This is a genomic window from Streptomyces liliiviolaceus (assembly GCF_018070025.1).
GTDB lineage: Bacteria > Actinomycetota > Actinomycetes > Streptomycetales > Streptomycetaceae > Streptomyces > Streptomyces liliiviolaceus.
Map to the genome: position 1 here is coordinate 1,828,003 of NZ_JAGPYQ010000001.1, position 57,671 is coordinate 1,885,673.

Here is a 57,671-nt window from a genome sequence, read left to right on the forward strand (position 1 = left end):
ATGTCGAGCGCGAGGTTCGCGGGGTCGTAGCCGCGCGGGGTGCGGTCGCTGCCGCCGACGCCCCGCAGGTCCATGGCGACCGCGCGGAAGCCCGCGTCGGCGAGCGCCACCAGCTGATGCCGCCAGGCCCACCAGAACTGCGGGAAGCCGTGCAGCAGCAGGACCAGCGGCCCGTCACCCATCTCGGCGATGTGGAAGCGCGCCCCGTTCGCGGCGACATCCCGGTGGATCACCTCTTTGGCGCCGGGCACGTCGAGCCGTACGACCGAGGTGGGTTGCGCCGGGGATGGTTGCCCCGCAGGGAGGGAGGAGCCCGTCATGAGGACGAGCGTGTCACAGCCTCGACCCCGTCACCCACCCGGTACACCGTGGTCATCTCACGGGGGTGCGGCTTCACGTTCTGCAGTACGGCCGCCGATTCCTTGACCGAGGCCGCCGTCTTCTGCGGGCCCTTGCCCTTCTTGGCCTTCTTCGCGAAGACCACACCGATCAGCGCGAGGACCGCGGCCACCAGCACGTTCGCGGCGAACGACAGCAGGAAGCAGACGGCCATGTTCCAGCCGCTCCAGGTGCGGATGCCGTACGCCAGGGCGAAGCTCAGCATCGGCAGGGAGAAGATCAGAACCGCGCCGGCCGCGCTGAACGCGCCACCGCCGACCGCCCCGCGCTTGACGTCCCGCTTGAGCTGCGCCTTCGCCAGTGCGATCTCGTCGTGCACCAGCGCGGACATCTCGGTCGTCGCCGAGGCGAACAGCTGGCCGATGCTGCGTTCGGCGCCGACCGGGCTGCCGTCGGGTGCGCTCATCGCGTTCTCCCTGTTGTCTTGGTTGTCGTGTCGCCGCTGTCTTGACTGTCCGGATGTTCCGGCCGGCGGTTTCGGACCGTCAGGTCCGGGCCGTACGTTTCGGACCGTGTGTGTCAGATCATGCCGGACCGTCGTGCTCCACGCCTGCCCCGCCCGTCACTTCGGCAAGCCTTCGGTGTTCGGCGGCCTTGCGCTCGTAGATCTCGGCCATGCGCAGGTGGTAGGCCGGATCGTCCTGCTCGTACACATCGGGTACGCCCGAGAGGTCCTCGTCGCGCTCCTCGTGCTCCCACAGCGCGCGGTACCTGGCGTTGCGCATCTTCAGCAGCACGCCCGACAGGACGGTCGCGATCAGAGAGCCCGTCAGGACGGCGGCCTTGACGCCGTCGCCGAGCGCCGGGTCGTCCGCGAAGGCGAGTTCGCCGATCAGCAGCGACACGGTGAAGCCGATGCCCGCGAGAGTGGCCACCGCGAAGACGTCCGGCCAGGCGAGGTCGTCGGAGAGGGACGCACTGGTGAAGCGGGCCGCCAGCCACGTACCGCCGAAGATCCCGACCGCCTTGCCGACGACGAGACCGAGCACGACCCCGAGGGTCTCCGGCCGGGTGAACACCTCGCCGAGTGCGCCGCCCGACACCGCGACCCCGGCGCTGAACAGCGCGAACAGCGGTACGGCGAGGCCCGCCGACAGGGGACGTACGAGATGTTCGACCCGTTCGCCCGGTGAGTGCTCCTCGCCCTCGTCCGTGCGGGTGGTGCAGCGCAGCATCAGGCCCATCGCGACGCCGGCGACGGTGGCGTGGATGCCGCTGTTGTACATCAGGCCCCAGACGACCAGCGCGAGCGGCACGTACACGTACCAGCCGCGTACGCCCTTCCTGAGCAGCAGCCAGAAGACGGCGAGGCCGACGACGGCGCCGCCGAGCGCGGCGAAGTCCAGGTCGTCGGTGAAGAAGACCGCGATGATCAGGATCGCGAAGAGGTCGTCGACGACGGCGAGGGTCAGCAGGAAGGCGCGCAGGGCGCTCGGCAGCGACGTCCCGAGGACGGCGAGGACGGCGAGCGCGAAGGCGATGTCCGTCGCGGTGGGTACGGCCCAGCCGGCGAGCGAGCCGCCGCCGGTGACATTGACCAGGGTGTAGACCAGCGCGGGCATCGCCATGCCGCAGAGCGCGGCGACGACGGGGAGCGCGGCGGCCCGTGGGTCCCTGAGTTCGCCGGCGACCAGTTCGCGCTTGAGCTCGATGCCGGCGACGAAGAAGAAGACCGCGAGGAGTCCGTCGGCGGCCCAGTGCTCGACGGAGAGGTTCAGACCGAGCGCGGCGGGCCCGACGTGGAAGTCGCGGACGGACTCGTAACTCTCCCGCAGGGGGGTGTTCGCCCAGATCAGCGCGGCGACGGCGGCCATGAGCAGGAGGACGCCGCCGACCGTCTCGGTGCGCAGCGCGTCCGCGACGAAGGTCCGCTCGGGCAGCGAGAGCCGTGCGAGGACCTTGCGGTTCTTGGCGACCTGACGGTCAGGGCCAGGCGTGGGGGTGGGCGCGGACACGGGGTGGACCTCCGTCGGTGGGCAGGGCAGAGCACATGCCGACCAGACTTCCCGGCGCACCTATGGAAACTCCGGGCTCGTTCGGAGCTCGGACGTCGTGTTGTCGCGTGTTGACGTGTCTCGCAGCCTACCCGCGATGACGCAGGGGCACCCGGCGGGTCCGCCGCCGGGTGCCCCTGAGAGGTCCACGCTCCCGTACGGGACCTGCGTCCTCGTCCGTACGGAGCCTGCCTCAGTCCTCGCTGGACGCCGCGGGGAGCTTCGTCTGGATGAGGTCCATGACGGTGGAGTCGGTCAGCGTGGTGACGTCACCCAGCTGGCGGTTCTCCGCGACGTCGCGCAGCAGCCGGCGCATGATCTTGCCGGAGCGGGTCTTGGGCAGCTCGGCCACCGGCAGGATCCGCTTCGGTTTGGCGATCGGGCCGAGGGTCTTGCCGACGTGGTTGCGCAGCTCGCCCACGAGGGTCTCGGTCTCCGACGCGGAACCGCGCAGGATCACGAACGCCACGATCGCCTGGCCGGTCGTCTCGTCGGCCGCGCCCACGACGGCCGCCTCGGCGACCGACGGGTGCGACACGAGCGCCGACTCGACCTCGGTGGTCGAGATGTTGTGCCCGGACACGAGCATCACGTCGTCCACCCGGCCGAGCAGCCAGATGTCTCCGTCGTCGTCCTTCTTGGCGCCGTCGCCCGCGAAGTACTTGCCCTCGAAGCGCGACCAGTAGGTGTCGATGTAGCGCTGGTCGTCGCCCCAGATGGTGCGCAGCATCGACGGCCACGGCTCGGTCAGGACGAGATAACCGCCACCGCCGTCGGGGACCTCGTGCGCCTCGTCGTCGACGACCGTCGCCGAGATGCCCGGCAGCGCCCGCTGCGCGGAGCCCGGCTTGGTCTCGGTGACGCCCGGCAGCGGCGAGATCATCATCGCGCCGGTCTCGGTCTGCCACCAGGTGTCCACGATGGGGGTGCGGTCGCCGCCGATGTGCTTGCGGTACCAGACCCATGCCTCGGGGTTGATCGGCTCGCCGACCGAGCCGAGGACGCGCAGGCTCGACAGGTCGAACTTCGCGGGGATGTCGTCGCCCCACTTCATGAACGTCCGGATGGCCGTCGGGGCCGTGTAGAGGATCGTCACGCCGTACTTCTGGACGATCTCCCAGAAGCGCCCCTGGTGGGGGGTGTCGGGCGTGCCCTCGTACATCACCTGGGTCGCGCCGTTCGCCAGCGGCCCGTACGTGATGTACGAGTGCCCGGTGACCCAGCCGATGTCGGCGGTGCACCAGTAGACGTCGGTCTCCGGCTTGAGGTCGAAGACGGAGTGGTGCGTGTACGCGGCCTGGGTGAGGTAGCCGCCGGAGGTGTGCAGGATGCCCTTGGGCTTACCCGTCGTCCCCGAGGTGTAGAGGATGAACAGCGGGTGCTCGGCGTCGAACGCCTCGGGCGTGTGCTCGGCGGACTGCTTCTGTGTGATCTCGTGCCACCACACGTCGCGGCCCTCGGTCCACGCGACGTCCTGGCCCGTACGCCGTACGACGAGGACCTTGGCGACGCCCTCGACCCGGGAGACCGCCTCGTCCACGGCGGGCTTGAGCGCGGCGGGCTTGCCGCGGCGGTAGCCGCCGTCCGAGGTGATGACCAGCTTGGCGTCCGCGTCCTGGATGCGGGTGGCGATGGCGTCGGCGGAGAAGCCGCCGAAGACGACCGAGTGCGCGGCGCCGATGCGGGCGCAGGCCAGCATCGAGATGACGGCCTCGGGGATCATCGGCAGATAGACGGCGACCCGGTCGCCCTTCTCCACGCCCAGCTCGGTGAGGGCGTTGGCCGCCCTGGAGACCTCGTCCTTCAGCTCGGCGTAGGTGATGGCGCGGCTGTCGCCGGGCTCGCCCTCGAAGTGGATGGCGACCCGGTCGCCGTGTCCGGCCTCGACATGCCGGTCCACGCAGTTGTACGCGACGTTGAGCCTGCCGTCCTGGAACCACTTCGCGAACGGGGGGTTCGACCAGTCCAGGGTCTCGGTCGGCTCGGTGGCCCAGGTCAGCCGGCGGGCCTGCTCGGCCCAGAAGCCGAGCCTGTCAGCCTTGGCCTGCTCGTACGCCTCCGCGGTGACGTTGGCATTCGCGGCCAGGTCGGCGGGCGGCGCGAACCTGCGTTCTTCCTTGAGCAGGTTGGAGAGGGAGGACGGCTCGCTCATGCTTCCCCCTCCTCGCTCAGCAGGTTGGCCAGGCTTTCGTTGCTCACGACATCTCCCTTTCCCAGGGTGTCCGTTGTGTCCCAGGCCACAGCTCATCAGACGCGGCCCCTGGTGACAAGGGCCGTCCGGGAATTGGTTTAGACCTGTGTGCCGGATCGGGCGCGGGATCCTGTGTGCGTGTGGCCTGCCCGCGGACACGGGCGGCCACACGTTCTCACGGACGGGACGAGGGAGCGGTTCAGGCGCCGGGTGTCGCGCGCGGGGCCGGTGCCTCAGTCCTGGGTGTCGTGCAGGGCCGTCGCCGCGACCCGGTCGAAGAGCTCACCCTCCTCCTCGTCGCTGGGGGTGGTCTCCGTGAGGAGGTAGGCCTGGGCCTCGCCCACGTGGAAGTACATCCCGTGCAGTTCGAGCACACCCTCCTCCAGCGCCCGGGCCACCGACTCGTGTGCCCGCAGATGCTCCAGCTGCTGCACGACGTTGGTGAGACAGAGCTGCTCGGTGGCGTCGGCGGGCGCGCGTCCGGCGATCCGGGTCCAGGGCCGGTCCTCGGCGGTCATGCGCTCCACGCTCGGCAGTCCGTGCCGCAGCCACCGCTTCAACGGCGTCCGGGCACCTCCCGGTTCGGTGTTCATCAGCGCCTGCATCGCCCCGCACCCGGAGTGTCCGCACACGGTGATGGACCGCACCCGCAGCACCTCCACCGCGTACTCGATCGCGGCGGCCACCGAGTCGTCGCCGCTCTCCTCGCCGGGCGGCGGTACGAGATTGCCGACATTGCGGACTACGAAGAGGTCACCTGGGCCGCTGGAGGTGATCATCGACGTGACCAGCCGGGAGTCGGCACAGGTCAGGAAGAGCTGTGAGGGCTGCTGCCCCTCCCGTGCGAGCCGGGCCAGCTCGCCGCGCACCAGGGGCGCGGTGTTGCGCTGGAACGAGCTGATGCCGCTGGCCAGCTGATGCCCGCTGGCGTGTCCGCCGGGCGCCGGTGTCTCGGTGCTCTCGCAGTGGTGGTTGCGCCAGGGCGTCCAGGGACGGCAGTGGCAGTGCGCCGTCTGCCCGTCGTCGTCCTTGACGTGCCGTTCCGCGAGGCGTGCTCCGGTGCGCCCGGTCAGCTCGACGGAGCCGCCCCGGCTGGTGTGCGCGCTCTGCCAGTCGTGCAGCGACTCGTATGCCGCGTGGTCCATGAAGGAGCCGTCCAGTTCGATCACGGCCTCGGCCCCCGGCGGTACCAGATGCAGGGCACGGGTGAGGCGGGGTACGGCCAGGAAGGTCAACTGCCCCCGCACGCGCACGTGGTGGACGCCGTCGGGGCCCACCGAGCGGGTGATCCGCGTCCGGGTGAGGCGGTGCAGGGCGACGCCGACGGCCACGGCGATCCCGAGCGTGACGCCCTCAAGGACTCCGAGGACGACGACACCGAGGGTGGTGACGGCGTACACCAGCACCTCTCGGTGGCGGGTGACCGTACGGATGTGGTGCAGGGACACCATCTGGATGCCGACGGCCATCACCAGGGAGGCCAGGGCCGCGAGGGGGATCAGCTCCAGGAGCGGCACCATCAGCAGTGCGGCCACCGTGATCCAGACGCCGTGCAGCATCGTCGAGTTCCGGCTGACGGCGCCGGCCTGGACGTTCGCCGAGCTCCGTACGGCCACGCCCGCGACGGGGAGCCCGCCGAGCGTGCCGGAGACGATGTTGGCGGCGCCCTGTCCGAGCAGCTCGCGGTCGAGGTCGGAGCGCCCCTGCTGGGCCGGCCGTCTGGCCGTGAGCTTGTCGACGGCGACGGCGCCCAGGAGCGACTGGACACTGCACACCAGCGTGGTGGTGAGCACGGCGGCGGCGATCCCGAGCACCGGACCCTCGGGCAGCCCGGCCAGCGCGTGACTCCGCCAGGACGGCAGATCGACCTTGGGGAGGGTGAGCGCGGCGAGCGCGGCCGTCGTGGTGGCCGCGGCGACGGCGACGAGCGCGGCCGGAACGGTACGCAGGATCTGTCCCACCCGCCCGGGGACCCGGGGCCAGGCCAGCAGGACGGACAGCGTCAGGGCGCTCATCGCCAGCGCTGCCAGGTGGGGGTGCGCCAACTGGGCGGGCAGTGCGCGGATGTTGTCGACGACCGAGCTGCTCGGGGATCCGCCGAGCACGATGTGCAGCTGGGCGACGGCGATGGTGATGCCGATGCCGGCCAGCATGCCGTGCACGATCGCGGGGCTGACGGCCAGCGCGGATCGGGCCACCCGCAGGAAGCCCAGGCCGACCTGGGCCAGTCCGGCGATGACGGTGATGGCGCAGGTCGTACGCCATCCGTACTGGTGGATGAGATCGGCGGTGACCACGGTGAGCCCCGCGGCGGGTCCGCTGACCTGGAGCGGTGAGCCGCCGAGCCGGCCGGCCACGAGTCCGCCGACGGCGGCGGCCACGAGCCCCGCCTGCAGCGGCGCTCCGGTGGCGAGGGCGATGCCCAGGGACAGGGGCAGGGCGATCAGGAAGACGGCGATCGAGGCCGACAGGTCGGTGGCCGTGATCCGGGGAAGCCGAGGGGGCCTCGGGAATCGGGGGATCCGTGGGATCCGGGAAGTGTGGCGGCCGGGCGGCGAGGGGCTGTGCGGCCGCCCCTCGTCCGGGGTGTGCGAAGAGTCGTCGGTGCGAGTGGGGACGAAGGCAGTCATGGTTCCCGTCTTTCCGGGGCTACGCGGTCGCTTGGGGGCGCGGCCGTGGGTCACGGCGTACAGCGGCGGGATTTATCAACGCTCGGTAAATGAATCGTAATGGAGAGTAAAGGACGTGTCAGGAAAAATCGCGCAAATAGTCCAACTGTTCACTCCGGAGAGTGATTAGTCATTTTGATCGGCTTGTCGTACCGCCTCCTTCCGGGACCCCTGCGATCTTGACTTCGCCGTCTGTTTTGTCCCGATTGAAGGAAGAAGGTGGGCGGAGCATGGCCGCCATTCAGAGGTTCACCACGGGCGTCGCCGTCATCGCGGTCTGCGCCGCGGCGCTCGCCGGCTGCGGGATCGGCGACACCGGCGCCGAGAAGGGCGCGCAGGGCGAGGGGGCCCGCGGCGAGGGGGCGCACGGTGCCAAGAAGGGCGTCGGTGCTCCGGCGCCGAAGAACCCGGTCCGGCTGATCGGTGACGGCTCCACCGCGTTCACCGGCGCGCAGCCGCGGCTGCCCCGGCCCGCGAAGCTGAAGCCGGGGCAGCGCCCGCCGCAGTTCGTGGTCTTCTCCTGGGACGGGGCGGGCGAGGACAGCCAGAAGCTGTTCTCGCACTTCCGCAAGGTGGCCAAGGACAACAGGGCGACCATGACGTACTTCCTCAGCGGCGTGTACATGCTTCCGGAGGGCAAGCGCGACCTGTACCGGCCGCCGCAGCACTCACCCGGGCGCTCCGACATCGGTTTCAACGACGAGCAGGGCATCCGGGACACCGTGAAGCAACTGCGCGGCGCCTGGCTCGAAGGCAGTGAGATCGGCACGCACTTCAACGGCCACTTCTGCGGCAGCGGCGGCGGAGTGGGCGAGTGGTCGGTCGGGGAGTGGAAGGACGAGATCGCCCAGGCCAAGTCCTTCGTCAAGTCCTGGAAGACCAACACCGGTACGGCGAAGGGCTCACCGCTGCCCTTCGACTACGACAAGGAGCTCATCGGCGCCCGCACACCCTGTCTGGAGGGGCAGAAGAACTTCATGCGGGCCGCCCGCGAACTCGGCTTCCGCTACGACACCAGCGGCGTCAACGACCAGGTCTGGCCCAAGAAGAAGGCGGGCCTGTGGGATCTGTCGATGCAGCTCGTCCCGGTCCCGGGCCGCGGGTTCGAGACGCTGACCATGGACTACAACTTCATGGTCAACCAGTCGGGCACCACGTCCCAGGGCGACCCCGGCAAGCACGAGTACTGGGGCGACCAGATGCGTGACGGCCTCCTCAAGGGCTTCTCCCGCGCCTACGAGGGCAACCGGGCGCCCCTGATCATCGGCAACCACTTCGAGTCCTGGAACGGCGGCACGTACATGCGGGCCATCGAGGAGACCATCGAGCGCGTCTGCACCAAGCGCGAGGTGCGGTGCGTGTCCTTCCGGCAGCTCGCCGACTGGCTCGACGCCCAGGATCCCAGGACCCTCGACAAGCTCCGCACGCTCAAGGTGGGTCAGTCCCCGAAGCAGGACTGGGCGTCGTTCCTGTCCGACCGGCCGGCCCCGGCCCCGAAGGGAGTGCCGGGCGCCCCGGCGGTCAAGCCGTAGCGCCCGGGCGGCGTGCGGCTCACGCCGTCGCGGTCTCGGCCTCCCGCAGGACGAAGGAGGGGTCGACCTGGGCGGCCAGGTCGGCCCCCGTGCGCTCGTTGCCCCACGACTGCGCGTTCTTCAGATGGAAGTGGACCATCTGCCGGGTGTAGCGCTCCCAGTCGCGCTGTCCGTAGGTCGCGTCGGCAGCCGCCTGCAGAGCGCTCAGCGCACGGCGGTTGCCGTCCTCCAACTGCTCGAACCGGGGCGGGCGGCCCTTCTCCATGGCGCGTACCCAGTCCGAGTGGCCGACCGTCAGCAGCAGGTCGTCGCCGACCTCGTCCTTGAGGAAGTCGATGTCGTCCTGGCCCTGCACCTTGTTGCCCACGACCTTCAGGGTGATGCCGAAGTCGTGCGCGTACTCCTTGTACTGCCGGTAGACCGAGATGCCCTTACGGGTGGGCTCCGCGACGAGGAACGTGATGTCGAAGCGGGTGAACATGCCGGACGCGAAGGAGTCCGAGCCCGCCGTCATGTCCACGACCACGTACTCGCCGGGGCCGTCGACGAGGTGGTTCAGACAGAGCTCCACCGCGCCGGTCTTGGAGTGGTAGCAGGCCACTCCGAGGTCGGCCTCGGTGAACGGGCCGGTGACCATCAGACGAACGGCGCCGCCGTCGAGTTCCACGGGCCGCGCGCAGGCCTCGTACACCGGGTTGTCCTCGCGCACCCGCAGGAGCCGGGAGCCCTCGCCGGGCGGGGTGGTCTTGATCATCGTCTCGGCGGAGGCGATGCGCGGGTTGGAGCCGCGCAGGTGGTCCTTGATGAGGCCCAGGCGGTCGCCCATGGCGGGCAGGTTTCGCGCCTCGCCGTCGGTGAGGCCGAGTGCCGGGCCGAGGTGCTGGTTGATGTCGGCGTCCACCGCGACGACCGGCGATCCGGTGGTCGCGAGGTGCCGGACGAAGAGCGAGGACAGGGTGGTCTTGCCACTGCCGCCCTTCCCAACGAAAGCAATTTTCATGTTCATGTAGCGTAGTGGTGCCGCTGGGGCGGTGGGCCGCCGGACGTGAAGAAGACCACTCGTTCGTGGGGCTCGGGCCCAGGGTGCGTAGGGTCGTACTCATGAGTACGACAGAAGCGGGTGCGACAGGTGCGAACGCCGACCCCCTCGCGGCGCTCGGCTCGCTGCCCGGTGTGGCGGAATCCGTGGAGTCCGTGCGCAAGGCCGTGGACCGGGTCTACGGGCACCGCATCATGCGGCGCCGCAGCAACGAGATCACCGGAGAGGCCGCACTGCGGGGCTCCCGTGGGTCGGCGGCGCTGTCCGGCGCGGACTGGGCTCTCGAAGAGGTGCGCCGAAGGGCCGACTTCAGTGGCGACGACCAGGCCAGAGTGGTGGGCGCGGCCCTCAGGCTGACCGCCGAGTCGGGCGAACTCCTGTCCATCTGGCGGCAGTCGCCCCTGCGGGTGCTGGCGAGGCTGCATCTGGTGGCCGCCGCCGACAACGGGGACGCGGTCGGACGTCCGCGACGCGACGGGGAGCCCGCCACGGAGACCCCGGCGGCGGGCGCCGCGGGGCCCCCGCTGATCGGACTTCCGCTGCCGGGCGCCGACGAGGTCGAGGGCCGGCTCGACGGCCTTGCGCGGCTGGTCATCGCGGGGAGTTCCGCGCCCGCCCTGGTGACCGCCGCCGTGGTGCACGGCGAACTGCTCGCGCTGCGCCCCTTCGGTTCCCACAACGGCCTGGTCGCGCGCGCGGCCGAACGGATCGTCCTCATCGGCAGCGGACTCGACCCCAAGTCGGTCTGCCCGCCGGAGGTCGGCCACGCGGAACTGGGACGCGCGGCCTACGCCGCCGCTCTCGACGGCTACGCCTCCGGCACTCCGGACGGGATGGCGGCCTGGATCGCCCACTGCGGCAGGGCGATCGAGCTCGGCGCCAGGGAGTCGACGGCCGTGTGCGAGGCGCTGCAGCGAGGCGCGGCATAGGTGTATCCGGCGTCGCCGGGGCGCTCGGGTGCGGTTCGGGTCCCTGAACAGGGTTGCGGCGGTACGGATTTCCGTACCGCCGCCGGCATGTCGACCGGGTTACCAAGCGTCCTCGGAGTGTTGCCCATCAGGTCGGGAACTGTTGCCCGTCGCCTGGTGCGGCTGGCCCGTAATCGACGGGTCGACGTCGCGTGGGTGCCCGGTGTTCATGCGCGGTCCGTGGGGCCTCGGTTGCGTTTGAAGGTGATCCTTTCGGATGTCCTTGGTCTCGCGGGCCGTTAATCCCTTTGTACTCCTGGTCCAGGGCAAGCGGAACCCCTCGCTGTACTTCTTTACTTTTGCGGACAGAGCGGAGTGAATCGGGCGCCCGGCTCGAAAAGACGGACAAGGAGAGGCCCATGAAGGGCGAGGAGGCGGAAGTGGTGCCTCCCGGGTGGGGTCAGCTCACCGCCGCGCGGCGCCTGCTGGCGTACCAGACGAGCCCCGCGGTGGCCGCCGCCGCCCCTATGGCCGCCGCCGCGACGATGGCCGGGCGGGGCGTCACGGACAGCCGCTGCTTGAGGCGTACAGGATGGTTGAAGTCGAGGATGGGCCACCCGCGCGCGAGGGCCTCGCGGCGCAGCGCCCGGTCCGGATTCACCGCGTGGGGATGGCCGACCGCCGAGAGCATCGGGATGTCGGTCGCCGAATCGCTGTACGCGTAGCAGCGCTCCAGGTCGTACCCCTCGGACTCGGCCAGCTCCTTGACGGCCTCGGCCTTCGTGGGGCCGTACGCGTAGTACTCCACCTCGCCCGTGAAGCAGCCGTCGTCGCCCACGACCATGCGGGTGGCCACCACCCGGTCGGCGCCCAGGAGTTCACCGATCGGTTCGACGACCTCCGCGCCGGAGGTGGACACGATCACGACGTCGCGGCCGGCGGTGTGGTGCTCCTCGATGAGGGAGGCGGCCTCGTCGTAGATGATCGGGTCGATCAGGTCGTGCAGGGTCTCGGCGACGATCTCCTTCACCTGCTGGACGTTCCAGCCGCGGCACAGCGCGGACAGGTACTCGCGCATCCGCTCCATCTGGTCGTGGTCGGCGCCGCCGGCGAGGAACACGAACTGGGCATATGCGGTGCGCAACACCGCCCGGCGGTTGATCAGACCGCCTTGGTAGAACGACTTGCTGAAGGTGAGCGTGCTCGACTTCGCAATGACCGTCTTGTCCAGGTCAAAGAAGGCCGCTGTACGGGGCAAGGAGTGGTTTTCCACGGGTTGAGCATATGCGCCCGCCATTCGGGCTACTGTGGGACGTGTGGGTTTGCCTGAGAGAGCTCTCGGGTACACCATGGAAGTCACGGATCGTTCGCGACCGTGCTAACCCGGTTTGGCTCCTCCCCCCCCGAGTCAAACCGTGGGGACGACCCCCGCTCTCCCCCCCGGCGGGGGTCGTCGCATGTCCGGATGGGTTTTCCCGTCCGTTGTTGAGAACGCCGGGCCCCGCACTGCGGGGCCCGGCGTTTCTCTGTCTCCGCACAGGATTCGTCACTGTGTGTAGCTGTGGGGTAGCGCCTAGGAAGTCGTACAACGGTCACCGGTTTGGGTGAAGGCGATATTCACAGGCGCCGAGTTGTCCACAGTTATCGACCAAGATCCACACGATTTCCGGCTTCGCTGCACCGTGATTCCAGCGCGTACCGCTTGCGGAAGTTCATGGCCGGTTCCGTTTGTTCGGCGGCTATGGCCGGTTCGTATCGGCGGTTCATATGGAGGGCCGGTTGGCGGCTCTTGCGCTGGGCGGGAATCGCGGGACCGCAGGGGTTCCGCGACGAAGCAGCGAAGGGGGCTGGAGAGCGTGGCGGGAGCCATCACACACGACCGGCCGTCGGCCGCCGAGGGGCGGCAGGGCGGACCGTTGATCGTCACCGAGGACGCGGATCTGCTGGACGACCTGCTGCGGCTGTGCGCCGCGGCCGGCGCCCGGCCCGAAGTCCACCACGGGGTGCCGGAGCGCGGCGGCGGTTGGGACACGGCACCGCTGGTGCTCGTCGGCGACGACGCCTCACGCCGGGTGCGCGGCGCCACGCGCAGACGCGGGGTCGTGCTGGTGGGTCGGGATCAGGACGATCCCGGGGTCTGGAGAAGGGCTGTGGAGATCGGCGCCGACCACGTGCTGATGCTGCCGGATGGCGAACAATGGTTGGTCGACCGCATCGCCGACGTGGCCGAGGGCGTCGGACCGCCCGCTCTCACCGTCGGCGTGATCGGCGGCCGCGGAGGCGCCGGATCGTCCACGCTCGCCTGCGCGCTCGCGGTCACCTCGGCGCGCCAGGGTGTCCGCACCCTCCTTGTCGACGCGGACCCGCTGGGCGGCGGACTCGACGTACTCCTCGGCGGGGAATCCGTCGAGGGACTCCGCTGGCCCGCCTTCGCCGCCTCGCACGGACGGGTCGGCGGCGAAGCCCTGGAGGAGTCGCTGCCCGCACTGCACGCCCTGCGGGTCCTCAGCTGGGACCGGGGCGACTGCGTCACCGTGGCGCCCGAGGCCGTCCGCGCGGTCCTGGCCGCCGCCAGGCGGCGCGGCGGGGTGGTGGTCGTCGATCTGCCGCGCCGGATCGACGAAGGGGTCGCGGAGGCCCTCGCCCAGATCGACCTCGGGGTGCTCGTCGTCCCGGCCGAACTGCGCGCCGTCGCGGCGGCCGGACGGGTGGCCTCCGCGGTCGGCATGGTCCTGAGGGACCTGCGCGTCGCGGTCCGCGGGCCGTACGCACCAGGTCTGGACGACCGGGAGGTCGCCCGGCTCCTCGGACTGCCCCTGATGGGTGAGGTGCCCACGGAGACGGGGCTGCCGGCCACCCAGGAGCGGGGCGCTCCGCCCGGCGGAGACGGACGCGGGCCGCTCGCCCGCTTCTGCTCGGCGTTCTGGGAGCGGGCCGCGGTCGCCGGAGGGGGCGTATGAGCGGGGGGACGGGCCTGCGTGGCGGGTCTCCTGCGCACGCGGGGCCGGCGGGGGGCGGCTCGCCTGGAGGCCGCACCGGCACGGGCACGTTCGGTCGCCCGGGCGCGGGGCCGCTCGTGGGCGGGCGGCCGCGTGGTGGCTCCGCCTCCGACACGGGACTGCTGGACGGGGTCCGGCAGTGGCTGGCCGAGAGCGGGGGCGAACCGACTCCCGCGCGCGTGGCACAGGCCCTGCGGGAACAGGGACGGGTGCTCGGGGACGCAGAAGTCCTCGGTGCGGCCGAGCGGTTGCGGTCCGAACTGGTCGGGAGCGGCCCGCTGGAACCACTGCTCGACGACCCCTCGGTGACCGATGTGCTGGTCTCGGCGCCCGACCGGGTGTGGGTGGACCGCGGCGGCGGCCTGGAACCGACCGCCGTGTCCTTCCCGGACGCGGCGGCCGTACGACGTCTCGCGCAGCGACTCGCGGCCGTGGCCGGGCGGCGGCTGGACGACGCCCATCCCTGGGTGGACGCCAGACTTCCCGACGGCACCCGGCTGCACGCGGTGCTGCCACCGGTCGCCGTCGGTTCGACCTGCCTGTCCCTGCGGGTCGTACGGCCGAGGGCGTTCACCCTCGCCGAACTGGTGGCCGCGGGGACGGTACCGCCCGGCGGGGACCGGCTGCTGCGCGCGCTGCTCGACGCGCGGCTCTCGTTCCTGATCAGCGGCGGCACGGGGAGCGGCAAGACGACGCTGCTCAGCGCGCTGCTCGGCCTCGTCGGGCCGGATGAGCGGATCGTGCTCGCCGAGGACTCGGCGGAGCTGCGCCCCGACCATCCCCATGTCGTACGGCTGGAGTCCAGACCGCCCAACCAGGAGGGCGCCGGCCTCGTCACGCTCCAGGACCTGGTGCGCCAGGCGCTGCGCATGCGGCCGGACCGTCTGGTGGTCGGTGAGGTCCGGGGGCCCGAAGTGGTGGCGCTGCTGGCCGCGTTGAACACGGGGCACGAAGGCGGCTGCGGGACCGTGCACGCCAATGCCGCCTCGGGGGTGCCGGCCCGCCTGGAGGCACTGGGCACGGCCGCCGGACTCGACCGGGCCGCACTGCACAGCCAGGTGGCGGCGGCGCTGTCGGTGGTCCTCCATCTCGTACGCGACCGGGCCGGACGGCGGCGGATCGCCGAGGTGCATGTGCTGGAGCGGGATCCGGCGGGGCTGGTCGTGACGGTGCCCGCACTGCGCTGGGGCGCGGAGGCCTTCACGTACGGGCGCGGGTGGGAGCGGCTGCGCGAGCTGCTCGGCGGCATGGGTGACGTGCGGGGCGTGGGTGGCGTGAGCGAGTGGAGGGGTGGGGTGTGACGGGGGTCGCCGGGATGTCGGTGGTGGTGGCGGTGGTCTGTGCGGCGATGGCGGTCTGGGTGATGGGCGGGCCGGGGCACGGGGCGCGGCGGGCGCGGTTGATGTGTGTGGGTGGCGGGGCGGTCGGCACCGGGCCGCCGTCGTGGAATCGGGTGCTGCGGACCGGGGCGCGGCTTCGGCGGCTGCACCGGACGCGGGGCGAGTGGTGGGCCCTGATCGCGGGGTCGGCGGTCGGACTCCTGGGGGCGTCCGTGGTGCCGGTCGTCCTAGGGGCGCTCGGGGTTCCCCTGGTACGGAGTGTTCGGCGGGCCGGAGCGGCACGGCGGGAGCGGGAGCGGCGGGCCGCCGCGGTGATCGCGCTGTGCGGGGCGCTCGCGGGTGAGGTCCGGGCCGGACGGCAGCCGGGCGAGGCGCTGCTGGGCGCCGCCCGGGACTCGGGAGGGCTCGGGGGCGTGCAGGCGTCGGTCCTGGCGGCCGCGCGGTTCGGCGGGGATGTGCCGGGCGCGCTCACCGACGCGGCCCGGCGGCCCGGGGCCGAAGGGCTGCTGGGGCTCGCCGCGTGCTGGCGGGTCGCCGTGGACCGGGGCGCGGGCCTCGCGGCCGGGCTCGACCGGCTGGAGGGGGCGCTGCGCGCGGAGCGGGACCAACGCGCGGACCTGCGGGCCCAGTTGGCGGGCGCCCGTTCGACGGCCGTGCTGCTCGCGGGGCTGCCGGTGCTCGGGCTGCTCCTGGGCACCGCGCTCGGCGCCGACCCGCTGCACGTCGTGCTGCACACGGGGGCGGGCCTCGGCTGCCTGCTGGTCGGCGGGGTTCTGGAGGGCGTCGGCCTGTGGTGGGCGCTGCGGATCGTACAGGGAGCGGAGGACGGATGAGTGCGGACGTTGTCCACAGGCTGGGGGTGGCGCTGTGCGTGGTGACAGGACTGTGGGCGCTCGCCCGGTCCTTGGGAGCGGCACGGCGGAAGCGGAGGGTGCGCAGGCGGTTCGAGGCGCTGCTGACGATCCTGGCCGACGAGCGCGAACCGGCCGCGGAGCCGGTCTCCTTCGGGCGGCGCCCGCGACTGCCTGACGTGGCGCGGCGATGGCTGCCGGTGGTCGGCGCCCTGAGCGCCTGCTGGGTGTTCGTCGGTGGCACGGCCGGGGTTGTGGTCGGACTTGTGGCCGCGTTCGGGATGTGGCGGTGGCAGGGCGGATCGGCGTCGGCATCGGCGTCGGTGGAGAAGTTCGATGTGGTGCGGGCCGCGCGGCAACTGCCCCTTGCCGCCGATCTGCTGGCCGCCTGCATCGCGGCGGGCGCGAGCCCCGTCATGGCCGCGCGGGCGGTGGGGGAGGCGCTGGAGGGGCCCGTGGGGGCGCGGCTGGCGAGGGGTGCGGCCGAGATACGGCTCGGCGGTGAACCGGCGGAGGCCTGGCATGCGCTGGCCGCGTTGCCCGGGGCCCGGGGACTGGCCCGGCTGCTGGAGCGGGCCGGCGAGTCGGGAGTACCGGCGGCGGTACCGGTCGCTCGCGTCGCCTCCGAGGCCCGCGCGGAACGGGGGCGCGCCGCAACGGCCCGGGCACGACGGGCGGGTGTCCTGATCACCGCTCCGGTCGGGCTGTGCTTCCTGCCCGCGTTCATCGCGATCGGCGTACTGCCGGTGGTGCTCGGGCTGGCGAGCGGGGTGCTGGGTGGGGGTGGTGGCTGACGGGCGGAACCACGGGTGAGCGAGGTCAGCGTTCAGAGGCCGAACGGCATGGGCCGAACGGCAAGGTCAGACGTCAACGGGACAGAGCTGTACGGGGGTTCGGATGGGTAAGGCAATGCGGGTTCGGGTTCGGGTGCGGGCGTGGGCCAGGGTTCTGGAGGGCTGGGCCCGGGTGGGCCGGGCAGGTTCGGGGCGCAGGGACGCCGGGATGGTCACCTCCGAGTACGCGATGGGGCTGATCGCGGCCGTGGGGTTCGCCGCGCTGCTCTACGAGGTGCTGACCAGCGGGCAGGTGCGCGGGTTTCTGCAGGACATCGTGGGGCGGGCGCTCAGTGGGAGCTTCTGAGACGGGTGCGCGTGAGGGTTCGGCGGCCCGGGACCGGGGTTTCGTGACGGCGGAGGCGGCCGTGGTGCTGCCGGTGCTGGTCGCGTTCACGATGGCGCTGGTCTGGGCGTTGCTGGCCGCGGTCGCGCTGATCCAGTGCGTGGACGCGGCCCGGGCCGGCGCTCGCGCGGCGGCCCGGCAGGAACCGCCCGCCACGGTACTGGCGACCGCCCGCCAGGCCGCGCCGGGCGGCGCCAGGATCTCCGTCCGGCGAGAGGGCGACCTGGTACGCGTCCGGGTCGAGGCCGAGACCCCCGGCCCCGGCGCGCTGACCCTCGACCTCGCCCAGGAGGCGGTCGCCCTGGCGGAGGAGACGGTGGGGGCGGCCCGGTGAGAAGGACGGAGGAGGTCATAAGAACGGGCGAGGTCAGGAGGACGGGGGAAGCGGGGCGGGGCGGCTTCGGGAGGTGGCGTACGAGGTCGTGGGGGCCGGGGCTCGCGTCGGACCGGGGGTCGGCGACCGTCTGGGCCGTGGGTGCGATCGCGGTGCTGTGCGTGGTCTTCGGCGCCGTGCTCGCGATGGGACAGGCGGTGGTGGTCCGTCATCGTGCGGGCGGCGCGGCCGACTTGGCGGCGCTCGCGGCGGCCGACCACTGGACGCACGGAGGGACGGAGGCCTGCGCCCGGGCGGACCGCGTGGCACGGGCACAGGGCACCCGGGTCGTGCGGTGCGCCGTCCGGGGCGAGATCGCGGACGTCACGGTCGAGGCGGGACGGGGGCCTCTGACGGCCGAGGTGAGGTCACGGGCGGGTCCGCCCGGACCCATGGCTCCGGGACCTAGGCCTCCGCGGGCTCGGCCTCCACAGGCTCGGTCGCGGTGACGACGTCCGGCTGCCGGACGCCCTGCCTCGGCGCCTCTTCTCCCCGAGCCTCCTCGGGGGTGCCGTCCCCGGATTGTTCCTCCGGCGCTGTCGGTGCTCCCTGCAGGAGAACTGTCAGCAGCCGCACCGCTCCCCGCTTGTGCAGCGGCTCGTTGCCGTTGCCGCACTTGGGGGACTGGATGCAGGACGGACAGCCGGCGTCGCACTCGCAGGAGGCGATGGCCTGGCGGGTGGCGGCGAGCCATGCGCGGGCGGTGTGGAAGGCGCGCTCCGCGAAGCCCGCGCCGCCGGGATGGCCGTCGTACACGAAGACGGTGGGCAGGAGGGTGTCCGGGTGCAGCGGGACGGAGACGCCGCCGATGTCCCAGCGGTCGCAGGTGGCGAAGAGCGGCAGCATGCCGATCGAGGCGTGCTCGGCGGCGTGCAGGGCGCCGCCGAGGATCTCAGGGTTCACCCGGGCGGCGTCGAGCTGGTCCTCGGTGACCGTCCACCACACGGCGCGGGTGCGCAGCGTGCGGGGAGGCAGGTCGAGTTTCGTCTCGCCGAGCACCTCTCCGGTCATGAGACGACGACGCAGGAAGGAGACGACCTGATTGGTGACCTCGACGGAGCCGTAGCACAACCGGCCGTCGCCCCAGGGGATTTCGACGTCCGTCTCCAGGACGGAGATGGCGGTGGTGTCACGGGCGACCGTCGAATACGGCGGGTTGGCCTCCGTGACCAGCGCGACCGAGTCGTCCAGGTGCAGCTCGTCGACCAGGTACGTACGGCCCTGGTGGAGGTGGACCGCGCCTTCGTGGACGCTGGTGTGCGCGGCCCCGGCGTCGACCGTGCCCAGCAGCCGTCCGGAGCCGGACTCCACGATCTGCACCGGGTTGCCGCCTCCGCCGCGGATGTCGGTCAGGTCGGCGGCCCGTTCCCGGCGGGTCCAGTGCCACGCCTTCGTGCGGCGGCGGAGCAGTTTCGCGGCCTCCAGCTGCGGCATCAGTTCGGCGGTGGCCGGGCCGAAGAGATCGAAGTCCTCCTCCGTGAGGGGGAGTTCGGATGCCGCGGCGCACAGATGGGGGGCGAGGACGTACGGGTTGTCCGGGTCGAGGACGGTGGACTCCACCGGCTGGTCGAACAGGGCCTCCGGGTGATGGACGAGGAAGGTGTCCAGCGGGTCGTCACGGGCGACCAGCACCGCGAGCGCGCCCTGCCCGGAGCGGCCCGCGCGGCCGGCCTGCTGCCACAGGGACGCACGGGTGCCCGGGTAGCCGGCGATGACGACGGCGTCCAGGCCGGAGACGTCGATGCCCAGTTCGAGAGCGGTGGTGGCGGAGAGGCCGAGGAGTTCGCCGGAGTGGAGGGCGTGTTCGAGGGCGCGGCGTTCCTCGGGGAGGTATCCGCCGCGGTAGGCGGCCACGCGGCGGGCCAGGGAGCGATCGACCTCGGCAAGCCGTTCCTGGGCGATCACCGAGATCAACTCGGCCCCGCGACGGGACCGTACGAAGGCGACCGAGCGGACGCCCTGCACGGTCAGGTCGGTGAGGAGGTCCGCGGTCTCGGCGGTGGAGGAGCGGCGGACCGGGGCGCCCTTCTCGCCGTGCAGGTCGGTCAGGGGCGGTTCCCAGAGGGCGAAGACCAGTTCCCCGCGGGGCGAGGCGTCGTCGGCGACCTCCACCACGGGCAGGCCGGTGAGGCGGGAGGCGGCGACGGAGGGCTCGGCGGCGGTCGCCGAGGCCATGAGGAAGACGGGGGAGGAGCCGTAACGGGCGCACAGGCGGCGCAGCCTGCGCAGCACCTGGGCGACATGCGACCCGAAGACGCCCCGGTAGGTGTGGCACTCGTCGATGACGACATAGCGCAGGGCGCGCAGGAAGGAGGCCCACCGGGGGTGGGAGGGGAGTATCCCGCGGTGCAGCATGTCGGGGTTGGTGAGGACGTAGTTGGCGTACTGGCGTACCCACTCGCGTTCCTCGACGGGGGTGTCCCCGTCGTAGACCGCGGAGCGCACGGCGTGGCCCAGCGGATGTGAGAGTTTTTTCACGGATCGGCGCTGGTCCGCGGCGAGGGCCTTGGTCGGGGCGAGGTAGAGGGCGGTCGCGCCGCGGCCGTTCGGCGCCTCGGAACCGTCGAGGAGTGTCGACAGAACCGGGACGAGATACGCCAGGGACTTGCCGGAGGCCGTACCCGTGGAGACGATCACCGATTCGCCGTCCAGGGCGTGCTCGGCCGCGAGTGCCTGGTGGGCCCAGGGGTGTTCGATACCCGCGGCCTGCACCGCCGCGACGACCTCGGAGCGGATCCGGTCGGGCCACACGGCATGGCGACCCTCACGTGGGGGCAAGTGCTCCGTATGAGTGATGCGCGAAGCCCGGCTCGGCCCAGAGGCCAGCCGGTCCAGGATCTCGCCCGGCGAGGGGCGGGACGCGGTGTCCGTCGAGGTTCGATCGGGTCGCAGATTATTGGCCATCGGCATCGAGTGTGTCACTGGCATGACGGACAATGGGCTCAAGGCGTCGTGCACGCCTGCCGGTAAGTGATTGAATGCCATCGCGGCTGGCGAACCGTCCCGGGGGCTCCGCCGAGGTGTCCCTTGGGATGACCGCTCGATAGCAAGGTGCTGGAGGATCCGTGGACCTGTCCCTGTCGACCCGTACCGTCGGCGATCGTACGGTCGTCGAGGTCGGTGGCGAAATCGATGTATATACCGCGCCCAAGTTGCGCGAACAGCTGGTCGAGCTGGTGAACGACGGCAGTTTCCACCTTGTCGTCGACATGGAGGGCGTGGACTTCCTCGACTCGACCGGTCTCGGCGTTCTGGTGGGCGGCCTGAAGCGGGTGCGTGCCCATGAGGGTTCGCTCCGGCTGGTCTGCAACCAGGAGCGCATTCTGAAGATCTTCCGCATCACCGGTCTCACCAAGGTGTTCCCGATCCACACCTCGGTCGAAGAAGCGGTGGCGGCCACCGACTGAGCGGCCACGGTCCGGCCCGTCCCTGCTGACTGGCCGGTCAGCCGTCACAGCCGAATCCCGGGCACGGCCCGGGAGGCAGACGTCAATGGAGGGGGGTCGGGTCTCGGCGACCCGACCCCCGACCGCACGCCCGTAGTTCCGAGGGGGATGCATGGCCACCGTTGAACTCCGCTTCAGCGCGCTGCCCGAGCACGTCAGGACCGCCCGACTGGTGGCGGCAGCGGTGGCGCGCAGGGCCGGAGTGGACGAGGCCGTCCTCGACGAGGTCAGGCTCGCCGTCGGCGAAGCCTGCACCCGGGCCGTCGGCCTGCACCAAAGCGCCGGAATCTCGGCGCCGGTGCGGGTCTCGCTGATCGAGGAGGAGAAGCTGTTCTCCATCGAGGTCGGCGATGAGGCGCCGCACACGGTTCCCGGTGACACGTCGCCGGGTGCCCATGGCGGAGCCGACGGCGGGGACGTCGAGACCGAGGAGGACGAGATGGGCCTCGCGGTCATCAGCGGCCTCGTCGACGACGTGGAAGTGACCGCCGGTGAGAACGGCGGACTGATCAGGATGAGCTGGCCCACCACGCCGCCGGCCACGCTCGTTCCCTGATCCACCCCTCTTGGTACTGCCTGAACCTGTGCGAAAGGGCCCTGCTCACCAGGGCCCTTTGGCATGTCCGGCCGCTGTCCGGCGACACGGCGCTGTATCGCCGGACAGCGGCCGTGCCGCGTCGCCCGGCCCGCCTGCTGACCGGCCCGACTGCTGACCGACTCGGGTCGGCGTCGCGGCCCAGTGCCGCCGTCCTGGCCCCCCCGGCGGACCGCCCGGACCACCCCGCCCTGGCGGACCGCCCAGACCCCCGCAGGTGTCGACAGCCGCCCCTGGAAACGTATCCGGAGTGAGGCGACGCCCTCCGGATCAAGCCACCCCCATTTCGTGAATGAATTCACGATCCGGATTTCGATCAACAATAAGATCAGGTTTACGCGGCGCCGCACACCAATGGACCTGGCGTCAATGTGTTTGAGGCATTACCGCTTTCGAGGCCCCCGTGGATCCCCGGATCATTTGCTGAAGAGCATGTGAAGGCCAATTCCGCTTACCGCGCACTGTTTTGATCAGGTTCCGGTACCTACAATCCGTCCACATCTTGAGCTCGGTCCAAGCGTCAAGGAGGACGAATGGCGGGGCTTTCTACCCCTCATCAGTTTGACCAGCCCACTACCCTCGCAGCCGCGGTACTGACGGACGACAACCGCCTCATCGTCGTGGTGATCGCGGTCGTCGCCCTTGCGGCGCTTGCCGTCGCCGGGGTCCTGGTCCGCCAGGTGCTCGCGGCGGGCGAGGGCACCGAAAGCATGAAGAAGATCGCGGTCGCGATCCAGGAGGGCGCGAATGCCTACCTGGGGCGGCAGATGCGTACCCTCGGGGTATTCGCCGTCGTGGTGTTCTTCCTGCTCATGCTGCTGCCCGCGGACGACTGGAATCAGCGTGCCGGCCGATCGGTCTTCTTCTTGATCGGCGCGGCGTTCTCGGCGACCACCGGATATATCGGCATGTGGCTCGCCGTACGCAGCAATGTCCGCGTGGCCGCCGCGGCACGGGAAGCGACCCCGGCGGAGGGTGAGCCGGAAAAGGATCTCACCGCCGTCTCGCACAAAGCCATGAAGATCGCTTTCCGCACGGGCGGCGTCGTCGGCATGTTCACGGTGGGGCTCGGTCTGCTGGGCGCCTCCTGTGTGGTGCTGGTGTACGCGGCCGACGCGCCGAAGGTCCTGGAGGGCTTCGGACTCGGCGCCGCGCTGATCGCGATGTTCATGCGTGTCGGCGGCGGCATCTTCACCAAGGCCGCCGACGTCGGCGCCGACCTGGTCGGCAAGGTCGAGCAGGGCATCCCGGAGGACGACCCGCGCAACGCGGCGACCATCGCGGACAACGTGGGCGACAACGTCGGCGACTGCGCCGGTATGGCCGCCGACCTCTTCGAGTCGTACGCCGTCACGCTCGTCGCCGCGCTGATCCTCGGCAAGGCGGCGTTCGGGGACTCCGGGCTCGCCTTCCCGCTGATCGTGCCCGCGATCGGCGTACTCACCGCGATGATCGGCATCTTCGCGGTCGCTCCGCGCCGTGCGGACCGCAGCGGGATGAGCGCCATCAACCGCGGCTTCTTCATCTCCGCGGTGATCTCACTGGCGCTGGTGGCCGTGGCCGTCTTCGTCTATCTGCCGTCCTCGTACGCCGACCTGGACGGTGTCACCGACGGGGCCATCCTCGCCAAGTCCGGCGACCCGCGGATCCTCGCGCTCCTCGCGGTCGCCATCGGCATCGTGCTGGCCGCGCTGATCCAGCAGCTCACCGGATACTTCACCGAGACGACCCGTCGCCCGGTGAAGGACATCGGCAAGACCTCGCTCACCGGCCCGGCCACCGTCGTCCTCGCCGGTATCTCGATCGGTCTCGAATCGGCCGTCTACACCGCGCTGCTGATCGGCCTCGGCGTCTACGGGGCCTTCCTGCTCGGCGGTACGTCGATCATGCTGGCGCTGTTCGCGGTGGCCCTCGCCGGAACGGGTCTGCTCACCACGGTCGGCGTCATCGTCGCCATGGACACTTTTGGGCCTGTCTCCGACAACGCGCAGGGCATCGCCGAGATGTCGGGTGACGTCGAGGGCGCGGGCGCGCAGGTGCTCACCGACCTGGACGCCGTCGGCAACACCACCAAGGCCATCACGAAGGGCATCGCCATCGCCACCGCGGTTCTGGCGGCGTCGGCGCTCTTCGGCTCGTACCGGGACGCCATCCTCACGGCCGCGAACGACGTGGGGCAGAAGGTCTCGGGCGCGGGCGCTCCGATGAACCTGATGATGGACATCTCCCAGCCCAACAACCTGGTCGGGCTCATCGCGGGCGCCGCGGTCGTCTTCCTCTTCTCGGGGCTGGCGATCAACGCGGTGTCGCGGTCGGCCGGGGCCGTGGTCTACGAGGTGCGGCGGCAGTTCCGCGAGCGTCCCGGGATCATGGACTACAGCGAGAAGCCCGAGTACGGGCGTGTCGTCGACATCTGTACGAAGGACGCGCTTCGCGAGCTGACCACGCCGGGTCTGCTCGCCGTACTGACGCCGATCGCGATCGGGTTCACGCTCGGGGTCGGCGCGCTCGGCGCCTTCCTCGCGGGCGCCATCGGCACCGGCACGCTGATGGCGGTCTTCCTCGCCAACTCCGGAGGCGCGTGGGACAACGCCAAGAAGCTCGTCGAGGACGGCCACCACGGCGGCAAGGGCAGCGAGGCCCATGCCGCGACGGTGATCGGCGACACGATCGGTGACCCGTTCAAGGACACCGCGGGACCCGCGATCAACCCCCTCCTGAAGGTGATGAACCTGGTGGCGCTGCTCATCGCGCCGGCAGTGGTCAAATTCAGCTACGGCGACGACAAGAGCGTGGGCATGCGGATCCTCATCGCGGTGCTCTCGCTCGCCGTCATCATCGGCGCGGTGTACGTGTCCAAGCGGCGCGGCATCGCGGTGGGCGACGAGGGCAACTCCGAGCGGGTGGCCAAACCGGTCGATCCGGCGGTGGTTTCGTAGCCCCCGGGCCCGGCTGAGCGGATTTCGTCCAACGGGCGGGCGGACGGCGCGTACTGACGTGCCGTCCGCCCGCCCGTCCGTGCGTACGGCTGTGTGTACGCCCTGTTTCGTGAGCCTTATCTCGCCCCTTCCGTGCCTGGTGCAAATGGCTTCAATAGTGGTCCAAACGGATGTTCGTCACGGTGGTGTCGCCCGATTGCCGTGTATGTTCCGGGGCCGAGAGCCATGGAAGGGACCAACCCGGTGAACAAGAAGCTCGCGGCCGCGCTGTCCGGCGGTGCGGTACTGGTACTGGCGCTGTCGGGATGCAGCAGCAGTGACGACAACAGCGACAAGCTGAACGCCTGGGCCAAGCAGGTCTGCGACGCGGTGAAGCCGCAGGCCAGGAAGATCTCGGCCGCCAACACCGCCATCCAGCAGCAGACCTCGGACAACAGCACCCCGGCGGACGTCCAGAAGACCGACGCCCAGGCCTTCCAGGACATGTCCGACGCCTACAAGGCGATCGGCAGCGCCGTGAACAAGGCCGGGGCGCCGGACGTGGAGGGCGGCGACAAGAAGAAGACGGACGCCGTCAAGGAGCTGAACACCATCTCCGCGTCGTACGGCGACCTCAAGAAGCAGGTCGACGACCTCGACACCAAGGACCAGGCGAAGTTCGCCGACGGTCTGAAGGGGATCGCCACCCAGCTGGACAAGCTGAGCCAGAGCGGCAACGACGCCCTCGCGAAGCTGGAGGAGGGCGACGTGGGCAAGGCGATGGCCAAGCAGGAGAGCTGCAAGAGCGCCTCCCCGTCGGCCTCGGCGACGAAGAGCTGAACCCGGGCGGAGCCGCCGCCCGCGCCGGGGTGCCGTTCAGGCCCTCCGGCGCGGGCCGTCCGCGCGGTGCCGGGGGCGCGTCACAATGGGCGGGTGAGTAACACCAGCCTGGCACCGCTGCCCTCGTCCGACCGCACCGACGTCACCGCACGGCTGCGGGACGCCCTCCTGGGCGCCTCCTTCAGCGCCGACGGGCTGCTCGACCTGCTGGGCGCCCCCGCGTACGCGGCGCTGGCCCGCAGCGAGACCGTGCCCGCGCTCCGGGCCACCCGGGGCGACTCCCCGCTGGAAGCCCTCGTACGGCTGTTCCTGCTGCAGCAGCCCGTGCCGCACGCGCGCGTGGCGGACGTCCTGCCGGTGGAGGACTGCCTGGAGAGCGGCTGGCTGACCCGCGTCGGCGGGGACGAGGTCGCGGCGGTCGTCGACGTACGGCCGTACGGCGGACCGGGCGGCGAGGACTGGTTCATCGTCTCGGACCTGGGCTGCGCGGTCGGCGGGGCCGGCGGCATCGGCAGCCATGACGAAGGCGTCGTACTGGGAGTGGGCGGCGCGTCCACCACGCTCGCGGGCATCACCGTGCGCGGCTCCTTCGCCTCCGCGCTCGACCTCGGCACCGGCTCCGGGATCCAGGCGCTGCACGCCGCACAGCACGCCACGCGCGTGAGCGCGACCGACCTCAACCCCCGCGCGCTGCACACCACCGCGCTCACGCTCGCCCTGTCCGGGGCTCCGGCGGCCGACCTGCGCGAGGGCTCCCTCTTCGAACCGGTGGGCGACGAGACGTTCGACCTCATCGTCTCGAACCCGCCTTTCGTGATCTCCCCCGGCGCCCGGCTCACCTACCGCGACGGCGGGATGGGCGGGGACGAGCTGTGCCGCACGCTCGTGTCGCAGGCGGGCGACCGGCTCAACGAGGGGGGATACGCCCAGTTCCTGGCCAACTGGCAGCACGTGGAGGGCGAGGACTGGCAGGACCGGCTGCGCTCCTGGGTGCCGCGCGGCTGCGACGCGTGGATCGTGCAGCGCGAGGTCCAGGACGTCACGCAGTACGCCGAACTGTGGCTGCGCGACGCGGGCGACCACCATGCCGACCCCGTGGAGTACCAGGCGCGGTACGACGCCTGGCTGGACGAGTTCGAGGCGCGCAAGGTGAAGGCCGTCGGCTTCGGCTGGATCACCCTGCGCAGGACGGACGCGGAGCTGCCCTCCGTCGTCCTGGAGGAGTGGCCGCACTCCGTCGAGCAGCCGCTCGGCGACACCGTGCGCGCGCACTTCGAGCGGGTCGACTACCTGCGTCAGCACGACGACGCGGCCCTGCTGGCGGCGCACTTCAGGCTGGGCGGCGAGATCGTGCAGGAGCAGGTCGGCCTGCCCGGTGCCGAGGACCCGGAGCACGTCGTGCTGCGCCAGCACCGCGGGATGCGGCGGGCCACGAAGGTGGACACGGTCGGCGCCGGTTTCGCGGGCGTCTGCGACGGCACGCTGAGCGCGGGACGCATCCTGGACGCCATCGCCCAACTGGTCGGAGAGGATCCGGTGTTGCTCCGCGACCGGACGCCCGCCCAGATCCGGCTGCTGGTCGAGCAGGGGTTCATCGAGCCCGTGGCGCGCTGACCCCGCGGCGACGCCGTGGGGCGCCGAGAGGCGGGCGGGCAGTGGGCGTGAGCGGCCGACGGGGTGACGGGGCGGTGCCCCGGACCCGCCGGGTGACGTGAACTCGTCGTCGGCGACCGGTCGGCGGCGACACGACTGATGCGCATACGCGCCGATGGGCCTGATGTGTCGGTTCTGGCGCGATTGGTGCGCAAAAGGGCTCCTGTCGGTGGTACGTGCGAAGCTACCTTCGAGAGACAGAACGCACGCGTCCTCGGGGGAGGCGCGCTGTCTCGGGGGAGGCTGTATGTCGGGGGACACGCCGGGTCGAGGTGAAGGCAGGCTGATCAGCGGTCGGTACCGGCTGCTGCGCACGCTGGGCGCGGGCGGCATGGGCCGCGTCTGGCTCGCGTACGACGAGGAGTTGGCCTGCGAGGTCTCCATGAAGGAGATCAACCTGCCCGATGTGCCGGTGGATCCGGGCGGGTCCGCGGGCGAGGGTTCTCCCGAACGGGTGGAGCCGGGGGCGCAGGAGCGCATCGCCCGGGCCCGCAGCGAGGCACGGAACGCGGCGCGGCTGCGCGGCCATCCGCATGTGGCCACCGTGCACGACGTGTTGATGCACGAGGGGCTGCCCTGGATCGTCATGGAGTTCGTGCCGGACGCGGTCGATCTCCAGACGGTCGTCCGGCGGTCGGGGCCGCTGACGCCCGTGCAGACGGCCCGGATCGGGCTCGGTGTGCTCGACGCGCTCACCGCCGGGCACCGGATCGGCATCCTCCACCGCGATGTGAAACCCGCCAACATCCTTCTCGCCCCGGACGCCTCGGGCGATCCCTTCGCGCGCGTGCTGCTCACCGACTACGGCATCGCTCTGCAGCCCGAGTCCCGCGAGCCCCGGCTCACCGCCACGGCCGGCATCCTCGGTACGCCGGGGTACCTCTCGCCGGAGCGGGCCCGCGGTGAGCCGCCCACACCGGCCGCCGACATGTTCTCGCTCGGCGCCACCCTGTACGCGACGGTCGAGGGAAGCGGCCCGTTCGACCGGCACGGGGAGTACGCGACCCTGACGGCCCTGCTGAGCGAGGAGCCCACACCGCCCCGGCGGGCGGGTGAACTGGCGCCGGTGCTGTACGGCCTGCTGGTGAAGGACCCGGTGCGCAGGTTCTCGCCGGAGGCGGTGACGCGAGGGCTGGAGCGTGTCCTGCAGAGCCCGCCGGGCGGGGTCTTCGGGCCGCCGCCCGGCTCGCTCCCCGAGGCCCCCGGTGGGCTGTCCCCGGCCGGGAACCCGCCGGGGTTCCCGCCCTCGCACACCCCGCAGGGCCGCAGCACTCCGCAGACACCGCACACACCGGGCGGCCCCTCTCCGCAGGGCCCGCCGGGCGGCGGGCAGGGGCCTGGCGCGCAGGGGCCGTACAGGCCTTGGAATCCGTACGCGGGCGAGTCCTCCCCGCCGTACGGGAGCAGCGGATCCCCGCAGACTCCGCAGCCCTACGGGGGCGCCGGCCCGGTCCCGCCCTACGCCGGCAGTGGGTCCCCGCCCTACGGGAGCGGTCCGACGGCGGTCACCGATGCCGGCGGTGGCCGGGACGACACACGACGCATCCTGTCCACCGCCGCGGTCCTCACGGTCGTCACGGCGTTGGTTCTGGTGCTCGGCGGCGTCGCACTGGCGGCCCTCACGTTCAGCGGCGACGACAAGAAGGAGGCGAAGACCGGCGGCACGACATCGCCCGCGTCGGGCGACACGGGGCCGGCCCTCCCGTACGGCAAGAAGGTGGGGCTCAAAAAGCCGTTGAAGACCGGGGACTGTGTGCGGACCGTCTGGTCCGCGACGCCGTTCAAGTCGGTGCCGAACCTCGGCGTCGTGGACTGCGCGAAGGACTGGCCGGACGGCCAGGTGGTGGCCGTGGACACGGCGGCCGACTACGCGGACGCCCGCGCCGAGGGGGCGAGGCGCTGCGAGCGGCAGGGCGGGAAGATCGCCGAGGCGCTGCCCGACGCGGACGTCTACACCGTGACGCCGACGAAGCGTGGCTTCGAGGCGGCCGAGGCCCGTACGGCATGTCTCGTACTCGGACGGCATGCCGCCATCGGCGGCGCGGTGGGCCGTTTCCGGGAGGACGGGGCGCAGGTGTCGGTCGGTCAGATGGGCATCGGTGACTGCTGGATCGCAGTGTTGGAGGAGGACATCTACAGGGCCTCGTTGGCCGATTGCGCCGAGTTGCACAGCGACCAGTTCATAGGCGTCGTCCCGGCCCCGGCGAACATGAACTACAAGAAGGGCATCGACAACGCGAACAAGCTCTGCAGCAACAGGTTCGAGTCGACCTGGGCGCCCGACACCGAGCATGTCGTCTACGGCTGGATAACCGACGAGTACTCCTGGAAGCAGGGATTCACCAAGGCGGTGTGCACGGTGAGCCGTGCCGACCGCGCGCAGACGAGCGGAAAGATGTCCGAGCCCGGCGCGGTGTGACGGACTCCACTCGCAGGCGTGGTCGGCTCCGTGCGGGAGCGGTGGCTGGTCCCGTGCGGGCAGTGCGGTCACGGTGTGGCCGCGGTGTGGCAGCGGTGCGGGCCGCCCCGCGTCGGGACGCACGGAGTCGGCCGCCTCCCGTTCACCTCGGGTTGGGATTCCGGCTTCCCGGAGGTGCCAGCGTCCCGAGCGGAGCACGCGAGGGCCGGACGCCGGGGCCGCGAGGGCGGGACCCGGTGACACACGAGGGCGGAGGGACGGGCCATGGAGAGCGGACCGGCGATCTTCACGGGATCGGTGTTCGCCCTGTTCGGGGGCGGACTGCTGCTGTGGACCGCGGTCCGGCTGCGCCAACGTGCCCCCGTCGCCCTCGGGGTGAGCCCCGTCGCGTCGGTGGCGGTCGCGGGCTTCGCCGGGACGGCTGCCGTGGTCCTCGCGGTGTGGTGTTTCACTCGCGTCTGAGTTTCCGGCCGTCGGCGACGCGCCGGTCCGCCCCGCTCCTCGGGCCACGCCTCCCGCCGTCCGCGCGATGCGGCCCGCCGCCCGCGCAACACCGCCCCGCTGTCCGGGAAACGCCGTCCGCGCTGTCCTGGAATCGCCGTACGGCGGCGGGCGCGGCCAAGATCGACGCCGGTCGGACTTCTCCTCTCCGGTAATTGAGAGGTCACGCTCCGGATGTTCCGGAAAGGCCAGGTCGGCACTCCGGGCGGCAGGAATGGCGGGAGTCGGGTTACCGTTCGAGTGGCCGTTGCGGGCTTTTCCCGTTTGACACGGGGGCGGGATGTACCGTCACACTCCGCAGCGTCAGCATGACCCGACCCCCGGGTTCAAGGCCTGGGGCGAGACCCCCTGCGTCGACCGGAGAGAAGAGCGAAGTTGTCCCCGACCAGCGAGACCGCACACGGCGGCCGCCGACTCGTCATCGTCGAGTCGCCTGCCAAGGCGAAGACGATCAAGGGCTATCTCGGCCCCGGATACGTCGTCGAAGCGAGTGTCGGGCACATCCGCGACCTCCCCAACGGCGCCGCGGAGGTGCCCGAGAAATACACCGGCGAGGTGCGTCGGCTCGGCGTGGACGTCGAGAACGACTTCCAGCCGATCTACGTGGTCAACGCTGACAAAAGGTCGCAGGTAAAGAAGCTCAAGGACCTGCTGAAGGATTCCGACGAGCTCTTCCTCGCAACCGATGAGGACCGCGAGGGCGAGGCCATCGCGTGGCACCTCCTTGAGGTCCTGAAGCCCAAGGTCCCCGTCCACCGGATGGTCTTCCACGAGATCACCAAGGACGCCATCCGCAGCGCCGTCGCCAACCCGCGCGAGCTCAACCAGCGCATGGTCGACGCCCAGGAGACCCGCCGTATCCTCGACCGCCTCTACGGCTACGAGGTCTCGCCGGTCCTGTGGAAGAAGGTCATGCCGCGGCTGTCGGCCGGCCGCGTCCAGTCGGTCGCGACCCGTCTCGTCGTCGAGCGGGAGCGCGAGCGCATCGCCTTCCGCTCCGCCGAGTACTGGGACCTGACCGGCACCTTCGGCACCGGCCGCGCAGGCGACCGCAGCGACCCGTCGAACCTGGTCGCCCGGCTGACCGCGGTCGACGGCAAGCGGGTCGCCCAGGGCCGTGACTTCGACTCGCTCGGGCAGATCAAGAGCGCGAACACCCTTCACCTGGACGAGGTCAACGCCCGCGCGCTGGCCGCCGCCCTGGAGAACACGGACTTCGCCGTACGGTCCGTCGAGTCGAAGCCGTACCGACGCTCGCCGTACGCACCGTTCCGTACGACCACGCTCCAGCAGGAGGCGAGCCGCAAGCTCGGCTTCGGCGCGAAGTCCACGATGCAGGTGGCGCAGAAGCTGTACGAGAACGGCTTCATCACCTACATGCGTACGGACTCCACGACCCTCTCGGACACCGCGATCACCGCGGCCCGCGCTCAGGTCACGCAGCTCTACGGCGCCAGCTACCTGCCGGACAAGCCGCGCACGTACGCCGGGAAGGTGAAGAACGCGCAGGAGGCGCACGAGGCGATCCGTCCCTCGGGCGACCGTTTCCGCACCCCGGCCGAGACGGGTCTGACCGGCGACCAGTTCCGGCTGTACGAGCTGATCTGGAAGCGGACCGTCGCTTCCCAGATGAAGGACGCGGTCGGCAACTCCGTCACCGTGAAGATCGCGGGCAGGTCCTCCGACGGCCGGGACGCCGAGTTCAGCGCGTCCGGCAAGACGATCACCTTCCACGGCTTCCTGAAGGCGTACGTCGAGGGCGCGGACGACCCGAACGCCGAGCTGGACGACCGTGAGCGCCGCCTCCCGCAGGTCGAGGAGGGCGACCCGCTGTCCGCCGAGGAGATCTCGGTCGACGGCCACGCGACCAAGCCCCCGGCCCGTTACACCGAGGCCAGCCTGGTCAAGGAGCTCGAAGAGCGGGAGATCGGCCGCCCGTCGACGTACGCGTCGATCATCGGCACGATCCTCGACCGCGGCTATGTGTTCAAGAAGGGGACGGCCCTGGTGCCCTCCTTCCTGTCCTTCGCCGTGGTCAACCTCCTGGAGAAGCACTTCGGGCGGCTCGTCGACTACGACTTCACGGCCAAGATGGAGGACGACCTCGACCGCATCGCGCGGGGCGAGGCCCAGTCCGTCCCGTGGCTCAGGCGCTTCTACTTCGGCGAGGGTGAGGCGACCGGCGCCGCGGAGGCAGGCAACGGCGACGGGGACCACCTCGGCGGTCTCAAGGAGCTCGTCACCGACCTCGGTGCCATCGACGCCCGCGAGGTGTCGTCGTTCCGCGTGATGGGCGGCGACATCATGCTGCGCGTCGGCCGCTACGGCCCGTACGTGGAGCGCGGCGAGAAGGACTCCGAGAACCACCAGCGCGCCGACGTGCCCGAGGACCTGGCACCCGACGAGCTGACCGTCGAGCTCGCCGAGGAACTGCTCGCCAAGCCGAGCGGCGACTTCGAGCTGGGCGCCGACCCCGAGTCGGGCCACCAGATCATCGCCCGGGACGGCCGCTACGGCCCCTACGTCACCGAGGTGCTGCCCGAGGGCACCCCGAAGACCGGCAAGAACGCCGTGAAGCCGCGTACGGCCTCGCTCTTCAAGTCGATGTCCCTGGACACCGTGACCCTCGCGGACGCGCTCAAGCTGATGTCGCTGCCGCGCGTCGTCGGCACGGACGCCGAGGGCGTGGAGATCACCGCGCAGAACGGCCGCTACGGCCCGTACCTGAAGAAGGGCACCGACTCCCGCTCCCTCACGAGCGAGGACCAGCTCTTCACGATCACGCTCGACGAGGCCCTCGCGATCTACGCGCAGCCCAAGCAGCGGGGCCGCGCCGCCGCCAAGCCGCCGCTGAAGGAACTGGGCGCCGACCCGGTCAGCGGGCAGCCCGTCGTCGTCAAGGACGGCCGCTTCGGCGCGTACGTCACCGACGGCGAGACCAACGCGACCCTGCGGTCCGGCGACAGCGTCGAGGAGCTCACTCCGGAGCGGGGCTTCGAACTGCTCGCGGAGAAGCGGGCCAAGGGGCCGGCGAAGAAGACGGCCAAGAAGGCGGCGAAGAAGGCACCCGCCAAGAAGGCCCCCGCGAAGAAAACGGCGGCAAAGAAGACGGCTGCCACGAAAACGGCGGCAAAGAAGACCACCACCGCCAAGAAGACGGCCGCCAAGAAGACGACCGCGAAGGCCACGGCCGCCAAGGCGACCGCCGAGGACTGAGCCGTTCTTCACAGAGGCCGCACAAAGAGCTGAGCCGCTCTCCGTCCTCGGTCGAGGACCGGTCCGCAGGCGGCCGGGAGGCCGACCGGAGGCGGACCGGATCTTTCACCTTCGGTTCCCAGAACGAACGCCCTCACACCACTTGGTGTCGAGGGCGTTCGCATGTTCGGGGCCCTATTCGGGGACCCGGTGCGTCCGGATAGGCTGGCAGGATGACGCGAGCCGAGCAGCCAACGGCCCACACTCCGGCCCCCGACGACTCCCTGGTCGCAGACTCACGGGAGCGAGCCGTCCGGGCGCTGTTGCGTGTGCCGCAACTGAGGCGGCTGTGGAGCGCCCAGCTGGTGAGCGGCGTCGGTGACGCCCTCGCCCTGCTGGTGCTGGTCCTGCTCGCCCTCCAGGCGGCGGTGTCCGACGGCTCCTTCGGAGGCGGCTACCGCGGCGTGGCCCTCGCCGTGTCGGCGGTCTTCGGCGCCCGCATGCTCGCGACGCTCCTCTTCGGAGCGGTGCTGCTGGGCCCGCTCACCTCGCTCACCGCCCAGGACGGTCCGCTCGACCGCCGCTGGACCATGGTCGGCGCGGACGGCGTACGGGCCGTACTGCTGATCATCGCGCCCCTGTGGATCGACTGGACCCCCGAGAACGCGCTGGCCGTGCTCCTCGTGACGGCGTTCGTCATCGGGGTCGCCGAACGCTTCTGGACGGTGTGCCGCGAGAGCGCGGCGCCCGCGCTGCTGCCCGCGCCGCCGCTGGAGGGCGCGACGGTACGACCGCTGCCCGACCACATGGACGCCCTGCGGCGCCTCGCCCTGCGTACGGGATTCGTCGCGGCGCCCCTCGCGGCGGCGGTGCTCGTCGTCGCCGGGCTCCTCAACAACCTGCTGGGCGCCGGACTCGCGTGGTTCGACCAGCACCAGGCGGCGCTCGCCTCGTACGTCTCCGCGGGCCTGTTCGCCGCGTCCCTGTCGGTGCTCACCTTCCTCGAACTGCCCGACGTGCGCACCCCGCGCGCGCGGTCGCCGCTGGAGGGACTGCGCCGCCCCAGGACGGGTTCCGGCATCGACAAGGGCCGTACGGGGGCCATCCCGCTCCTGGTGCTCGCCTGCGCGGCCGTCGCCGGAGCCGTCGCGGCGGCCGTCGCCGTGGCCGTGCTGCACGCCAAGGACCTGGGCGGCGGCCCGGTGACGTTCGGACTGCTGGTGCTCGCGGTGACCGGCGGGGTCGTGGTCGGCATCCGTACGGCGCCCAAGCTGCTGCCGTCGCTGTCGCGCAGGCGGCTGCTCGCCCTGGCGATCGCCTTCACGGGGATCGCGCTGCTCGCCGCCGGACTCGTCCCCGACGTCACCACCGTGCTCCTGATCGTCGGCCTCGCGGGCATCGGCGCGGGCGTCGCCGCCAACACCGGCCACGCCCTCCTCGACCAGGAGGCCGAGGACTACCGCCGCACGCGGACGACGGAACACCTGCACGCGGTCGTACGGGTCTTCGTGGCCGTCGGCGTCCTGGTGGCGCCGCTGGTGGCGGCCGCCATCGGTCCGCACCGCCTGGAGAACGGCAAGTTCGTGTTCGCGCACGGCGGCGCCGCCTTCACCCTGATGCTGGTCGGCGCGCTGCTCCTGCCGGTCGCCGCACTGGTCCTCGCCAAGGCCGACGACCGCTCCGGCGTACCCCTGCGGCACGACCTGCGGGACGCGCTGCGCGGCGGGGACGACCCGGTGCAGGCGCCCACCGACGCCGGGTTCTTCATCGCCCTGGAGGGCGGCGACGGAGCCGGCAAGTCCACCCAGGCCGAGGCCCTCGCGGAGTGGATCCGCGCCAAGGGGCACGAGGTCGTCGTGACGCGCGAGCCCGGCGCGACCCCCGTCGGCAAGCGGCTGCGGTCGATCCTGCTCGACGTGTCGTCGGCCGGCCTCTCGCACCGCGCGGAGGCGCTGCTGTACGCCGCCGACCGCGCGGAGCACGTGGACACCGTGGTGCGGCCCGCGCTGGAACGGGGCGCGGTCGTGGTCTCGGACCGGTACATCGACTCCTCGGTGGCCTACCAGGGGGCGGGGCGCGATCTGTCCCCCACCGAGGTCTCCCGCATCAACCGCTGGGCCACGGACGGGCTCGTACCGCATCTGACGGTCCTGCTGGACGTGGCGCCGGAGACCGCGCGCGAGCGGTTCACCGAGGCGCCGGACCGGCTGGAGTCGGAGCCCGCCGAGTTCCACGCGCGCGTGCGGTCCGGTTTCCTGACGCTGGCCGCCGCCGACCCCGGCCGCTACCTGGTCGTCGACGCCGGGCAGGAGGCCGAGTCCGTCACGACCGTGATCCGGCACCGGCTCGACGTGGTGCTGCCGCTCTCCGAGGCCGAGATCAAGGCCAAGGAGGAGGCACGCAAGGCCGCCGAGGAAGAGGCGCGCCGCAAGGCCGAGGAAGAGGCCGCCCGCAAGGCCGAGGAGGAGCGGCTGGAGCGCGAGCGCCAGGAGCAGCTCGCCCGGCTGCGCGCGGAGGAGGAAGAGCGCAAGCGGCTCGAACTGGAGGAGGCGCAGCGGCGCGAGGCCGAGCGGCAGGCCGAGGAGGCCCGCCAGCGCGCCGAGGCCGCACGCGTGCGTGCCGAGCAGGAGAAGGCCCGGCAGCTCGCCGAGGAGAAGGCCCGCGCGGCCGAGGAGGAGCGCCGGCGCAAGCAGGCCGAGGAGGAGGCGCGGCTGCGGGCCGAGGCCGAGGAGCGGCGCCTGGAGAAGCAGCGGAAGGCCGAGGAGGCGCTGGTCCGGGCCGAGGAGGCGCGGCGGGCCGCCGAGGCCGCGGCCGCCGTCGCGGCGGCCACCACCGCTTCCGCTGCTGCGGCGGCTGCGGCGCGGGAGGCGGCCGCGTCGGCCGCGCCCGCGGCCCCCGCGCCCTCCGGAGGGGCCGGGTCCGGTCGGGCGGCGGATGGTCCGCGCAACGAGAGCCCGCGCGCCGGAAACGGGGCCGACGAGAGCCCGCGCGCCGGAAACGGGGCCGACGAGAGCCCGCGCGCCGGAAGCGGGGCCGACGAGAGCCCGGACAACGAGAGCACCGTGCAGACGCCGATGGTGACGCCGACCAACGCGTCCGGCGGTCCGGTCGACGAGACGGCTGTGCTGCCTCCGGTGCCGCCGCAGGACGCCCGGACGGCCGGCGGTCCCGGCGCCGGTTCGGCCCGCGGCCCGGCCGCCGGTTCCGCCGGTGACGAGACGGCTGTGCTGCCGCAGGTGCCGCAGCTCCCGCAGGGCGCCGCCGACGAGACGGCGGTCCTTCCTCAGGTGCGTGACGAGCGAGGCCGTGGCCGTGAGCCCGAGGACCGGGTGCCGCCCGGGTACGGGGACGGCTACGGAGATGGCTACGGGGCGGGGGCCGGGGCCTCCGACGGCGGCACTCGTGAGCTGCCCCAGGTCGACGCCGAGGGCAGGCCCCGGCGGCGCCCCCGTTCGGACTGGGCGGAGGAGACCCCGCTGGACGATCTGCCGACGCTGGCCGACGAGTTGCTGGGCCCGCGCGAGGACGACGAGCGGGACGAGGGGAACGGGCGCCGGCGGCGCTGACCGCGCTGACGGCATCGGGCGTCGGTAGAGGCGTCGGCAGGATGTCCCCAGGGCGTCGGCAGCGGGGCCGTGCCTGGGTTCGGGCCGCGTTGTCAGTGCCCTCCCGCACAATGGGACGCAGCAGGCACACGTGCGACAAAAGGCGCGGCTGTGGCAATGACAGCGGCTGCGCCGGCGACGGCAGGTTCGACGAAAGGGCGGCGCCCCATGACCGTATGGGACGACCTGGTGGGCCAGGAGAAGGTGAGCGAGCAGCTTGAGGCCGCCGCGCGGGACGCCGACGCCCTGGTCACCGCGGTAGCCGCCGACGCCCCGCTGCCCGAGGCCTCGAAGATGACGCACGCGTGGCTCTTCACGGGGCCGCCCGGTTCGGGCCGTTCCACCACGGCGCGCGCCTTCGCGGCGGCCCTGCAGTGCACCAGCCCCGACCGCGCCCTCGGCGGGAGCCCCGGCTGCGGATTCTGCGACGGCTGCCACACGAGCCTGATCGGTACGCACGCGGACGTGCAGATCATCCGCACCGATCTGCTCTCCATCGGTGTGAAGGAGACGCGCGACCTGGTCCGCCGCGCCCAGCTGTCCCCGGCGGTCGGCCGTTGGCAGGTCATCGTCATGGAGGACGCCGACCGCCTCACCGAGGGCGCGGGCAACGTCCTGCTGAAGGCCGTGGAGGAGCCAGCCCCCCGTACGGTCTGGCTCCTGTGCGCGCCCTCCCTGGAGGACGTGCTGCCCACGATCCGCTCCCGGTGCCGCCACCTCACGCTCCGGACGCCCTCGGTGGCCGCGGTCGCCGACGTCCTCGTACGCCGCGACGGCATCGAACCGGACATCGCCGCTGCCGTGGCCCGCGCCACCCAGGGCCACATCGGGCGCGCCCGGCGCCTCGCCACGGACGAGCGGGCCCGCGCGCGCCGGGCCGCCGTCCTGAAGCTGCCGTTGCGCGTCGACGACGTGGGCGCCTGCCTCAAGGCGGCCCAGGAGCTGATCGACGCGGCCTCCGAGGACGCCAAGCAGGTCGCCGAGGAGATCGACGCCAAGGAGACCGAGGACATGAAGGCGGCCCTCGGCGCGGCCCAGGGCGGCCGTATGCCGCGCGGCACCGCGGGCGTGATGAAGGAGCTGGAGGACAAGCAGAAGCGCCGCAAGACGCGTACGCAGCGCGACAGCCTGGACCTGGCCCTGATCGACCTCACGGCTTTCTACCGCGATGTGCTCGCCCTGCAGTTCGGCACGGACCTCGCCCTCGCCAACACGGAGATGCAGGACGCGCTGGACCGGCTGACCCGGGGCTCGTCGCCCGAGGCCACCCTGCGCCGGATCGAGGCGATCGCCGCGTGCCGGGAGGCCCTCGACCGGAACGTGGCACCGCTGCTCGCGGTGGAGGCCATGACGATGGCGCTGCGGGCGGGGTGAGGCGCGCCCGCACGGCGGGCGGGCGGGGTGTGACGGGCGGCCCGCACGGTGGGCGGGCGCCGTAGGCGGGCACGGGTCGAACGGGGAGATGACGGCGTCACTCGTACGAGGCATGAGTGCAACTCTGAGCGATCAATACGTCGCACAGGGTTACGCTCGGTCGATGTACATCAGGCGCCGTCTCAGGTCACCCCGGGCTCACCGATCCCTCCGCGCGTACGGCACCCTGTTCGCCGTCGCCGGACTCCTCGTCTCCGCCTGCTCCGCGGGGAGTTCGACGACCGCCGCGAGCCCGGCCGGGTCGGTGGCGCTGCGCGCGCTGCCCGAGGCCACCCCGTCCGCGCTGGCCCCGTACTACGCGCAGCGGCCGAAGTGGCGGGCCTGCGGTGTCGCCGGCTTCGAGTGCGCCACGCTGAAGGCGCCGCTCGACTACGCCGAGCCGACCAAGGGCGACATCCGGCTGGCGGTGGCCCGCAAGAAGGCCACCGGGCCGGGCAAGCGGATCGGCTCGCTGCTGGTCAACCCGGGAGGGCCGGGCGGATCGGCGGTCGACTACCTCCAGTCGTACGCGGGCATCGGCTACCCGGCGAAGGTGCGCGCCCGCTACGACATGGTCGCGGTGGACCCGCGGGGCGTCGCCCGCAGCGAGCCCGTCGAATGCCTCACGGGCAAGCGGATGGACGCGTACACGCAGACGGACACGACCCCCGACGACGCGCGCGAGACCACCGAACTGGTCGACGCCTACAAGGAGTTCGCGGCGGCCTGCGGACAGCGCTCGGCGAACCTGCTGCGCCATGTGTCCACGGTCGAGGCGGCCCGTGACATGGATCTCGTACGGGCCGCGCTGGGCGACGAGAAGCTGAGTTACGTGGGTGCCTCGTACGGCACGTTCCTCGGGGCGACCTACGCGGGGCTGTATCCGGAGCGCGTCGGCCGGCTGGTCCTGGACGGCGCGATGGACCCGTCCCTGCCCGCGCGACAGCTGAACCGCGACCAGACGGCCGGCTTCGAGACGGCCTTCCGGTCCTTCGCGAAGGACTGCGTGGGGGAGTCCGACTGCCCGCTGGGCGGGAAGGGCACGACACCGGAGCAGGTCGGCAAGAACCTGAAGGCCTTCTTCCGGAAGCTGGACTCCGCGCCCATCGACGCGGGCGACGCGGACGGCCGCAAGCTGGGCGAGGCGCTGGCCACGACCGGTGTCATCGCCGCGATGTACGACGAGGGGGCCTGGCCGCAACTGCGCGAGGCCCTCACCACGGCCATGAAGGACAAGGACGGCGCGGGCCTGCTCGTGCTGTCCGACAGCTACTACGAGCGGGAGGCGGACGGTACGTACGCCAACCTGATGTCCGCCAACGCGGCGGTCAACTGCCTGGACCTGCCCGCCGCCTTCGCCTCCCCCGAGGAGGTCGAGAAGGGCGTCCCCGACTTTGAGAAGGCCTCCCCGGTCTTCGGCGAGGGCCTCGCCTGGGCCTCGCTGAACTGCGCCTACTGGCCGGTGAAGCCGACCGGCGAGCCGCACCGCATCGAGGCGAAGGGCGCGGCGCCGATCGTCGTCGTCGGTACGGTCCGGGACCCCGCGACGCCCTACCCCTGGGCGCAGTCCCTCGCCACCCAGCTCTCCTCCGGAGCGCTCCTGACCTACGACGGCGACGGCCACACGGCGTACGGCCGCGGCAGTGCCTGCATCGACTCCGCGATCAACCAGTACCTGCTCGAAGGCACCCCGCCGCAGAAGGGAAAGCGCTGCTCGGCGACCTGATCGCCGGGCGGCCGGGGGTGCCTCCGGGGGCGGTACGGAGCACCCCCGGAAACTGTGTAGACTTGCTGACGTTGCCGATCGCACCATAGTTCTGGCAACGCGCCGCCTTAGCTCAGATGGCCAGAGCAACGCACTCGTAATGCGTAGGTCTCGGGTTCGAATCCCGAAGGCGGCTCTGTGGAAGCCTCAGGACTCACTCGCCGTGACCTGGGGCTTTTGCTTTTGTTCGGGTGCTTGAGGACTTGAGCGCGTGAGTCCGTGGGTTTCGCCAGGCGTGCCGCGCGGGAGCAACGGGCCTTCCCGCATCTGCCCCCAGGTCCTACGACGCCAGTGTCGCCAGCGCCGGGCCGAACGCGATCAGCAGCGGGACCAGGGGGGCCAGTGCCGCAGCCGTTGTCGTGCCTCTGCGGTGGGAGCGGGTGAGGCGGGGCGGGGGGTCCAGGAGGCGTTCCACGCGTTGGTGGAGCAGGGGCCTCGGGGTCGCGCAGGACAGCACGCCTCGGTGCTGGTTCAGCTCGATCAGGGCCAGCGCGGTCGTGAGGTGGCCGCAGCGGCGCGACGCCGTGTCGTCGGCGGAGAGTTCGACGAGGCGGTGCGTCTGGTCGCGGAAGTCACGGAAGACCGGGATGCCCGGGAAGCCGCCGGCCAGCGCCTGCGAAAGATGCAGGAGCCAGTCGTGGCGGGCGCGCGCGTGGCCGAGTTCGTGGGCCTGGATGGCGTCCAGCTGGTGGTCGGTGAGGCGGTGCAGGGCGCCCGTGGTGACGACGAGCTGGGACGGACTGCCCGGCATCCACCAGGCGTCCGGGTACTCGTCCTCCAGCACGAGGAGCGGGCCGCGCGAGGTCGGCAGGCCGGCCGGCAGCTCGGGCGCGCGTTCCCGCAGGTGCTCGCGGCGCAGGCGGCTGCGCCTGCGGGCCTCCGTCACCTCGCGGGCCAGCATCGCCGTGGTCCAGGCGGCACCGCCCGCCAGCAGCAGCGTCAGCGCGGTGGTCCAGGGCGGGGCGGCGGCCAGGTCGTACGCCGCGGTCACGGAGGGCGGCGCGGGCGCGAAGACATGGGCGCGGACCGTGTGGAAGACGGCGGAGGCGCTCAGCAAGAGCGACGACAGGCAGCACAGCAGGACCGTGGCGACCAGGCACTGCCACACCCACAGCGCGAGTACGGGCTCCCGCTCGGGCCACGACGCGCCGGTCAGGACGCGGGGCGCCACGACCGCGGCGGTCAGGGCGACGGCCGCCATCAGCATGAGGGAGACGGTCACGGTCATGTCCTGGGCCCCTTCTTCCCCTCGGTCCGGTGAGTCCCGCGGGTCCGGCTGGTCCCGCCGAATTCGCCGGTCGTCCCGTGGGCCTGGTCCTGCGGCTGCGGGTCATGGTTCTGCGGGTCATGGACACGCTACCGGTCGTCGGGACCCCTGAGGCACCCCAGCGGGGTGACGGCGCGGGGTGACAGCCCGGGGTGACGGCCCGGGGTGACGGCCTGGAGGGGTGCAGCGCGGCGCGGTCGTGAGACGGCCGTGGCTCGCATCCGTACAGGACGGGGAACGCTGTCCGGACGCGCGTCGCGACAACCTCGCGACACCCTTAAGAAGTCGCGTACTTGAGGGGTCCACAGCATGAACGGCTAGCATCGTTCTCTGATTGTCCGACGAGGTCGAGATCGGGGTGGGCGTCGTGTCGGTGGAACCGCGGATCGCGGTGGCCGTGGTGACGATGGGGACGCGGCCCGACGAGGTCGACGCGCTGCTCGCGTCGGTGGCCAAGCAAGACGTCGCCCCCGAGCGGATCGTGATCGTCGGGAACGGCTGTCCGCTGCCGGAGTTCGCCGAGCGGCTGGGCCTGCCCGGTGAGGTCACCGCCATCGAGGTCGACGAGAACCTCGGCTGCCCGGGCGGCCGCAATGTCGCCCTGCGGCGCCTGCGGGAGTTCGGGGACGTGGACGTCGTCGTCGAACTGGACGACGACGGGCTGCTCGTCGACCCCGATGTCCTGCGCACGGTACGGGACCTGTACGCCGTCGAGCCGCGCCTGGGCATCGTCGGTTTCCGCATCGCCGACGAGAACGGCGAGACCCAGCGGCGCCACGTACCCAGGCTCGGCGCCAAGGACCCCCTGCGGGGCGGCGAGGTCACCTGCTTCCTCGGCGGTGGCCACGCCCTGTCCATGGAGATGCTCGCGCAGACCGGGGACTGGCCCGCCGAGTTCTTCTTCGCGCACGAGGAGACCGACCTGGCGTGGCGGGCCGCCGACGCCGGCTGGACCATCCGGTACGAGCCCCAACTGCTGCTCCAGCACCCGAAGACGTCACCCGCCCGGCACGCCATCTACTACCGCGTCACCGCCCGCAACCGCGTCTGGCTGGTCAGGCGCCGGCTGCCCCTTCCGCTCATCCCCGTCCACCTGGCGGTCTGGATCGCGCTGACCCTCGTACGGACGCGGTCCGTCGGTGGGCTGCGGGCGTGGTTCGGCGGATTCGTGGAGGGGCTGAAGGCGTCCGCCGGGGAGCGTCGGCCGATGCGGTGGAAGACCGTGTGGCGGCTCACTCGGCTGGGGCGGCCGCCCGTCATCTGAGGCGGCGGACGGCGGAGGGGCGGGCCGGTTTCTTCGGGTTTCCGGTTTCAGATTTCGGGTTTCGCCCGGTACGCGGGTGACTCACGCGTGCTGCGCTGATCGTGCTGATCGCGTTGACTCTCGGACCCGGTCGCGACGGCGACACTCCCCCGAGTCGCGGCGACCTGCGACGCCTACCGCGTACCGGAACGACCGGATCCGATGCGGTGATCAAATCAGGCCACGCCAACCGATCGCTAACATGGGCGAACGGTGTGGCGAGGCACGGAGTTTCGCCCGAGGGCCGGCGGAACGTCGGATTCCGGCCGCCCGACGCCGCCGACGGGAAGGGCGAACAGGTGGGCGGCGGGACGCGGTCGGAACGGGAGTCCTCCGGACTGCTCGGTACGTCTACGGCCACGTCCATACCCAGGTCCACGGCCACGTCCACGCCCAGATCCACGTCCACGCCCGCCTCCGGGGCGTCGGTCCCTTTGCCCGGGGCCCTGTCCGGAGCTTCCGCCGCCGCGGGACCCGGCCGGCTGCGCTTCGGGCTGCTCGGGCCGACCGTCGTGTACGGCGCCGACGGCACAGCCCGGCCGGTCAGCAGCGCCAAGGGGCGCACCCTGCTCACCGCCCTGCTCCTCGAACCGGGACGGGTCGTCTCCGTGCACGCGCTCAAGGACGCGTTGTGGGGCGGGTCCCCGCCCGCGTCCGCGCACGCCTCGCTGCAGAATCACGTGACCCGTCTGCGACGGCTCCTGGACGACCCGGACCGTCTGCGGTCGGTGGGCCATGGCTATCAACTGCGCATATCGGAAGACGAGTTGGACGTCGGGCTCTTCGAGGCCCGGGTCGTGGCCGCCCGCGCGGCGCACGCGCGGCGCGACTGGGGGAGGGCTTCGGCCGAGGCCGTGGCGGCGCTCGCGCTGTGGCGCGGCACCCCGCTGGACGGCTGGTGCCCGGAGGCCGGCGGGATCGCCCTCGTCCAACGGCTGGAGGAGGCGCGGCTGTTCGCCCTGGAGTGCCGTTACGACGCCGAACTGGAGCTCGGCCAGGTAGCGGCCGAACGGGGTGTGCGACTCTCCGGGCTCGCTCCCGAATTGGCCGCGCTGGTGGCCGAGTTCCCACTGCGTGAAGCGTTCCACCGGCAGTTGATGCTGGTTCTGTACCGGACCGGCCGCCAGGCGGAGGCGTTGGCCGTCCACCGCGATCTGCGCGGCAGGCTCGTGCGCGAACTCGGCGTGGAGCCGGGGAACGCGGTACGGGAGGCCCATCTGGAGATCCTGCGGGAGCCGGCGGGCGCGCCCACGGAAGCGGGGGCCGCGGTGACCGTCACCCACCGCCGGGCGCGAACCGCCGAACGGGCCGTCGTTGAACGAACCGCCGTCGAACGGGCCGTCGCCGAGCGAGCCGCTGTCGAGCGGGTCGCCGTCGAGTCCGGCTCCCGGGGGACCGCCGCGCCCCTCAGACCTGCCACCACCACGATCCTGGCGGAAACGTTCGCCATGGCTCCGGGTCCGGGTCTGGCCACGGGTCTGGCCACGGCTCCGGCTCTGGCTCCGGCTATCCCCGCGCAAGCCTCTCGGACCTCCTCCTCCGCCACCGCCGCCGCCGTTCCGAAGCCCGCCCAACTTCCGCCCGTACCGGTCCACTTCACCGGACGTGACGCAGCCATCCAGGCGCTGCGCACCGCGCTCCTCCCGGCAGACCCCGCCGCCCCGGCCAGCCCGGTCGACCCGGCAGGCACGGCAAGCCCGTTCGGGGACGGCCGCCCCCGGATCGCCGTCGTCAGCGGTATGGCGGGGGTCGGGAAGAGCGCGCTGGGCGTCCGGGTGGCGCACGGGCTGCGGTCGGAGTTCCCCGACGGCCAGCTGTACGTACGCCTGCACGGGGCGACCCCGGGCGTGCCGCCGCTCACCCCCGGGCAGGCCCTCGCCGCACTGCTCCGCGACCTCGGCGTGGAACCGCGAGGCGTGCCCGAACACCCGGACGCGGCAAGCGCGTTGCTGCGCTCCCTGCTGGCACCCACCCGCACCCTGCTCGTGCTGGACGACGTCGCGAACGCCGCCCAGGTCCGCCACCTGCTGCCCGCGGGTCCCGGGTGCGCGGTGATCGTCACCAGCCGTTCGCCCCTGACCGCGCTGGACGGCGCGACGCGCTTTCCGCTCGCGCCGCTCTCCGACGAGGAGAGCGCCGAACTGCTGCGCGCCGTCTCCGGGCGGGACGGCCTCGACGGCACGCACCCGCTCGTCGGCCTCACCGGACGGCTGCCCCTCGCCCTGCGGATCGTCGCCGCGCGCCTGGCCGCCCGGCACGTCCTCACCCCGGACGCGCTGGCCGGTCAACTGGCCGCCAGCGACGAACGGTTGCACCATCTGGAGTACGACGACCTGAGCGTGCGCCGCTCGCTCGCGGTCGCCCTCGACGCACTGCGCGCCTCGGACCGCGAACCCGACCGGGACGCCGCCCTCGCCCTGCGCCGGATCGGCGCGCTCGACCTGCCGACGTACGGGATTCCGCTGCTCGCCCGGCTGCTGGGCACCGGCGAACGGCGCGCGGAGGCCGCCCTCGACCGCCTTGTCGATGTCGCCCTCCTCGACGAGAGCACGTACGGCCGCTACGCCCCCCACGACCTCGTACGGGATTTCGCCCGCGAGGTCGCCGATCCCGCAGGCCCGGATCCCGGTTCCACCGACATCGCCCTGCGTTGGTACATCGCCTCCGCCCGCCAGTGCGCGCTGGCCCTGACGCCCTCCGGTGCCGACCGGGACAACCGGCTCGGTACGACCGTCGCCGAGCGGGAGCGCGTGGCCGAGCGGGAGCGCGTGGCCGCCGACGCGGACGGGGATCCGCCCCCGCCGTTCGGCTCGGCCGCCGAGGCCGTGGCCTGGGGGGACCGGGAGGTGGCGAACGTCGTCGCGCTCGTCGAGGGACGCGCCGCCGTCTCCCCGCTCGTACCCGTCCTCGTCCGCACCCTCTTCCCGTATCTGCAGCGCCGCGGCCGGCTGCGCGAGCTGGCGGCGCTCGGGCGGCGGGCGCTGGACGTGGCGCGGCGTCTCGGTGACGACGCCGCCGAGGCGATCGCGCTCTCCGACCTGGCGGGACTGCACTTCATGCAGGGCCGGGCGGGCGAGGCGCTGGTCCTGACCGACCAGGCGCTCGCGCGCTGGCGCGGTCTCGGCGTCCTGCCGCGTGTCCAGCGCTGTCTGAACAACCGTGGACTGCTGCTCGAAAGCCTGGGCCGGTACGCCGAGTCCGAGACCGCCCTGCGGGAGAGCCTCGAACTGGCCCGGCAGGCGGACGACGCGGACGGTGAGGCCGTCGTCTACAGCAACCTCGGCAACCTGTACGAGCACAGCGATCCGCGCGCCGCCATCGAGTGGCACGAGAGGAGCCTCGCGCTCGGGGAGGTCATGGGCGACTCGCGGGTCCGCGAGTCCGGGCACTGCAACATCGGGTACGCCCACCTCACACTCGGCGAACCCGCCGGTGCGCTGGAGCACTTCGACCGTGCCCTGAGCATCTCGGACGGGGTCGATTGGCAGAGCGGTGCGCAGACCCGGCTGGGTCTGGTGCGTGCCCTGCGCGACCTCGACCGCTCGGAGCGGGCCGCCCGGGAGTGCGCCCTGCTGCTGGAGCGGGCCGAGCGGCGCGCCGACCGCTACACCGCGGGCCTCGCCCGGCACCAGCAGGGACTGCTCCTGCGGTCGGCGGGCCGCACCGAGGAGGCGTACGAGCAGTGGGAACGGGCCCTCGCCGACCTCGACGGCACCGACAGCCCGGTGGTCGAGGAACTGAGGGACCTGCTCCTGAGCCGCATCGGCTGATCACCATGGATCGGGTGCGTGCCGCTCGTGTGCACAGCATGTGCGCGCCGCTCGTTACGCGCAGCACGTGCGCGCCACCCGGCGTGCGCAGCCCGTACGCGCCGCCCGGTGTGCTCGCCCGGCGTACTCACTTCGCGTCCGCGTAGCACTTCACCACCGCCGTGGTGAACGGGAATCGCACCGGCGTCCGACCGAACGTCAGCCGTCCCGCCTCCTCCGCCGCCTCCCGGATGGCCTCGACCACCGCGTCGGCCTCCTCCTCCGGGCAGTGCACCATCACCTCGTCGTGCTGGAAGAAGACCAGCTCGGCCGCCATGTCCCGGCAGGTGCGCCGGAGCCCGGCGAGCACGAGAAGGGTCCAGTCGGCGGCACTGCCCTGCACCACGAAGTTACGGGCGAAGCGGCCCCGCGCCCGGGAGTTGCTGGACGCGTAACCGGGCACCCAGTCCTGGGCGCCCCCCGGCTCGGCCCCCTCGCCCGGACCGCCGACCTGTTCGCCGGCCTCCTCGCTGTCCGGGATCCCCGCCTCCTCGCCCGAGGAGTCCGATCCCGCCGCCGGTGGGCAGGTGCGGCCGAGCCAGGTCCGTACGAGCCGGCCCTCCTCGCCCGCGCGGGCCGCGTCGTCCACGTACGCCACCGCCTTGGGGAAGCGGCGGCGCAGCAGCGCGAGGTTCTTGAGGCCGTCGCCGGACGTCTGGCCGTAGATCGCGCCGAGGACGGCGAGCTTCGCCTGGGCGCGGTCGCCGGAGAAGGCCCGGTCGGAGACGGACTGGTAGAGGTCGCTCTCGCGGCCCGCCACCTCCATCAGACCGGGGTCGCGGGAGATCGCGGCCAGTACGCGCGGCTCCATCTGGTCGGCGTCCGCCACGACGAGCCGCCAGCCGGGGTCGGCGACCGCGGCCCTGCGTATGACCTTGGGGATCTGCAGCGCGCCGCCGCCGTTGGTCACCCAGCGGCCGGTGACGGTGCCGCCCGCCTGGTACTCCGGTCTGAACCGCCCGTCCCGCACCCAGTCCTGGAGCCACGACCAGCCGTGGGCGACCCAGATCCGGTACAGCTTCTTGTACTCGATCAGTGGCTTCACGGCCGGATGGTCGATGGACTCGATCTCCCAGCGCCGCGTGGACCTCACCTTGATCCCGGCCTGCGCGAACGCCTTGACGACGTCCGCGGGCAGGTCGGGCCGGACCCGGCGGCCGAACGCGGCCGACACCTCCTCCGTCAGCTCGGCCAGCCGCCGTGGCTCGCCCCCGCCCGCGTACCGCTCGCCGAGCAGTTCGTGCAGGACCTCCCGGTGTACGTCGGTGCTCCACGGCAGCCCTGTCTCGTTCATCTCGGTCGCCACGAGCGTGCCCGCCGACTCGGAGGCCGTGAGCAGCCGCATCCGCTCGGGCCGCGCGGTCGCGTCGTGTCTGCGCTGCTGGTCCCCGTACACCTCGATGAGCTGGGCCAGCGGTACGTGGACGGGGCGCGGCTCGAAGAGGGAGGACTGCGAGCCGGGCTCCGCCGAACGCTGCGGAGGATCGGGCGGTACGGGGCCGCCGTGCAGCCTGGCCAGGGCGGCGGCGGCCGAACGGGGTTCGCCGAGCCGTCCCTCGTGGCCGAGCAGGAGGCTCTCGGCGGCCTCCAGGTCGTAACACCGCTCCACCCGGACGCCCTCGGCGCGCAGCCGTGGGTAGACCTCCGCCGTCGCCCGCCACACCCAGCGGGTGACGTCCGGACGGGAGCGTACGGACTCGGCCAGGTCCGGCTCCCGCAGGAGCGGTCCGGCGGGCAGCCCGTCGGGGCCGAGGGGGGCGAGCTCGGCGCCGCCGTCCTCGGCCGGCGCGAGAGCCCACCGTCCGGTCATGACGCGAGTCTCGCAGGAGGGTCTGACAATCCGGCCTCAGCGGCCTCGTCGGGTGCGGGTGCGGGTGCGGGTGCGTGGGGGTGGACCGCGCAGTTCCCCGCGCCCCCGGGAGGGCGGTGACCAGGGCCTACTGGAGGGGCTTCTTCAGCTCTTCCAGCGACTTCGCGATGTCCGCCTCGGTCGCCGTCTTGGTGATGCCGAGTCCGCTCAGCAGGCCCGTACCGGCCTCGTGCTCCAGGAGGGCGAGCAGGATGTGCTCCGTACCGATGTAGTTGTGGCCCAGGCGCAGGGCCTCGCGGAAGGTGAGTTCGAGGACCTTCTTGGCGCCGGCGTCGAAGGGGACGAGTGCGGGCATGGTCTCCGCGCGCGGCGGGAGACCGGCGCTCGCGGCCTCGCGTACGGCGTCCAGGGTGACGCCCTGCGCGGTGATCGCCTTCGCCCCGAGCCCCTCCGGTTCGCCGACCAGGCCGAGGACCAGGTGCTCGGTGCGAATCTGGTCGTTCTCGGCGTTCCTGGCCTCTTCCTGCGAGGTCACCACGATGTTCCTGGCGCGTGGCGTGTAGCGGCTGAAGCCCTGGCTCGGGTCGAGGTCCGACTCGGCCTTCGGTACGAACCGTTTCTGGGCCGCCTGCCGGGTGACCCCCATGCTCCTGCCGATGTCCGTCCAGGAGGCGCCCGAACGCCGGGCCTGGTCCACGAAGTGGCCGATCAGATGGTCGGCCACGTCGCCGAGGTGGTCCGCGGCGATCACCGCGTCCTGGAGCTGGTCGAGGGCGTCTTCGTGAACCTTCTTGATGGCCTCGATGAGGTCGTCGAGGCGTACGGAGGTGGTGGCACGTGGATTCGTGGTCATGTGTCAACCGTAGGTTGACGGTGTGGGGGTGTCAACCTCGCGTTGACAGTGCATTCCGGGCCACCCTGATCCGCCCCGATCCGATCCGCCCCGGTCCGTTCGGCTACTTAGGGGATGCCACGAGCAGGCGTACGGCCAGGCCCGTGAACACCGTGCCGCTGAAGACGTTGAGCGCCCGGGCGACCCGGCGGCTGCGCCGCAGCAGGTCGGAGAGGCGGCCGGAGAGCAGTCCTACGGAGGCGTCGAAAACGAAGCCCATGACCACGATGGTGACGCCGAGGACGAAGAACTGGCCCATCACATGGCCGAGTCCGGGGTTCACGAACTGCGGCAGGAACGCCACGTTGAAGAGGATCACCTTGGGGTTGAGCAGGTTGGTGACCGCCCCCTGCCAGAAGGCCCGCCGCCGGCCCGGACCGACGGCGGCACCCTCCTCGACCGGCACCGAGCGGTCCCGGAAGGCCTTGACCGCGAGGTACAAGAGGTAGGCCGCACCGGCCCAGCGCAGTACGTGGTACAGCGTCGGCAGCGCCGTGAACAGGGCGGACAGGCCCAACATCGCGGCGACCGAGTGCACGAGCATCGCCGTGGCGACGCCCGCCGCGGCCATCACGCCCGTGACCGGTCCGCCCCGGCCCCCCATCGCCACGATGAACATCATGTCGGGGCCGGGGCTCACCATGAGCGCGAGCGCGGTGACCAGGAACGCTGCGTACAGAGAGGTGTCGACCATGGGGGCATGCTCGGGCCCGCCGGTCGACGGGTCGAGCGATTTTCACCCGCTGAGACGGCCGGGCCGGCGTCGGGGCCCGGGGCGGATCTCCGGGCCGGTCGACCGTCGCCCCTGCCATGGCACGATCGACGCATGAGTAGTACGTCCTCCACGGTGGAGCGCGCCTTCGCGGCCGCGCTCTACGCCGACTCCGACGCGGCCCTCGACACCGGTGCCTCCCTGCTCGCCGCCGACCCCGCCTCCGACGCCGAACTCGCCCGTCGTGGCGAGGAGTTCGTCGCGGCGGCCTGGCGGCGCGGCTGGCAGCCAGCGGACGTCGTACGGATCGTGCGGCGCGAGCTGGACGACGTGCACGAACGCCTCGCGGCGCGACTGGTCCTCGCCGAGGCCGACCGGGACCGTACGCCCCGGGCTCCGCGCTGGACGGCGCAACTGGAAGAGCTGAAGCGTTCCGACGGCTCCGACCGCCCGGACCGCCCGGACCGTTTCCGGTACGCGACCGCGGCTCTGGAGCTGTACCGGCTGCTGCTGCGGCTCCCCACCTTGGAGCCGCTGGACGCACACGTACCCCACGCACCCCGTTCGCCCCGTTCGCCCCGTGCGTCCCGTGCATCCGAGGGCTCCGCCGTTCCACGGGTCACCCGCATGCTCACCCGTATCCGCGCGCTCCTCGCCAAGGCGGAGGCGACCGGGTTCCCGGAGGAGGCGGAGGCGCTGAGCGCCAAAGCGCAGGAGCTGATGGCGCGGCACAGCATCGACGAGGCGCTGCTCGCGGCGCGTACGCACGCCAAGGACGCGCCCGGCGCCTGCCGGATCGGCGTCGATCCGCCGTACGAGACCGCCAAGGCCGTCCTCCTCGACGCGGTGGCCGGGGCGAACCGCTGCCGCGCGGTGTGGAACGAGGCCTTCGGCTTCTCCACCGTCGTCGGCTTCGAACCGGACCTGGAGGCGGTCGAACTCCTCCACACCTCGCTCCTCGTGCAGGCCACGGCCGCGATGACGAAGGCGGAGGCGGCCCAGCGCGCGGGCGGCAGGAAGCGTACGAAGTCCTTCCGGCAGTCGTTCCTCGCCGCGTACGCGCATCGCATCGGCGACCGGCTGGCCGACGCGGCCGAGGGCCAGGTGGCCGCCACGGCGGGGGAGTCGCTGCCGGTCCTCGCGGCGCGCGACGTCGCGGTCACGGACGAGACGGAACGCATGTTCCCGGACACGGTCACGACCCGGCTGCGCGGGATATCCGACGAGGCCGGCTGGCATGAGGGAGCGGCAGCAGCGGACCGAGCCCAGGTCGGCCCCCACAAACGACTGCACTCCCCCTGACCCTCGCCCCGTCCCCGACGGGCCGCCGGCCCGACCCCGACGCTGAGTCCCCACCTCGTCAGCGGCGCGAGGAACGGCGCGCCCAACCCCCACCGGCCGGCAGGCGAACCACAACGCTCACCCCCACCCCGTCAGGGGCGCGGGGAACTGCGCGCCCAGCCCCCACCGCCCCGCGGACGCACCACGACGCTCACCCTCACCCCGTCAGGGGCGCGGGGAACGGCGCGCCCAGCCCCCACCGGCCGGCAGACGAACCGCAACGCTCACCCCCGCCCCGTCAGGGGCGCGGGGAACGGCGCGCCCAGCCCCCACCGGCCGGCAGGCGAACCGCGACGCTCAGTCCCCCGTCCGCTGCAGCGGAGTGACGGACGCGTCCGGCTCGCTCCCGCCCGCGCCGCGGAGCGCCACCTCGCCGTACTTCCAGGCGAAGGACAGCTCCCCCTCGGCCCCCGGCAGAGCGAACTTCGCGGTCGTCACCGCGGCGGCCTTCCCGGCGTCCCCCGCGGGCCCGCGGACGTACGTGATCGTGAAGCCGACCGTCTCGTCCTTCTTCACCGTCAGCTTCTCCGGCTCCGCGGCCTTCTCCTGCGCGACGGACAGGGCGGTGCCGCCGGCGTCCAGGCCGACGGTCGGGAAGCCCTTGAGCGTGCAGTCGGCTCCGGAGCCGTTCGTGAGGCTGACGGAGACGGTCCCGGTGTCGCCCGCGGCCGGGGCCTCGCTGGCGACGACCTCCTGGCTCAGCTCGCCGGCCGCGCAGGCGGACGAGGAAGAGTCCTTCCCGGACCCGCTGGATTTGTCGTCACCGCCGCCACCGTCGTCGCCACCGCAGGCGGTCAGGGTCAGGGCGAGCGTCGCCGCGAGAGCGGTGACGGCGATCGGCAGGGTGCGCATGGATGTCCTCTGGCCTCAGGGTCGTACGGCTGATGCTGGTACTGCTCAACGTGATGGTGACGTGATGGTGCTGCGGAGTGATGACGGTATCCGTAGATCATCATGGATCCTCCGCCTCTGTGGCCCCTCCCGTACGCTGGCGCAGTGAGCTGGCGACGAGCGCTTAAGGACACCGCGCGCTCGGGGCTCGCCGTGGAGAAGACACGGCTCGAACCTCTCGTCGCGGTGCGCGGAGCGGTGGGGCTCGCGATCGTGATCGCGGTCAGCCTGTGGGCCTTCGGCCCGGCCGCCGCCGCGAGTTCGGCGTTCGGCGCGTTCCAGGCGGCGATCGCCACGTTCCAGCGCAGCTGGCGCCCCCGCCCCGAACTGGCCCTCGCCTCCGGTACGAGCCTCGCCGTCTCCACCTTCCTCGGCTATCTGACGATCTCCCGGGAACCGCTGTTCCTCGCCCTGCTGGTGGTCTGGACGTTCGCCGCGGGGATGAGTTGGGCCGCGGGCCCGACCATCGGCCTGATCGCCTCCTCGAACGTGGCGATCATGCTCGTGACGGTCACCCTGCCGACCTCCGTGGCCCAGGCCGCGGGCCACGCCGCCATGATGATCGTGGGCGGTGTCGTCCAGGCCGCGCTGATCGTGCTCTTCCCCGTACGCCGCTGGGGCGCCCACCGTGACGCGCTCGCCGACGCCCTGGCCGCCGAGGCGGACTACGCGCGGCGGCTGCGCCACGACCCCGTCGCGTCCTTCGACCCGCTGCCCCTGATGGAGGCCCGCAACGCCGCCGCCGTCACACCCCGCCAGGCCCGCCGCCGCCCCGCCGAACTGCACGGCGCCCGTGGCATCGCCGAACGCATCCGCCCGGTACTCGCCTCGCTGGCCGACCCGGCGATGGGCGTACCGGCGGAGGGGCACGCCCGCGACCGCGTCCGTGAACTGCTCGCCGCCGCCGGCGCCATCCTCGACGTGGCCGCCCACTCGATCCGCCGGGGCGAGCCCGTCACCGTGCCGGGCGCGGCCCTGGCGACCTTCCGCACCCCGGACACCGGGAGCATCCTCACCGGCCGCCCCTATCGCGCGGCGTCCCGCCTCAACACCCTCCTCCAGGACGTGCTGGAGACGGCGGGCGGCAGCACACCGAAGGGCACCGACCGGACCCCGCTCGTCGGCATCGCCCCGGCCGCCCCGTCCCACCGCCCCGGCAGCCGCAGCCGCCCCACCCTGCTCGCCCTGATCCCCACCGCGCTCAGGGCCATGCGCAAGGAACTCCGCAGGGGCTCCCCGATCACCCGGCACGCCACGCGGGTGTCCGCGGTCGCCGCCGCCGGATACGTACTCGGCACCGCGCTGCCCCTCGGTCACGGTTACTGGGCCCCGCTGACCTCGGTCATGGTCATGCGCCCGGACTTCTCCCAGACGTACAGCAGGGCCGTCGCGCGGCTCGGCGGCACCGTCGTCGGCGTGGCCGTCGCCACGGCGGTGGTGCGGCTCGCCGACCCGGGCACGTACCTCTCCGGCGCCCTCGCCGTGGTGAGCGCCGCGCTCATGTATCTGCTGATGCGGACGGGCCAGTTCGCCGCCCAGGGCTGCATCGCCGCGTACGTCGTCTTCCTGCTCGGCATGGGCGGCGAACAGTGGACGCAGACCGTGCCCGAACGCGTCCTGCTCACCCTGCTCGGCGGACTGCTGGCGATGATCGCGTACGCCGTCTACCCGGCGTGGGAGACCCCGCGGCTGCGCACCCGCCTCGCGGACTGGCTGGCCACGCAGGGCCGTTACGCGGCCATGGTCTTCGACGCCTACGCCGATCCGGCCCTGCGGAACGCCCCGGACGTCCGTGAGGCCCTGCTCACCGCGCGCACCGCCCGCGCGGCCTGGCACACGGCCGTGGCCCGCGCCACCGCCGAGCCGGTCCGCCACCGCGGCCTCTCGCGGACCGCCGCCGACGACGCCGAGGACGCGCTCGCCCAGCTGGGCCGCGTGGCCATGCTTCTGGAAGCCCATCTTCCGGATCGCGGCGCGACCCCGGTCCCGGCGGCCGCCGGACTCGCCGAGGCCCTGCGCGAGTCCACTCGGCAGGGGGCGAAGGGCATCCGGGAGCGCCGGGTGCCGGACTGGGAGGCGGTACGGGCCGCCGTGGCGGCCTGGGAGACGGAGCCGCCGGACGGGGAGGAAGCCCTGCTCGTCCCGGCGCGGCTCGTCCTCGACGCGCTGACCGAGCTCTCCGAGGCGCTCGACACCGCCGTGCCGCCCATGACGCTCGACGGGACGTCGGCGGTCGCGGAGCCGGTCACGAAGACCGGCACGGGGACGGGCGGTGTCAGGAGCCCAGGCTCGCCGTAGGCAGTCCGGGCGGCAGGCCCTCGCCCTCGGACCTGGTGTACGTCTCCGAGCCGAAGCCGTCCCAGGTGACCTTCAGGGTGGTGGAGTCGACGGAGTCCACCATGCCCTCGGAGCGGTCCTTGTTCCCGTCCGTGCACTTCAGGGTGATCATGCGCATGTCCGAGGTCTCGGCCGCGGTGCCGCTGCAGATGGAACCGCTCGTCGAGAACAGGCCCGCCTGCTTGCCGGTGATCACCAGGGCCACTGCCTTGCCGCCCTTGGTGGTCAGCCAGTTGCCGTCCAGGTCGCCGGCTTCGGCGGTGCCGGTGTCCGCGGACGCGGTAGGTTCGGCGCTGGCCGTGGACGAGGAATCCTTGTCACCACCACCATCACCGCCATCGCCGTCGCTGCTGCAGCCCGTCGTCAGGGCGAGCGCGACCGCCAGCCCTGCGGCTGCGGCCGCGATGCGCGCGTGCTTGCGCGTACGCGGGAAGGTCGCCGAAGTCACTGAGGCCTCCAGGGGTCTGGCGGGGCGGGACGGGTCCAACCGCTGCAAGTTACCAGCAGTAGGCGCGAGCCTGCGGGGCGCGGGCCGGTGGGGGCCGGGGTTGCGCAGTTCCTCGCGCCCCTGAGGGGGCGGGCCGTGCTGTGGTTACTTCGGCTGTCGGCCGGTGGGGGCTGGCCGCGCAGTTCCCCGCGCCCCTGAAGGGGCGGGGCTGTGCGAGGGCACTTTGGCTGCGGGCCGACGGGGGCCGACCGCGCAGTTCCTCGCGCCCCTGAGGGGGCGGGCCGTGCTGTGGTTACTTCGGCTGTCGGCCGGCGGGGGCTGGCCGCGCAGTTCCCCGCGCCCCTGAGTGGGCCTGCCGGAGCGGGCCCACTCCCACGGCCCCACTACGTGACGCGCGTCCCTCCCCGCCGCCCCGCTTTTAGGGGGTCGGGGAACTGCGCACCCCGGCCCCCACCCGTCTGCTTTTAGGGGCGCGGGGAACTGCGCGACCAGCCCCCACCGGCCCGCAGCCGGAATGCAGCCCCGGCCACCCCACCCCAGGCGCCCGCCGCACGGCGCACCCCGGCCCCCACCCGTCCGTTTTCAGGGGCGCGGGGAACTGCGCGACCAGCCCCCACCGGGCCGCAGCCGAAACGCAGCCCCGGCCACCCCACCCCAGAGGCCCGCCGCACGCCGCACCCCGGGCCCCACCAGGCCGCAGCCGAAGCGAACCCCCGGCCGGCCAGGCCCCACCCCCTACCAGGAAGACTTCCGAACCCCCGGCAGGAAGCCCCCGTGTGCCAGCGCCCGCAGGGTCACCCGGGAGATTCCGAATGCCCGGTAGTAGCCCCGGGGGCGCCCGTCCACCGCGTCCCGGTTACGGACCCGCCCCGCCGCAGCATCCCGCGGCTGCCGCCGCAGTTCCCGCCCGGCGGCCAGCCGTTCCGCCTCCGTGGAGGACGGCCGGCGCACGATCTCCTTCAGCTCGGCCCGCCGCACGGCGTACCGCGCCACCACCACCCGCCGCGCCTCGTTCTTCGCGATCTTGCTCTTCTTCGCCATCAGACCTTCACCCCGCGGGCCCGGATCCGCGCCACCGCGGCCTCGACGCCGATGACGTCGACCGTCTTGATGCCCTTGGCGCTCAGCCTCAGCCGTACGAACCGCCCCTCGCCCGGCAACCAGTACCGCTTGCTCTGGATGTTCGGGTCGAAGCGGCGCGACGTACGCCGGTGCGAGTGGGAGATGGAGTTGCCGAAGCCCGGCCGGGCCCCGGTCAGCATGCAGTGCGCGGACATGTGAGTGACGTACCTCTCTCGATCTCTCCCATTCCCGTTATTGGTAATGGGAGTCGTTTTCATATACTAGCCACATGGCACGCAACGAACTCCGCCCGGTCGTCAAACTCCGGTCCACGGCCGGGACCGGCTACACGTACGTCACCCGCAAGAACCGCCGCAACGACCCCGACCGCCTGACCCTGCGCAAGTACGACCCGGTCGCAGGCCGGCACGTCGACTTCCGAGAGGAGCGCTGAGCGCCATGCGCGAGGGAATCCACCCGGCGTACGGGCCCGTCGTCTTCCGGGACCGGGCCGCGAACCACGCCTTCCTGACCGGCTCGACCATGACGAGCGAGAAGACGATCGACTGGGAGGACGGCAACACGTACCCGGTCGTCGACGTCGAGATCTCGAACGTGAGCCACCCCTTCTACACGGGCACGGCCCGCGTCCTGGACACGGCCGGCCGCGTGGAGCGCTTCGAACGCCGCTTCGGCAAGCGCGGCGAACAGCGCGGGGAGCGCTGATGCTGTCCGTCGCCGTCGTCGGCGGCCTGCACGCCGACGCGCGCAGGCAGGCCGTCGGACGGCTGCTCGCCGACGTGCCGGGCGCCGTGGCGCTGCACCACGACCTCGCCACGGCCGCGAAGGGCACGGTGGTACGGACCGTCCGCGACCGCACCGGCATCGTCTCGGCCGGTGAGGCGCCGCTGGTCAACGACTGCGCGTGCTGCGCCCTGCGCGAGGACCTGGTCCCGGAGCTGGAGCGGCTCGCGGCGGACGGCGTGACCCGGCTCGCGGTCGTCGAGCTCTGGGACTCGGTCGAGCCGAAGGCGATGGCCGAGGTGGTCGCGAGCGCCGGACTCCGCCTGACGGGCGTCATCACCGCGGTCGACCCCGCGCTGGTGCTCCCCTACCTCGGCAACGGCGACGACCTCGCCGACGCGGGCCTCGCCGCCGCCGCGACCGACCAGCGCACCATCGCCGACACCTTCGCCCGTCAGCTGGAGTACGCCCCGGTCCTGGCCCTCGCCGACTCGGCGGAGGCCGACGACGAGGACCGCGCCCTGCTGGCCCAGCTCCACCCGACCGCCCGCCGTATCGCGATCGATCCCACCGAGCCCGGCCCCTCCCCGGTCACCCCCTCACCCCTCGCCACCGCCGCACTCGCCGGCTTCGACGTGGAGTCGGCCGCCGCGGCCCAGCATCCGGCCTGCGCGCTGCTGCCCGCCGAGGCGGACGAGTGCGGGGTCACCACGCTCGTGTGGCACCGGAGCCGGCCGTTCCACCCGGAACGGCTCTACGCGGCGCTGGAGGACCTGGCCTGCGCCGCCGCGCGCAGCCGGGGCCGTTTCTGGCTCGCGGACCGGCCCGACACCCTGCTGCACTGGGACGCGGCCGGCGGCGCCCTGTGCGTGGAGAGCGCCGGGCCCTGGATGGCGTCCCTGCCGGACGCGGCCTGGGACCTGGAGCCGCCGGTACGCCGGGCCGCCGCCGCGCTCGACTGGCACCCCGAGCACGGCGACTGCTGCCAGCACCTCGTCTTCACCTCGCCGGGCCTGGACCGCGACGGGCTGGAACTGCTCCTGGAGTCCTGCCTGCTGACCGACACGGAGTACGCCGCCGGCCGCACCGCCTGGAAACGGCTCCCGCCCGCTTTCGACACCCTCCTGGAGGTCTGACCCCATGGCCCGTGAAACCGGTGGCGCCCGCAACCCCGGACGCAAGCCGTCCCCGCCCCGCCCGAACCCGTTGGACGCGGCGAAGATCACGTACA

43 protein-coding genes, 1 tRNA gene and 1 pseudogene (2 of these 45 only partly in view) are annotated in these 57,671 nt (G+C 72.3%); 29 read left to right on the plus strand and 16 right to left on the minus strand.

Going from position 1 to position 57,671, the window contains the following annotated elements; translation table 11 throughout:
* The 5 genes and pseudogenes from J8N05_RS08065 to J8N05_RS08085 all read right to left on the minus strand — a co-directional run.
* Positions 1-320: the beginning of an alpha/beta fold hydrolase gene (locus J8N05_RS08065; protein WP_210881760.1), read on the minus strand. Its footprint begins 646 nt before the window's first position; the window shows 320 of its 966 coding nt (coding positions 1-320); it begins with the start codon at positions 318-320; the stop codon falls past the left edge of the window.
* Positions 317-805 (minus strand): phage holin family protein, encoded by a 489-nt coding sequence (locus J8N05_RS08070; protein ID WP_210881761.1) that lies wholly within the window; start codon positions 803-805, stop codon positions 317-319. Before J8N05_RS08070 ends, J8N05_RS08065 begins: the two co-directional genes overlap by 4 nt.
* A 118-nt stretch (positions 806-923) precedes the next feature.
* Complete coding sequence (nhaA, locus tag J8N05_RS08075; RefSeq protein WP_247706194.1) at positions 924-2,354, minus strand: Na+/H+ antiporter NhaA; 1,431 nt, start codon at positions 2,352-2,354, stop codon at positions 924-926.
* 232 nt (positions 2,355-2,586) lie between these two features.
* Positions 2,587-4,634 (minus strand): annotated as a pseudogene (acs, locus tag J8N05_RS08080) (acetate--CoA ligase).
* A 183-nt stretch (positions 4,635-4,817) separates the two neighbouring features.
* A complete protein-coding gene (locus J8N05_RS08085) occupies positions 4,818-7,214 on the minus strand; it encodes a bifunctional SulP family inorganic anion transporter/carbonic anhydrase (protein WP_210881763.1) in 2,397 nt (798 codons plus the stop codon).
* A gap of 269 nt (positions 7,215-7,483) precedes the next feature.
* Here J8N05_RS08085 and J8N05_RS08090 point away from each other — a divergent pair, with 269 nt between their 5' ends.
* Complete coding sequence (locus tag J8N05_RS08090; RefSeq protein ID WP_210881764.1) at positions 7,484-8,785, plus strand: polysaccharide deacetylase family protein; 1,302 nt, start codon at positions 7,484-7,486, stop codon at positions 8,783-8,785.
* Between the two features lie 19 nt (positions 8,786-8,804).
* On the opposite strand, the gene J8N05_RS08095 is transcribed toward J8N05_RS08090, so the two are convergent.
* Positions 8,805-9,791: an ATP-binding protein gene (locus J8N05_RS08095; RefSeq protein ID WP_210881765.1), complete on the minus strand. Its 987-nt coding sequence runs from the start codon at positions 9,789-9,791 to the stop codon at positions 8,805-8,807.
* Positions 9,792-9,886: 95 nt separating this feature from the next.
* Between J8N05_RS08095 and J8N05_RS08100 the strand changes: the two genes are divergently transcribed.
* Positions 9,887-10,753, plus strand: a complete 867-nt coding sequence (locus tag J8N05_RS08100; protein WP_210881766.1) for a Fic family protein — start codon at positions 9,887-9,889, stop codon at positions 10,751-10,753.
* A gap of 439 nt (positions 10,754-11,192) precedes the next feature.
* Here the strand turns inward: J8N05_RS08100 and J8N05_RS08105 are convergent, their stop codons facing one another.
* Positions 11,193-12,029 (minus strand): HAD family hydrolase, encoded by an 837-nt coding sequence (locus tag J8N05_RS08105; RefSeq protein ID WP_210881767.1) that lies wholly within the window; start codon positions 12,027-12,029, stop codon positions 11,193-11,195.
* A 559-nt stretch (positions 12,030-12,588) separates the two neighbouring features.
* On the opposite strand from J8N05_RS08105, the gene ssd reads away from it, so the two are divergent.
* The 7 genes from ssd to J8N05_RS08140 all read left to right on the plus strand — a co-directional run bounded on the left by ssd (position 12,589) and on the right by J8N05_RS08140 (position 17,923).
* Positions 12,589-13,692, plus strand: a complete 1,104-nt coding sequence (ssd, locus tag J8N05_RS08110) for a septum site-determining protein Ssd (RefSeq protein ID WP_210881768.1) — start codon at positions 12,589-12,591, stop codon at positions 13,690-13,692.
* Positions 13,689-15,032: a TadA family conjugal transfer-associated ATPase gene (locus J8N05_RS08115; protein ID WP_247706195.1), complete on the plus strand. Its 1,344-nt coding sequence runs from the start codon at positions 13,689-13,691 to the stop codon at positions 15,030-15,032. The genes ssd and J8N05_RS08115 overlap by 4 nt, the downstream gene beginning before the upstream one ends.
* Before the next feature lie 14 nt (positions 15,033-15,046).
* The gene (locus J8N05_RS08120; protein WP_210890069.1) at positions 15,047-15,904 is read left to right on the plus strand and encodes a type II secretion system F family protein; all 858 of its coding nucleotides are present in this window, start codon (positions 15,047-15,049) and stop codon (positions 15,902-15,904) included.
* Positions 15,901-16,716, plus strand: coding sequence for a type II secretion system F family protein (locus J8N05_RS08125; RefSeq protein ID WP_210881769.1), 816 nt, complete (start codon positions 15,901-15,903; stop codon positions 16,714-16,716). The genes J8N05_RS08120 and J8N05_RS08125 overlap by 4 nt, the downstream gene beginning before the upstream one ends.
* Before the next feature lie 208 nt (positions 16,717-16,924).
* Positions 16,925-17,062 (plus strand): DUF4244 domain-containing protein, encoded by a 138-nt coding sequence (locus J8N05_RS47275; protein ID WP_247706196.1) that lies wholly within the window; start codon positions 16,925-16,927, stop codon positions 17,060-17,062.
* The gene (locus J8N05_RS08135; RefSeq protein WP_210881771.1) at positions 17,049-17,435 is read left to right on the plus strand and encodes a TadE family type IV pilus minor pilin; all 387 of its coding nucleotides are present in this window, start codon (positions 17,049-17,051) and stop codon (positions 17,433-17,435) included. The genes J8N05_RS47275 and J8N05_RS08135 overlap by 14 nt, the downstream gene beginning before the upstream one ends.
* A gap of 17 nt (positions 17,436-17,452) precedes the next feature.
* Entirely contained in the window at positions 17,453-17,923 is a 471-nt protein-coding gene (locus tag J8N05_RS08140) for an Rv3654c family TadE-like protein (protein ID WP_210890071.1), read from the plus strand.
* Here J8N05_RS08140 and J8N05_RS08145 read toward each other — a convergent pair.
* Positions 17,880-20,459 (minus strand): DEAD/DEAH box helicase, encoded by a 2,580-nt coding sequence (locus J8N05_RS08145; protein ID WP_247706198.1) that lies wholly within the window; start codon positions 20,457-20,459, stop codon positions 17,880-17,882. The genes J8N05_RS08140 and J8N05_RS08145 overlap by 44 nt on opposite strands.
* Positions 20,460-20,539: 80 nt before the next feature.
* On the opposite strand from J8N05_RS08145, the gene bldG reads away from it, so the two are divergent.
* From bldG to J8N05_RS08205, 12 genes are all read left to right on the plus strand, one after another.
* Entirely contained in the window at positions 20,540-20,881 is a 342-nt protein-coding gene (bldG, locus tag J8N05_RS08150; protein ID WP_003975386.1) for an anti-sigma factor antagonist BldG, read from the plus strand.
* 151 nt (positions 20,882-21,032) lie between these two features.
* Positions 21,033-21,476 (plus strand): ATP-binding protein, encoded by a 444-nt coding sequence (locus J8N05_RS08155; RefSeq protein ID WP_210881772.1) that lies wholly within the window; start codon positions 21,033-21,035, stop codon positions 21,474-21,476.
* A 572-nt stretch (positions 21,477-22,048) separates the two neighbouring features.
* Positions 22,049-24,454, plus strand: a complete 2,406-nt coding sequence (locus J8N05_RS08160; protein WP_210881773.1) for a sodium-translocating pyrophosphatase — start codon at positions 22,049-22,051, stop codon at positions 24,452-24,454.
* Between the two features lie 225 nt (positions 24,455-24,679).
* Positions 24,680-25,273: a small secreted protein gene (locus J8N05_RS08165; RefSeq protein ID WP_210881774.1), complete on the plus strand. Its 594-nt coding sequence runs from the start codon at positions 24,680-24,682 to the stop codon at positions 25,271-25,273.
* Between the two features lie 93 nt (positions 25,274-25,366).
* Positions 25,367-26,887 (plus strand): DUF7059 domain-containing protein, encoded by a 1,521-nt coding sequence (locus J8N05_RS08170; protein ID WP_210881775.1) that lies wholly within the window; start codon positions 25,367-25,369, stop codon positions 26,885-26,887.
* Positions 26,888-27,173: 286 nt separating this feature from the next.
* Positions 27,174-29,345: a serine/threonine-protein kinase gene (locus tag J8N05_RS08175; RefSeq protein WP_210881776.1), complete on the plus strand. Its 2,172-nt coding sequence runs from the start codon at positions 27,174-27,176 to the stop codon at positions 29,343-29,345.
* A gap of 264 nt (positions 29,346-29,609) precedes the next feature.
* Positions 29,610-29,807 (plus strand): hypothetical protein, encoded by a 198-nt coding sequence (locus J8N05_RS08180; protein WP_210881777.1) that lies wholly within the window; start codon positions 29,610-29,612, stop codon positions 29,805-29,807.
* Between the two features lie 414 nt (positions 29,808-30,221).
* Positions 30,222-33,062: a type I DNA topoisomerase gene (gene topA, locus J8N05_RS08185; RefSeq protein WP_210881778.1), complete on the plus strand. Its 2,841-nt coding sequence runs from the start codon at positions 30,222-30,224 to the stop codon at positions 33,060-33,062.
* 212 nt (positions 33,063-33,274) lie between these two features.
* A complete protein-coding gene (tmk, locus tag J8N05_RS08190) occupies positions 33,275-36,607 on the plus strand; it encodes a dTMP kinase (protein ID WP_210881779.1) in 3,333 nt (1,110 codons plus the stop codon).
* Between the two features lie 207 nt (positions 36,608-36,814).
* Complete coding sequence (locus J8N05_RS08195) at positions 36,815-38,020, plus strand: DNA polymerase III subunit delta' (protein ID WP_210881780.1); 1,206 nt, start codon at positions 36,815-36,817, stop codon at positions 38,018-38,020.
* Between the two features lie 163 nt (positions 38,021-38,183).
* On the plus strand, positions 38,184-39,785 hold the full coding sequence (locus tag J8N05_RS08200) for an alpha/beta hydrolase (protein ID WP_210881781.1): 1,602 nt from the start codon (positions 38,184-38,186) through the stop codon (positions 39,783-39,785).
* A 101-nt stretch (positions 39,786-39,886) separates the two neighbouring features.
* Positions 39,887-39,960 (plus strand) — tRNA-Thr (locus tag J8N05_RS08205).
* Positions 39,961-40,104: 144 nt separating this feature from the next.
* Here J8N05_RS08205 and J8N05_RS08210 read toward each other — a convergent pair.
* Positions 40,105-41,046, minus strand: a complete 942-nt coding sequence (locus tag J8N05_RS08210; RefSeq protein WP_210890072.1) for a M56 family metallopeptidase — start codon at positions 41,044-41,046, stop codon at positions 40,105-40,107.
* Between the two features lie 397 nt (positions 41,047-41,443).
* Between J8N05_RS08210 and J8N05_RS08215 the strand changes: the two genes are divergently transcribed.
* Together J8N05_RS08215 and J8N05_RS08220 are read left to right on the plus strand one after the other, a co-directional pair.
* Complete coding sequence (locus J8N05_RS08215; RefSeq protein WP_210890073.1) at positions 41,444-42,355, plus strand: glycosyltransferase family 2 protein; 912 nt, start codon at positions 41,444-41,446, stop codon at positions 42,353-42,355.
* A gap of 485 nt (positions 42,356-42,840) precedes the next feature.
* Entirely contained in the window at positions 42,841-46,164 is a 3,324-nt protein-coding gene (locus J8N05_RS08220) for an AfsR/SARP family transcriptional regulator (RefSeq protein WP_456339982.1), read from the plus strand.
* Between the two features lie 127 nt (positions 46,165-46,291).
* Here the strand turns inward: J8N05_RS08220 and J8N05_RS08225 are convergent, their stop codons facing one another.
* The 3 genes from J8N05_RS08225 to J8N05_RS08235 all read right to left on the minus strand — a co-directional run bounded on the left by J8N05_RS08225 (position 46,292) and on the right by J8N05_RS08235 (position 49,599).
* Complete coding sequence (locus tag J8N05_RS08225; RefSeq protein WP_210881782.1) at positions 46,292-48,013, minus strand: bifunctional 3'-5' exonuclease/DNA polymerase; 1,722 nt, start codon at positions 48,011-48,013, stop codon at positions 46,292-46,294.
* Between the two features lie 127 nt (positions 48,014-48,140).
* Entirely contained in the window at positions 48,141-48,866 is a 726-nt protein-coding gene (locus tag J8N05_RS08230) for a Clp protease N-terminal domain-containing protein (protein WP_210881783.1), read from the minus strand.
* A gap of 103 nt (positions 48,867-48,969) precedes the next feature.
* A complete protein-coding gene (locus J8N05_RS08235; RefSeq protein ID WP_210881784.1) occupies positions 48,970-49,599 on the minus strand; it encodes a LysE family translocator in 630 nt (209 codons plus the stop codon).
* A 132-nt stretch (positions 49,600-49,731) separates the two neighbouring features.
* Here J8N05_RS08235 and J8N05_RS08240 point away from each other — a divergent pair, with 132 nt between their 5' ends.
* Positions 49,732-50,919, plus strand: a complete 1,188-nt coding sequence (locus J8N05_RS08240) for a DUF2786 domain-containing protein (RefSeq protein WP_210881785.1) — start codon at positions 49,732-49,734, stop codon at positions 50,917-50,919.
* Positions 50,920-51,255: 336 nt separating this feature from the next.
* Here the strand turns inward: J8N05_RS08240 and J8N05_RS08245 are convergent, their stop codons facing one another.
* Positions 51,256-51,810 (minus strand): DUF4232 domain-containing protein, encoded by a 555-nt coding sequence (locus tag J8N05_RS08245; RefSeq protein ID WP_210881786.1) that lies wholly within the window; start codon positions 51,808-51,810, stop codon positions 51,256-51,258.
* Positions 51,811-51,954: 144 nt separating this feature from the next.
* Between J8N05_RS08245 and J8N05_RS08250 the strand changes: the two genes are divergently transcribed.
* Complete coding sequence (locus J8N05_RS08250; RefSeq protein ID WP_210881787.1) at positions 51,955-54,147, plus strand: FUSC family protein; 2,193 nt, start codon at positions 51,955-51,957, stop codon at positions 54,145-54,147.
* Here the strand turns inward: J8N05_RS08250 and J8N05_RS08255 are convergent.
* The 3 genes from J8N05_RS08255 to rpmB all read right to left on the minus strand — a co-directional run bounded on the left by J8N05_RS08255 (position 54,125) and on the right by rpmB (position 55,911).
* A complete protein-coding gene (locus tag J8N05_RS08255) occupies positions 54,125-54,634 on the minus strand; it encodes a hypothetical protein (protein ID WP_210881788.1) in 510 nt (169 codons plus the stop codon). The two genes, J8N05_RS08250 and J8N05_RS08255, sit on opposite strands and share 23 nt — an antisense overlap.
* Positions 54,635-55,369: 735 nt before the next feature.
* A complete protein-coding gene (gene rpsN, locus J8N05_RS08260; protein WP_210881789.1) occupies positions 55,370-55,675 on the minus strand; it encodes a 30S ribosomal protein S14 in 306 nt (101 codons plus the stop codon).
* A complete protein-coding gene (rpmB, locus tag J8N05_RS08265; protein WP_210881790.1) occupies positions 55,675-55,911 on the minus strand; it encodes a 50S ribosomal protein L28 in 237 nt (78 codons plus the stop codon). The genes rpsN and rpmB overlap by 1 nt, the downstream gene beginning before the upstream one ends.
* Before the next feature lie 74 nt (positions 55,912-55,985).
* On the opposite strand from rpmB, the gene rpmG reads away from it, so the two are divergent.
* The 4 genes in view from rpmG to rpsR are tightly spaced (at most 5 nt apart) and all read left to right on the plus strand, a layout consistent with a single transcriptional unit that may run on beyond the window.
* Positions 55,986-56,150 (plus strand): 50S ribosomal protein L33, encoded by a 165-nt coding sequence (rpmG, locus tag J8N05_RS08270; RefSeq protein WP_100568502.1) that lies wholly within the window; start codon positions 55,986-55,988, stop codon positions 56,148-56,150.
* A gap of 5 nt (positions 56,151-56,155) precedes the next feature.
* Complete coding sequence (locus tag J8N05_RS08275; protein ID WP_210881791.1) at positions 56,156-56,422, plus strand: type B 50S ribosomal protein L31; 267 nt, start codon at positions 56,156-56,158, stop codon at positions 56,420-56,422.
* Positions 56,422-57,576, plus strand: a complete 1,155-nt coding sequence (locus J8N05_RS08280) for a GTP-binding protein (RefSeq protein ID WP_210881792.1) — start codon at positions 56,422-56,424, stop codon at positions 57,574-57,576. The genes J8N05_RS08275 and J8N05_RS08280 overlap by 1 nt, the downstream gene beginning before the upstream one ends.
* A gap of 4 nt (positions 57,577-57,580) precedes the next feature.
* Positions 57,581-57,671, plus strand: partial view of a 30S ribosomal protein S18 gene (gene rpsR, locus J8N05_RS08285; protein WP_210881793.1) — the 5' end (the start) only. 161 nt of this gene lie beyond the right edge of the window; 91 of the gene's 252 nt are visible here — the first part of the coding sequence; it begins with the start codon at positions 57,581-57,583; the stop codon falls past the right edge of the window.

Coding starts and splice junctions, on each gene's coding strand:
- J8N05_RS08070 (WP_210881761.1), bottom strand. CDS start 805: ATGAGCGCACCCGACGGCAGCCCGGTCGGCGCCGAACGCAGCATCGGC.
- J8N05_RS08085 (WP_210881763.1), bottom strand. CDS start 7,214: ATGACTGCCTTCGTCCCCACTCGCACCGACGACTCTTCGCACACCCCG.
- J8N05_RS08090 (WP_210881764.1), top strand. CDS start 7,484: ATGGCCGCCATTCAGAGGTTCACCACGGGCGTCGCCGTCATCGCGGTC.
- J8N05_RS08095 (WP_210881765.1), bottom strand. CDS start 9,791: ATGAACATGAAAATTGCTTTCGTTGGGAAGGGCGGCAGTGGCAAGACC.
- J8N05_RS08100 (WP_210881766.1), top strand. CDS start 9,887: ATGAGTACGACAGAAGCGGGTGCGACAGGTGCGAACGCCGACCCCCTC.
- J8N05_RS08105 (WP_210881767.1), bottom strand. CDS start 12,029: ATGGCGGGCGCATATGCTCAACCCGTGGAAAACCACTCCTTGCCCCGT.
- J8N05_RS08115 (WP_247706195.1), top strand. CDS start 13,689: ATGAGCGGGGGGACGGGCCTGCGTGGCGGGTCTCCTGCGCACGCGGGG.
- J8N05_RS08120 (WP_210890069.1), top strand. CDS start 15,047: ATGTCGGTGGTGGTGGCGGTGGTCTGTGCGGCGATGGCGGTCTGGGTG.
- J8N05_RS08125 (WP_210881769.1), top strand. CDS start 15,901: ATGAGTGCGGACGTTGTCCACAGGCTGGGGGTGGCGCTGTGCGTGGTG.
- J8N05_RS47275 (WP_247706196.1), top strand. CDS start 16,925: ATGGTCACCTCCGAGTACGCGATGGGGCTGATCGCGGCCGTGGGGTTC.
- J8N05_RS08145 (WP_247706198.1), bottom strand. CDS start 20,459: ATGGCATTCAATCACTTACCGGCAGGCGTGCACGACGCCTTGAGCCCA.
- J8N05_RS08155 (WP_210881772.1), top strand. CDS start 21,033: ATGGCCACCGTTGAACTCCGCTTCAGCGCGCTGCCCGAGCACGTCAGG.
- J8N05_RS08160 (WP_210881773.1), top strand. CDS start 22,049: ATGGCGGGGCTTTCTACCCCTCATCAGTTTGACCAGCCCACTACCCTC.
- J8N05_RS08165 (WP_210881774.1), top strand. CDS start 24,680: ATGGAAGGGACCAACCCGGTGAACAAGAAGCTCGCGGCCGCGCTGTCC.
- J8N05_RS08175 (WP_210881776.1), top strand. CDS start 27,174: ATGTCGGGGGACACGCCGGGTCGAGGTGAAGGCAGGCTGATCAGCGGT.
- J8N05_RS08180 (WP_210881777.1), top strand. CDS start 29,610: ATGGAGAGCGGACCGGCGATCTTCACGGGATCGGTGTTCGCCCTGTTC.
- tmk (WP_210881779.1), top strand. CDS start 33,275: ATGACGCGAGCCGAGCAGCCAACGGCCCACACTCCGGCCCCCGACGAC.
- J8N05_RS08195 (WP_210881780.1), top strand. CDS start 36,815: ATGACCGTATGGGACGACCTGGTGGGCCAGGAGAAGGTGAGCGAGCAG.
- J8N05_RS08200 (WP_210881781.1), top strand. CDS start 38,184: ATGTACATCAGGCGCCGTCTCAGGTCACCCCGGGCTCACCGATCCCTC.
- J8N05_RS08225 (WP_210881782.1), bottom strand. CDS start 48,013: ATGACCGGACGGTGGGCTCTCGCGCCGGCCGAGGACGGCGGCGCCGAG.
- J8N05_RS08230 (WP_210881783.1), bottom strand. CDS start 48,866: ATGACCACGAATCCACGTGCCACCACCTCCGTACGCCTCGACGACCTC.
- J8N05_RS08235 (WP_210881784.1), bottom strand. CDS start 49,599: ATGGTCGACACCTCTCTGTACGCAGCGTTCCTGGTCACCGCGCTCGCG.
- J8N05_RS08240 (WP_210881785.1), top strand. CDS start 49,732: ATGAGTAGTACGTCCTCCACGGTGGAGCGCGCCTTCGCGGCCGCGCTC.
- J8N05_RS08245 (WP_210881786.1), bottom strand. CDS start 51,810: ATGCGCACCCTGCCGATCGCCGTCACCGCTCTCGCGGCGACGCTCGCC.
- rpsN (WP_210881789.1), bottom strand. CDS start 55,675: ATGGCGAAGAAGAGCAAGATCGCGAAGAACGAGGCGCGGCGGGTGGTG.
- rpmB (WP_210881790.1), bottom strand. CDS start 55,911: ATGTCCGCGCACTGCATGCTGACCGGGGCCCGGCCGGGCTTCGGCAAC.
- rpmG (WP_100568502.1), top strand. CDS start 55,986: ATGGCACGCAACGAACTCCGCCCGGTCGTCAAACTCCGGTCCACGGCC.
- J8N05_RS08275 (WP_210881791.1), top strand. CDS start 56,156: ATGCGCGAGGGAATCCACCCGGCGTACGGGCCCGTCGTCTTCCGGGAC.
- J8N05_RS08280 (WP_210881792.1), top strand. CDS start 56,422: ATGCTGTCCGTCGCCGTCGTCGGCGGCCTGCACGCCGACGCGCGCAGG.